The organism is Actinomadura sp. NPDC000929, assembly GCF_040492065.1.
GTDB lineage: Bacteria > Actinomycetota > Actinomycetes > Streptosporangiales > Streptosporangiaceae > Spirillospora > Spirillospora verrucosospora.
Genome location: NZ_JBEUPA010000013.1, coordinates 55656 through 97589, shown reverse-complemented (window position 1 = coordinate 97589; position 41934 = coordinate 55656). Strand labels below are relative to the sequence as shown.

35 protein-coding genes and 1 tRNA gene are annotated in these 41934 nt (G+C 68.6%); 17 read left to right on the top strand and 19 right to left on the bottom strand.

Translation table 11 applies throughout. From position 1 onward, the window contains the following. Window positions 1–212 precede the first annotated feature (212 nt). Window positions 213–986: a MerR family transcriptional regulator gene (locus ABWI04_RS07830; RefSeq protein WP_345178878.1), complete on the bottom strand. Its 774-nt coding sequence runs from the start codon at window positions 984–986 to the stop codon at window positions 213–215. Window positions 987–1114: 128 nt separating this feature from the next. Between ABWI04_RS07830 and ABWI04_RS07825 the strand changes: the two genes are divergently transcribed. Next, on the top strand, window positions 1115–1345 hold the full coding sequence (locus tag ABWI04_RS07825; RefSeq protein ID WP_089310719.1) for a hypothetical protein: 231 nt from the start codon (window positions 1115–1117) through the stop codon (window positions 1343–1345). Window positions 1346–1415: 70 nt separating this feature from the next. Here the strand turns inward: ABWI04_RS07825 and ABWI04_RS07820 are convergent, their stop codons facing one another. From ABWI04_RS07820 to ABWI04_RS07805, 4 genes are all read right to left on the bottom strand, one after another. Further along, entirely contained in the window at window positions 1416–1895 is a 480-nt protein-coding gene (locus ABWI04_RS07820) for a hypothetical protein (RefSeq protein WP_353831908.1), read from the bottom strand. Window positions 1896–2133: 238 nt separating this feature from the next. After that, on the bottom strand, window positions 2134–2277 hold the full coding sequence (locus ABWI04_RS07815) for a hypothetical protein (protein ID WP_345178886.1): 144 nt from the start codon (window positions 2275–2277) through the stop codon (window positions 2134–2136). Between the two features lie 13 nt (window positions 2278–2290). Beyond that, window positions 2291–2563 carry a hypothetical protein gene (locus ABWI04_RS07810; protein ID WP_345178889.1) on the bottom strand — a complete coding sequence of 91 codons (273 nt, stop codon included), beginning with the start codon at window positions 2561–2563 and terminating at the stop codon, window positions 2291–2293. 140 nt (window positions 2564–2703) lie between these two features. After that, on the bottom strand, window positions 2704–3594 hold the full coding sequence (locus ABWI04_RS07805) for a LysR family transcriptional regulator (protein ID WP_353831907.1): 891 nt from the start codon (window positions 3592–3594) through the stop codon (window positions 2704–2706). Between the two features lie 88 nt (window positions 3595–3682). Between ABWI04_RS07805 and ABWI04_RS07800 the strand changes: the two genes are divergently transcribed. Then, window positions 3683–4801, top strand: coding sequence for a diaminopropionate ammonia-lyase (locus tag ABWI04_RS07800; RefSeq protein ID WP_353831906.1), 1119 nt, complete (start codon window positions 3683–3685; stop codon window positions 4799–4801). A 136-nt stretch (window positions 4802–4937) separates the two neighbouring features. After that, window positions 4938–5390, top strand: a complete 453-nt coding sequence (locus ABWI04_RS07795) for an RsbRD N-terminal domain-containing protein (protein ID WP_345178896.1) — start codon at window positions 4938–4940, stop codon at window positions 5388–5390. Here the strand turns inward: ABWI04_RS07795 and ABWI04_RS07790 are convergent. Together ABWI04_RS07790 and ABWI04_RS07785 are read right to left on the bottom strand one after the other, a co-directional pair. Beyond that, window positions 5387–7045: a catalase gene (locus ABWI04_RS07790; RefSeq protein WP_353831905.1), complete on the bottom strand. Its 1659-nt coding sequence runs from the start codon at window positions 7043–7045 to the stop codon at window positions 5387–5389. The genes ABWI04_RS07795 and ABWI04_RS07790 overlap by 4 nt on opposite strands. A 107-nt stretch (window positions 7046–7152) precedes the next feature. Beyond that, the gene (locus tag ABWI04_RS07785; RefSeq protein WP_353831904.1) at window positions 7153–9129 is read right to left on the bottom strand and encodes an AfsR/SARP family transcriptional regulator; all 1977 of its coding nucleotides are present in this window, start codon (window positions 9127–9129) and stop codon (window positions 7153–7155) included. Window positions 9130–9163: 34 nt separating this feature from the next. Between ABWI04_RS07785 and ABWI04_RS07780 the strand changes: the two genes are divergently transcribed. Beyond that, entirely contained in the window at window positions 9164–10027 is an 864-nt protein-coding gene (locus tag ABWI04_RS07780) for an alpha/beta fold hydrolase (RefSeq protein ID WP_353831903.1), read from the top strand. Window positions 10028–10285: 258 nt separating this feature from the next. Here the strand turns inward: ABWI04_RS07780 and ABWI04_RS07775 are convergent, their stop codons facing one another. From ABWI04_RS07775 to ABWI04_RS07760, 4 genes are all read right to left on the bottom strand, one after another. Beyond that, a complete protein-coding gene (locus tag ABWI04_RS07775) occupies window positions 10286–11071 on the bottom strand; it encodes an N-acetylmuramoyl-L-alanine amidase (RefSeq protein WP_353831902.1) in 786 nt (261 codons plus the stop codon). Between the two features lie 107 nt (window positions 11072–11178). Further along, complete coding sequence (locus ABWI04_RS07770; RefSeq protein WP_353831901.1) at window positions 11179–11850, bottom strand: esterase/lipase family protein; 672 nt, start codon at window positions 11848–11850, stop codon at window positions 11179–11181. 293 nt (window positions 11851–12143) lie between these two features. Further along, window positions 12144–12386: a DUF6411 family protein gene (locus ABWI04_RS07765; protein WP_353831900.1), complete on the bottom strand. Its 243-nt coding sequence runs from the start codon at window positions 12384–12386 to the stop codon at window positions 12144–12146. Between the two features lie 149 nt (window positions 12387–12535). Next, complete coding sequence (locus ABWI04_RS07760; protein ID WP_345178909.1) at window positions 12536–13417, bottom strand: phosphorothioated DNA-binding restriction endonuclease; 882 nt, start codon at window positions 13415–13417, stop codon at window positions 12536–12538. 172 nt (window positions 13418–13589) lie between these two features. Between ABWI04_RS07760 and ABWI04_RS07755 the strand changes: the two genes are divergently transcribed. The 10 genes from ABWI04_RS07755 (at window position 13590) to ABWI04_RS07710 (ending at window position 28467) form a co-directional block, all read left to right on the top strand. After that, complete coding sequence (locus tag ABWI04_RS07755) at window positions 13590–14495, top strand: LysR family transcriptional regulator (protein WP_353831899.1); 906 nt, start codon at window positions 13590–13592, stop codon at window positions 14493–14495. Between the two features lie 66 nt (window positions 14496–14561). Beyond that, the gene (locus ABWI04_RS07750; protein WP_353831898.1) at window positions 14562–16781 is read left to right on the top strand and encodes a P-loop NTPase family protein; all 2220 of its coding nucleotides are present in this window, start codon (window positions 14562–14564) and stop codon (window positions 16779–16781) included. A gap of 11 nt (window positions 16782–16792) precedes the next feature. Continuing rightward, a complete protein-coding gene (locus ABWI04_RS07745; RefSeq protein ID WP_353831897.1) occupies window positions 16793–17146 on the top strand; it encodes a hypothetical protein in 354 nt (117 codons plus the stop codon). A 180-nt stretch (window positions 17147–17326) separates the two neighbouring features. Next, window positions 17327–17905, top strand: coding sequence for a dienelactone hydrolase family protein (locus ABWI04_RS07740; RefSeq protein ID WP_353831896.1), 579 nt, complete (start codon window positions 17327–17329; stop codon window positions 17903–17905). A 138-nt stretch (window positions 17906–18043) separates the two neighbouring features. After that, window positions 18044–18975, top strand: a protein-coding gene (locus ABWI04_RS07735; protein ID WP_502913123.1) for an IS5 family transposase whose coding sequence is annotated in 2 segments (ribosomal slippage) — window positions 18044–18376 and window positions 18379–18975 — 930 coding nt in all. Because the reading frame shifts where the segments join, the coding sequence is not laid out codon by codon here. 46 nt (window positions 18976–19021) lie between these two features. Beyond that, window positions 19022–21046, top strand: a complete 2025-nt coding sequence (locus ABWI04_RS07730; RefSeq protein ID WP_353831895.1) for a DNA translocase FtsK — start codon at window positions 19022–19024, stop codon at window positions 21044–21046. A gap of 1383 nt (window positions 21047–22429) precedes the next feature. After that, window positions 22430–24799 carry an ATP-binding protein gene (locus ABWI04_RS07725; protein ID WP_353831894.1) on the top strand — a complete coding sequence of 790 codons (2370 nt, stop codon included), beginning with the start codon at window positions 22430–22432 and terminating at the stop codon, window positions 24797–24799. Next, on the top strand, window positions 24796–26457 hold the full coding sequence (locus ABWI04_RS07720; protein ID WP_353831893.1) for a DEAD/DEAH box helicase family protein: 1662 nt from the start codon (window positions 24796–24798) through the stop codon (window positions 26455–26457). Before ABWI04_RS07725 ends, ABWI04_RS07720 begins: the two co-directional genes overlap by 4 nt. Before the next feature lie 10 nt (window positions 26458–26467). Then, window positions 26468–27052 (top strand): hypothetical protein, encoded by a 585-nt coding sequence (locus ABWI04_RS07715; RefSeq protein WP_353831892.1) that lies wholly within the window; start codon window positions 26468–26470, stop codon window positions 27050–27052. Between the two features lie 62 nt (window positions 27053–27114). Continuing rightward, window positions 27115–28467: a hypothetical protein gene (locus ABWI04_RS07710; protein ID WP_353831891.1), complete on the top strand. Its 1353-nt coding sequence runs from the start codon at window positions 27115–27117 to the stop codon at window positions 28465–28467. 1178 nt (window positions 28468–29645) lie between these two features. On the opposite strand, the gene ABWI04_RS07705 is transcribed toward ABWI04_RS07710, so the two are convergent. From ABWI04_RS07705 to ABWI04_RS07690, 4 genes are all read right to left on the bottom strand, one after another. Next, on the bottom strand, window positions 29646–29942 hold the full coding sequence (locus ABWI04_RS07705; RefSeq protein WP_353831889.1) for a transposase: 297 nt from the start codon (window positions 29940–29942) through the stop codon (window positions 29646–29648). Next, window positions 29939–30511 carry an IS5 family transposase gene (locus tag ABWI04_RS07700; protein ID WP_353831888.1) on the bottom strand — a complete coding sequence of 191 codons (573 nt, stop codon included), beginning with the start codon at window positions 30509–30511 and terminating at the stop codon, window positions 29939–29941. The genes ABWI04_RS07705 and ABWI04_RS07700 overlap by 4 nt, the downstream gene beginning before the upstream one ends. Window positions 30512–32202: 1691 nt before the next feature. Next, the gene (locus ABWI04_RS07695) at window positions 32203–32979 is read right to left on the bottom strand and encodes a very short patch repair endonuclease (RefSeq protein ID WP_353831887.1); all 777 of its coding nucleotides are present in this window, start codon (window positions 32977–32979) and stop codon (window positions 32203–32205) included. Then, window positions 32976–34247 (bottom strand): DNA cytosine methyltransferase, encoded by a 1272-nt coding sequence (locus ABWI04_RS07690; RefSeq protein WP_353831886.1) that lies wholly within the window; start codon window positions 34245–34247, stop codon window positions 32976–32978. The genes ABWI04_RS07695 and ABWI04_RS07690 overlap by 4 nt, the downstream gene beginning before the upstream one ends. A 780-nt stretch (window positions 34248–35027) precedes the next feature. Here ABWI04_RS07690 and ABWI04_RS07680 point away from each other — a divergent pair. Next, the gene (locus tag ABWI04_RS07680; protein WP_353831885.1) at window positions 35028–35690 is read left to right on the top strand and encodes a transposase family protein; all 663 of its coding nucleotides are present in this window, start codon (window positions 35028–35030) and stop codon (window positions 35688–35690) included. Window positions 35691–36527: 837 nt separating this feature from the next. Here ABWI04_RS07680 and ABWI04_RS07675 read toward each other — a convergent pair. The 3 genes from ABWI04_RS07675 to ABWI04_RS07665 all read right to left on the bottom strand — a co-directional run bounded on the left by ABWI04_RS07675 (window position 36528) and on the right by ABWI04_RS07665 (window position 38161). After that, window positions 36528–36601, bottom strand: a tRNA-Pro gene (locus tag ABWI04_RS07675). Between the two features lie 37 nt (window positions 36602–36638). Beyond that, window positions 36639–37265: a class I SAM-dependent methyltransferase gene (locus ABWI04_RS07670; RefSeq protein WP_353831884.1), complete on the bottom strand. Its 627-nt coding sequence runs from the start codon at window positions 37263–37265 to the stop codon at window positions 36639–36641. Then, window positions 37262–38161, bottom strand: coding sequence for a metallophosphoesterase (locus tag ABWI04_RS07665; protein WP_353831883.1), 900 nt, complete (start codon window positions 38159–38161; stop codon window positions 37262–37264). Before ABWI04_RS07665 ends, ABWI04_RS07670 begins: the two co-directional genes overlap by 4 nt. A 94-nt stretch (window positions 38162–38255) precedes the next feature. Here ABWI04_RS07665 and ABWI04_RS07660 point away from each other — a divergent pair, with 94 nt between their 5' ends. Beyond that, on the top strand, window positions 38256–38708 hold the full coding sequence (locus ABWI04_RS07660) for a GatB/YqeY domain-containing protein (protein WP_345178927.1): 453 nt from the start codon (window positions 38256–38258) through the stop codon (window positions 38706–38708). Between the two features lie 34 nt (window positions 38709–38742). Here ABWI04_RS07660 and ABWI04_RS07655 read toward each other — a convergent pair whose 3' ends face one another. Then, window positions 38743–41040, bottom strand: coding sequence for a penicillin-binding protein (locus tag ABWI04_RS07655; protein WP_353831882.1), 2298 nt, complete (start codon window positions 41038–41040; stop codon window positions 38743–38745). A gap of 326 nt (window positions 41041–41366) precedes the next feature. On the opposite strand from ABWI04_RS07655, the gene ABWI04_RS07650 reads away from it, so the two are divergent. Next, entirely contained in the window at window positions 41367–41678 is a 312-nt protein-coding gene (locus tag ABWI04_RS07650; protein ID WP_185029424.1) for a WhiB family transcriptional regulator, read from the top strand. The last annotated feature ends 256 nt before the right edge of the window (window positions 41679–41934 follow it).

Below are 41934 nucleotides of genomic sequence, written 5' to 3'. Positions count from 1 at the left end.
CTGCCCGATCCGCGCGCCGAGCCGGTCGGCGGCCTTCGGGTGCCGGAGCGACGTGCAGGGGCCGTCCGGGGCCGCGGCCCGGGCGGGCGCGGCGGTCGGCAGCAGCGCGGCCGCGAGCGCGAGCGCGGCGATGGATCGTGCCATCCGGCCACGCTATTGATCATGAAAGCCGGGACGGGGCGTCCGGGGGCCGTGCTTCGGTAAAGGACGGCTCAGGGACTGGCCAGGCGGCCGAGCAGCTCGTCGATCGCGGCGCGGACCTGCCGGTCCATCGCCCGGGCGAAGCCGGCCTCGACCGTGACCTGGGCGCCGGGGCGCAGCCGGGCGATGGTCTCGGTGAGGGCCCCGAGGTGCCGGTCGTCGACGGCCTCGTCCAGCCGCCCGACGACGTGCGTCGTGATCAGCCGGACGAACATCGCGGCGAGGTCGTCCATGCTGCGCTGGAGCTCCTGCCCGGTCGCGAGCACGGCGTCCAGCGGCACCCCCGCCCGCACCAGCGTCACCGTGGCGTCGAGCTGGCGGCGGCTCCAGTGGGTGACGCGGTCGCCGTCCACCTCGATGTGCCCGAGCGCGACGGCCCGCTCGACGGCCTCCGGGCCGACCTCGCCGGGGAACAGCGCGGCCAGCTCGTCCAGCGTCATCGTCACCGGGACCTCGTTCGACCACGGGGTCGTGACCGCCTTCTCGACGCCGAGCACGGTGCCGATGTCGCGGCCCTGCTCCCAGGCGGCCAGCAGCTCGCGGATGCCCTCCAGGGTGTGCCCGCGGTCCAGCAGGTTCCCGATCATGCGGAGGCGGGCCAGATGGTCCTCGGAGTACAGGCCGATGCGCCCCTCGCGGCGGGGCGGCGGCAGCAGCTTGCGCTCCTGGTAGTACCGCAGGGTCCGCACCGGGACCCCGGCGGCCGTGGCGAGTTCGCCGATGCGGTACTCGCGGGCCCCGGCGCCGGGACGGCCGCCCTGTTCCTCCGTCGGCTCTTCGCTCACGGCGGCCAGCATAGTTCGCGGCCGGTCCCGGCCACGTCCCGCATCGTGCGGCGACGGAACGCCGGCGGGGTCGCGCACGTCAGATCCCCGTCGTTGCCGACGCCCCCTGCCGGAAAGAAAGGCGAAAGATGCTGAAGACCCGTTCCGCGGCCCTCGCGCTCGTCGGTCTGGTCGCCGCGTTCGGGCTGACCGCCTGCGGTCAGGACCGGTGGTGCGAGCACGATGCGACCGACACGAAGGTGAGCGACCGCTTCTGCAAGAACAACACTCCCGGGTACGAGTGGGAGTCGGACGGCGGAGGCCACAAGAAGAAGTCGTCCAAGCACAAGACGGTCAAGAAGACCAAGTCGCGCCACTGACCCTTCGGGCGGCCCGGAAGCCGGGACGGCCCTGGCCGGACGAACCGAGCCGGGGCCGCATGGTCGTTGCTCAGCCGGGGCAGTGGAGCCGTGCCTCCCCGCTCTTCTCTCGATGCTCGTCCCAGCCCTCGACGACATCGCCGACGACCGCGGTCCGGTAGGTCTCCCTGCCCGAGGTCTGGTCGCACGGAATCGTCGCCTTGGCCTGGAGATACGACCCCCACTTCCTGACGGTGAGGGAGTTCTGACTCGTGTTGCAGGCCCAGCGGTCGCCCGGAATGCGCTGGCAGAGCGACACTTCGAAGGCGATGTATCCGGGCTTGTCGCAGATGATGCTGCCGTAGCCGACGACCTGGGCGGACGTGCCCTTCCCTCTGATGGACGGGCGCCAGGCACGCAGAACGCAATTCTTCTTCGCTTCTTGGAGCTGGGAGGACGGTGCGGTCTTCACCTGCACCTTGGAACCTGCCCTGGCCTCGGTGTCCGAGGCGCGGCTCGCCGTTTCCCCGTGTCCCTGGAGACCCGAGAAGAACATCAGAGCAGCCGTCATGACGCTGCACACTGCACCGCTTGCGGCGATGTCGACAATTCGGCGCCTCATCGAGTCCCGTCCCTCCGCGCGTTCTTCCAGGTGAGAACACGCTAGGAAGAATCGGGTCCCGCACTTCAGGGCCCTAGGGCCCCGTCCGGCTCAGGCCGGGCCCCAATACGTGGAGAGGGTCTCGCCGGGCCCGCGGGCCCATGCGGCGGGCCGGGCCGATCATCCGGGAGGCGCCGGACGGCGGCGGCTACGTGGCGCGCCGCGCCGTCGTCGTGCGGCGCTGCCGGCGCCGGGGCGCCTCGTCCTCGGCGCGGGACGCCTCGGCGGCGAGCAGGTCGGCGAGCGAGCGGGGAAGGATGTCCTCGCGGCGGTCGGCGAACGGTGAACGCATGATCCCTCCCGGATCAGGCGGCGGTGGTCAGGTCGGGGTAGGCCGCGTACACGCTGGTGAGGGCCCAGCGCATCCGGGCCAGGAAGGCGTCCGGATGGTCGCCGGCCTCCTGGGCGACGGCGGCGGTCCAGCGGGAGACGTCCCCGCCGCAGGCCCCGAAACGGTCGTTGATCGTGGTGCGGACCTGCTCGGCGGAGGGGCGGTCGGACTCCTGCAGCGGGGAGGTGAACAGGATCTCGGCGAGGTCGGACGCGTTCATCGAGGTGAGGCTCGGCATGGTCGACATCGGAGTGCCTTCTTCCTGCGGGAGACTTCCTTGTCACCCTTCTGCTGATAACGACTCTGCCTTCCCCGCGGATTCATCGCCATAGGGGAAAACCCCGATCCGGGGTGGAGTTCTCCCCCCGGGTCACCCCTGAGCAGGCCTTAGGAACGGGACGAAAAGGCGTCCGCGAGGGCCTTGCGGAAGGCGCGTACGGCCGGATGGGAGCCGCTTCCCCGGCGGGACGCCGTGAACAGGCGGCGGGTACGGTGCTCCTCCGGCAGCTCGACGACGGGCACGGCGGGCGGGCCGTCCTGCCAGACCAGGCCCGGGAGCAGCGCGGCGGCGTGGCCGCGCTCGACCAGCCGCAGATGCAGCAGCAGGTCGGTCGACTCGAAGCGCACGTCCGGCTCGAAGCCCGCCTCCCGGCACAGCCGCGTCGCCCACCGCCGGGACGCCGTGCCCTCCGGCTCCATCGCCCAGGGACTCTCCGCCAGGTCGCGCAGGCCCGCGTCCGGCGACGGCGAGGGGAGCGCGAGGCGGATCTCGTCCGTCCCGAGCTCCTCGTGGTCGACGCCCGCCGGGCGGGGGCTCGGGTCGCCCGGGTACTCCTCGGTGATCACCAGGTCGAAGTCGCGCGCGAGCAGGGCGGGCAGGGCGCTCTCCGGCTCCCGCTGCGTGATCTCGATCCGGAGCCGCGGGTGGGCGTCGCGCAGCGCGCTGAGCGCGTCGGGGACGAGCGCGAGCGCGGCCGTCTGGAACGCGGCGACCCGCAGCACCCCCGTGATCCCGTGCAGGGACGCGGCGAGGTCGGCCTCCGCGCGTTCGAGGCGCTCCAGCACGGCCTCGGTGTGCGCGACGAGGATCTCGGCCTGCGCGGTCAGCCGGACGCGGCGGCCCACCGGCTCCAGCAGCGGCACCCCGGCCTCCCTCTCCAGGACGGACAGCTGCTGCGAGATCGAGGACGGGCTGTAGGAGAGGGCCTCGGCGACGGCGGCGAGCGTCCCCCGGTGCTTCAGCTCGCGCAGGAGCCGGAGCCGGTGCAGGTCCAGCATGGCCGCTCCATTCATCGGCTCGGATGACGATTATCGCTCGGAAACATTCGCTGGACCGATCGGAGTCCGGCGCGGGACGGTGTTCGCCATGGTCACGGCCCCCGCCTCGCTAGCCCGTTCGTCCTGGTTCGCCCGTCCGGCCGCGCGCGACTGGACGTGCCCGCCCGCGCCGCGCGACGTCGCCGCCTTCCACCGGACGCTTCCCGGCCACGCCGCGACGCCGCTTGTCGAGCTGCCGTCTCTGGCGGCCGAACTCGGCGCCCGGCGGGTGTTCGTCAAGGACGAGTCGGCGCGCCTCGGCCTGCCCGCCTTCAAGATCCTCGGCGCCTCGTGGGGCGTCCACCGGGCGCTCTGCGACCGGCTGGGCCTCGCGCCCGGCGGGACGTCCCTCGCCGATCTGCGGTCGGCGCGGCCGGACGTCCGGCTCGTGACGGCGACGGACGGCAACCACGGCCGCGCGGTCGCGGCGATGGCCCGGCTGCTGGGGCTGGCAGCGGAGGTCTGCGTCCCGCACGGCGTCCACCCCGAGGCGGTGGCGGCGATCAAGGCGGAGGGCGCGGCCGTGACCGAGATACCGGCGTCCTACGACGAGGCGGTGCGGGCCGCCGCCGACGCCGCGGCCGCCGACCCGTCGGCGCTGCTCGTCCAGGACACCGCATGGCCGGGCTACGAACGCGTGCCGCAATGGATAGTCGAAGGCTACTCCACCCTCTTCAGCGAGATAGACGAACAACTCGCCGAGGTGGGGGCCGCCCCAGCGGGCCTTGTGGCCATTCCAGTGGGGGTGGGGTCGCTGGCCCAGGCGGCTGTGACTCACTACCGCTCTGGACGGTCCGCTCCCACGTTGCTCTCCGTCGAACCCGATGCGGCGCCCTGCGTCTTGGCGAGCCTCCACCAGGACAGGCCGCTGACCGTCAGGACACGGCCGACCACCATGGCGGGGTTGAACTGCGCAACTCCGTCGACTCTCGCTTGGCCCGTCCTACGCGCCGGCCTGGACGCCGCCGTAGCGGTCACCGACGCGTCCACGGCCCGCGCCGCGCGTGACCTGGCCCGCCTCGGGGTCGCGGCCGGGCCGTGCGGCGCCGCCTCCCTCGCCGGGGCCCGTGCCGCGCTGGCGCCGGACCGCCGCCCGCTCCTCGCGTCCGGGCACGGGGAAACGGTCGTCCTCCTGGCCACGGAGGGGCGGGCCGCCAACCCCGCTTAACGACATTTCGGAAAAGGGGGCAGCGGATCTGACCTACGCGCCGGTAACATAATCTCACCGCATCCGCCTGGATCGGTGTGCTCTCGGCCCACGCTCCCGGTCGCCCCCGGGGACGAGCAACGAGAGGGGACGCGCCATGCAGCCCACTCTGGACCAGTTCCTCGCCGACCGCCTCGACGAGATCACCGCCGAGGTCGCCGGAGAGATCGCCGAGCGCGTCCCCGCCTACACGCACCTGCGGGCGCGCGAGATCCTCGCCCTCGTCCGGGACGCCCTCGCCGCCTACACCGGCGCCCGCGAGACGGCCGCCGTGCTCGACGCGTTCCGCGCCCTCGGCGCCAGCCAGGCCCGCGCGGGGCACGACGTCCGGCACTTCGAGTCCGCGCTGCGCACCGGCGCCCGCGTCCTGATCCGCCGGACGGCCGGCGCCGCCGCCGGCCTCTACCCGCCCACGGCCGAGTACGTCACGGTCATGGAGCAGGCGTTCAGCGCGGAGGGCCGCATCGTCCAGGCCGCCGTCGAGGGCCACCGCCGGGCCGGGCGGCACGCCGGGACGCGCCGCCTCCGCACCCTCGTCTCCGAGAACTAGCGCCGCCGGACGGCCCTCTCGTTCGGCACGCAGTGCGTCATCCTCAGGCCGTCGACGTCCCGCGGACCGTTCTGGCCGAGGTTCTTCAGCCGCTGCTGGTCCTCGTCGGTGAGGTCCTGCCCGGGCAGCGGGCCGAGGTTCCTGACGTCGTCGGCGGAGATGCCGAGCCCCTGGCCGACGCGCAGCCCGAGATCGTCCTCGGCGAGCAGGAAGTGCCACACCATGCGCTCCTGGACGGGACGCGCGCACTCCGAGATCAGCTCGACGAAGTTGCGCACCAGGTCGTCGCGCTCCCACTCCTCCATGAGCAGGTAGCGCTGGCCCGCCTGCTTGTAGTCGTTCGCCCGGGCGATGCGCTTGCGGGTGAGGCGGCCCGTGATCTCCGGGCCCTGCTCGTCGTGCGTCGGGTACTCGCCCTCGCGCAGGCCCCCGGTGATGGACGGCTCGTAGTTCACGTGGGGGTTCGCCCCTCCGGCGTCCACGTGGTACGCCATCTGCCCGTCGCGCTGGTTCGTTCGGACATGGGTGCCCTTGGCCCGGTTGACGGGCAGTTGGAGGTAATTCGGGCCGACCCGGTGGCGCTGCGTGTCGCTGTAGGAGAACGTCCGCCCGACGAGCATCTTGTCGTCGGAGAAGTCGAGCCCGTCGACCAGGACGCCGGTGCCGAACGAGATCTGCTCGTTCTCGGCGAAGTTGTCCTCGACGTTCCGGTCGAGGACGATCCGCCCGACCGGCTTCGGCGGGAAGTCGTTCTCCGGCCACACCTTCGTGTCGTCGAGGGGATCGAAGTCCAGCTCCGGGTGCTCATGGTCGTCCATCATCTGGACGACCAGCTCCCACTCCGGGAACTCCCCGCGGTCGATGGCCTCGTGGAGGTCCTTCGTCGCGTGCCCGAGGTCGTCGGCCTGCACGGCGGCGGCGTCCTCCGCCGTCATGCTGCGCACGCCCTGCTTCGGCATCCAGTGGTACTTCACGAGCTTGGTCTCGCCCGTCTGGTTCACCCACTTGTAGGTGTTCACGCCGAATCCCTGCATGTGCCGGTAGTCGGCCGGGATCCCGCGCGGGCTGAACAGGTTGACGAGCATGTGCATCGACTCAGGCGTCTGCGACATGAAGTCGAAGATGCGCGCCGGCTCCTGCCGGAACGTCACCGGATCGGGCTTGAGGGCGTGGATGACGTCGGGGAACTTGATGGCGTCCCGGATGAAGAAGACCGCCAGGTTGTTGCCGACGAGGTCCCAGTTGCCGTCCTCGGTGTAGAACTTGATGGCGAACCCGCGCGGGTCCCGCGCCGTCTCCGCCGAGTCGCGCCCGCCGATGACCGTGGAGAACCGCAGCGCGATGGGAGTGCGCTTGCCCTCCCCGTGGAACAGCCTGGCACGGGTGTAGTTCGCGATCGGCTCGTCGCCCCATTTCCCGTACGCCTCGAAGAACCCGTACGCCGTCACGCCGCGCGCGTGCACGACCCGCTCCGGGATGCGCTCCCGGTCGAAATGGCTGATCTTCTCCAGAAACTGATAGTTCTCCAAGGTGGCCGGGCCCCGAGAGCCCACCGTGCGCTGGTTCTGGTTGTCGTACACCGGGTGGCCCTGCCGGTTGGTCAGCACCGGACGGTCGTCCCCCGGCTGTGGCCCCATGCTCGCAACGTCCGTCACGACGCCTGTCTCCTCTCACCCGCTCTCGCTGGCGCCCTACCCGGCGGGGGACAGAGGAAGGTCTGCACCAGGTAAACCCTGCCGGGCGAGGGCGTGCGCACAGCCGGTCATTCGGTGAGGGCGGCGGCGAGGTCGTCCACGTGCCTGGAGACCGGGCCCAGGGTGAGCAGCCCGCTCTGCGCGCCCGCCAGTTCGCCCGCGGCCGGGACGAGTTCGTCGTGCGCGCGCCGCATCGCCGGCCGGTCGCCCACCGCGATGGCGGCCTGCCCGGTGAGGCACCACAGGGCTTCGAACAGCAGGTCCCGTGGCGGGTCGGGGACGTCCCGCAGCGCCGCGGCGGCCTCGCCGGGTCGTCCGCGCGCCAGCAGCACCAGAGGCCGGGCCCAGGGCAGGTACGGCCCCCAGTCGGCGGGCCCGGTCTGGGCGGGCAGCCGGTGCTGGACGCGCAGGCAGAGGAGGGCGAGCGGCAGCAACCCCTCCTCCAGACCGGGCATTCCGCAGCCCTCCATGTGCGCGGCCGCGGCCCGGTAGGCGCTCTCGGCCTCCTCGAACGACGCCTCGCCGGACGCGGCGAGCCGCAGAGCCCGGTACCAGGTCGTGAACACGCCCACCAGCGGGCGCTCGTGCCGCTCGGCGAGGCGGTCGGCGGCGTCCGCGTGCCGGTCGGCCGCGCCGAAGTCGCCGAGCGCGGCGCGGGCCTGGACCCGGACGAGATGACCGAGCACCTCGTAGCTCGACAGGTCGTTGCGCGCCGACACGTCCACCAGCTCCGCGCCGATCCCGTCCCGCCGCGGCGCCAGCCCCGCCCGGTCGAACGCCTGCATGAACGCGCCGTTCAGCGCGAACGCGAGGAGCGCTGGATCGTCCAACTCGCGGGCAACCCGCACGGCCGCCCGCGCCGCCTCGCGCGCCCGGTCGTCGCGGGCGCCGCGCGACTCCAGCGCGATCGTGGCCAGCAGCCGGGCCCGCGCGGCCTCGTGCCCGTCCTCCGGCAGCCCGGCGAGGGCGCGCTCCGCCGCCGCCACCACTCCGGCCGCCTGGCGCGGATCATCCGACCGGGTCCAGATCGCCGGGACGTCGAACGCGCCGATCACCCGGGCGGTCAGCTCCGCGTCGCCCAGCTCCTCGGCCGCCGTGACGACCGCCAGGCGCTGCTCCCGGGCCGCCTCCAGGCCCCCGGCACCGGTCACCGCGAGGCTCCGCAGCAGGCCGACCGTCGACTCCAGCCGGGCACGCGCACCGGACGCGACCGTCCGGTCGTATGCCTCGGCCGCCTGGGCCCACACGCGCGACGCCGCGTCCCGGGCGGGTTCCAGGTGGTCGGCCTGGCGGAGGATGTCCTCCTCCAGGCGGCGCAAGGTCGGACCGGGGTCCAACCCCAGTTCCTCGACCAGAAGGCCGCGGGCCCTGTGCAGGACGGCCAGTGCGTCGCCCTGACGGCCGGTCCGGTAGAGGGCGAGCGCCAGTAGACGCCAGGCGTCCTCGCGCCAGGGATGGTCGGCGACATGCGCGTCCAGATCCGGTATCGCCTCGGCGGCCAGGCCCTGCGCCAGCCGCGCCTCGGCCTTCCGCTCGACGGCGCGCAGCCGCAGTTCGGCCAGCCGGGAGTGCTCCGCCCGCGCCCACGGCTCCTCGGCGAACTCGGCGTAGGCGGGGCCGCGCCACCAGCCCAGCGCCTCGTCCAGCGCGACGGCCAGTTCGGCGGGGGGACGGTCCGAGGCCACGACCCGCTCGAAACGCCAGGCGTCCACGGCCTCGGGCCCGGCGCGCAGCGCGTAGCCCGGACCCTCGGTGACCAGCAGCCGGGGCGGCGTCCTCGGCGGGCGATCCGGTTCGAGGACGCGCCGCAGCGCCGCCACGAAGGTGCGGACGGCGCCGACCGCGTCCGACGGCGGATCGACCCACAGATCGTCCACGATCCGGGACACCGGCACCACGCGCCCCCGCGCGACGATCAGGCGGGCCAGGACGGCGCGGTGCCGAGGCCCCTTCAGGGCGATCGCGTCCCCGTGCCCGTCCCAGGCCGTCACCGGCCCCAGCACCCCGAACAGGACCTCCACGCCCTCACGGTATAGCGCGCTCATCGGATGCTCATCCGCGCCCGGCAGCCTGGGACGCATGCCAACGATCAGCGATTTCGACTACCAGCGCGTCCCCGTCGCCGAGGGCGTGTCCCTCAACGCGGCGGTCGGCGGATCGGGCCCCCCGATCGTCCTGCTGCACGGCTTCCCGCAGACCCACCTGATGTGGCGGCACGTCGCCCGCGACCTCGCCGCCGACCACACGGTCATCGTCCCCGACCTGCGCGGGTACGGCGAGAGCGACAAACCGTCCGACGGCTACTCCAAGCGGACCATGGCCGCCGACACCGTCGCGCTCGCCCGCGCCCTCGGCCACGACCGCTTCGCCCTCGCCGGCCACGACCGCGGCGCGCACGTCGCGTTCCGCGCCGGCCTCGACCACCCCGGCACGATCACCCATCTCGCCTGCCTGGACATCCTGCCGACCCTGGACATGTGGGACGTCATGCGCGGCGCGTCGGCCGCCGTCGGCTTCCACCTGTACCTGATGGCGCAGCCGCCCGGCCTCCCCGAGCAGCTGATCTCCGGCGCCCCGGACGCCTTCTTCGGCCACTTCCTCGACGCGTGGACGAACGACCCGTCCGCGATCCCGCCCGACGTCCGCGCCGCCTACCTGGACGCCTGCCGCGCCGCCGTCCCCTCGATCGTCGCGGACTACCGCGCGTCCGCCGGGATCGACGTCGACCACGACACGGCCGACCGGGAAGCGGGCAACCGCCTGCGGATGCCCGTCACCGTCCTCCAGCAGGACTGGGGCGCCGCCCTCGGCTACGACGCCACCGCGCTGTGGGGCGCATGGGCGGCCGATCTCCGCCATGAGACCGTCACGTGCGGCCACTTCATGGCAGAGGAGGCGCCCGCGGAGGTGGCGAAGTCCCTCAGGACGCTCCTGGAGCGATGAGCGAGACGCAGGGGCGGCCCCGCGGCCACCGGAAGGACGGGCCGCCGCTACCAGAAGGGCGGGCCGCCCTGCGTCGCCGCCCACACCCACACGTAGATGATGAAGCCGGTGGCGACCAGCCCAAGCAGCATTTCCCAGTTGGGCGGCGACGCGCTCCGTCCGCGCCTGCGGTTCATGGCGATCGTCCGTTCGTCCGGTGTGCCTCGTCGTGACTGACCTAGCCGGAGACGTCCCGAACAATCCCAGTAACGGGCAAACTCAGCGGAGGTAGTCCTCGAAGCCCTCGGCCAGGGACTCGGCCATGATCTGCCTGAACGCGGCACTCGACATCTTGGCCGCGTCCCCCGGGTTCTTCATGTTCCCGCACTCGATGAAGACGGCCGGCACGGTGGACATGTTCAGCCCGCCGAGATCGTCCCGCCGATCGAGCCCGTCCTTCCCGAGGTAGTCGGCGTAGGGCATGCTCGTCCCCGACCGGTAGGCGTCGCGGATCGCCGTCCCCAGGCGGGCGGACGGGGCGACGATCCCCCTGTTCCCGCCCACGGGCATCGGCAGGATGACGTGGAAGCCGTGCCTGGCCGCCGCCGCACCGTCGCCGTGGATCGACAGCGTCGCGTCGGCGCGCGCCCGGTTCCCGATCGCCGCCCGCTCCGTGACGCAGGGCCCCACCCCCGCGTCGCTGCCGCGCGTCAGCGTCACCCTGGCGCCCCTGGCCCGCAGCGCCTTCGCCAGCCGGTTCGAGACGTCCCAGGTGAAGGCGTGCTCGGCGTAACCGTCCGCGGTGGCGGTCCCGGTCGTGTTGCAGGCCTTGCGGCCGTTCCCGACCCACACCGGCCGGCTGATCGCTTCCGGATGGGCCGCGTTCCCGCCGTTGTGCCCGGGATCGAGCACGATCACCTTTCCGCTGAGGGGTCCCGGCGCGGCGGATCCGCCGCCCTTCGGGGCCGGCGGCGGCCCGCTGCCCGTGGCGGGCCGAGCATGGCAGGCGAGCAGTCCCAGGCAGACCAGGCAAGCCGCCACGGGCTTCCCAACGAGCTTCTCCATGAGCCGGCTCCCCCTCGCCCTCACCGGGATTTCTGCGCCGGGCCTCGCGGCGCCAAACGGAACGGGCGGGAGGTCGTCCCTCCCGCCCGTTATGTCCGCCGCCGGCGTCAGCTCTTCGTGAACTGGGCGATGGCGCCGAGCACCACCGCGTCGGCGAGGTAGCCGAGGTGGGTCTGGCAGGCCACGTAGTGGTTGTTCGCGCCGTCCAGGCGGGTGCTGGTGTAGGGGATGATGATGCCGTCGCACGGCGAGTACCAGGTGGCGTACTGCGTGCTGCCGGGCGTCTCGTCCCCCGCGCTGATCTGCTGGATGAACGTCGACCCGGGGAGCATCTGCCGGCACGTCTCGAAGGCCGTGCAGGCGGTGGCGTACGTCGTCCCGTGGTTGGCGCCCGCGATCGACGCCAGGTGCGCGACGTTCGGGTTCCCGTTCAGCACCTTCAGGTAGTACTGGCTGACCAGACCGCCCATGGAGTGGTTGACGATGTCGACCTGGGAGGCGCCGGTCCGCGACTTCACCTGGTTCACGTAGGAGGCGAGCCCCGCCGCGTTCTGCTTGTTGTCGCCGTAGGAGTTGTACTCGTAGGCGAACAGCTGGTCGCTGCTGTAGCCCGCTGCGCGGAACACCGACATGGCGGTGACCCAGTTGGACGCGTTGCCGGTGTACCCGTGCACGAACACCACGGGCCGCGGCCCGGCCGCCTGCGCCGGCGCGAGGCCGAATCCGAACGCCGCCAGTGCCGCGAGCAAAGCGACGACGGAACCGAGGACCTTTCTCATGGAACCTCCAGGGGTGGGACAGCCAACGCCCCGGAGTCTGAACCTCGCCCTCCCGGAGAGCATCGGTGAAATCACCGGCCTCCCGGACGGAAGCGCGCAAAGGATCGGGCGGCTGACGGCCGTCAGCCCCCGCCGGCGGCCCCCGCTGCGCTGAACCTCACCGCGCAAGGCCACGAAGCCGTCCCCGCTGAACCGCCGAGCCGGCCCCGACCGCTACCGCGCCTCAAAAAGGGCTGCCGCCCGCCTCAGCTGGGAGACGGGCGGCGAAGGATGCCACGGCTACGGGCTGGGAATCAGAACGGGGAGCGGGCGCGAGCGCGCCGCCCGGCGTCCCCGCTGCGGCCGACGGCACGCGAGGAGCTGCGGAACGGCTTGCTCAGCAGCCGCCCGAGCCCGCCCGGAGCGGAAGAACCCGCACGTGACCCCACCCCCAGCGCGCGCTGGGTACCTCGCTGCGGATGCCGCGACAACCTCGGCAGCAGGAACGCCAGAACCAGCAGAACAGCACAGACGCCCACGATGGCGACAATAACCATGAAACCCGCCCTTTCAGCCGTTTACGGTCAAAGCCGCTCTACCCTCACTTGACCGAGCCATGCAGCCCGTCCCTTAGGACCGCGAGGGCACGACCCGGCTGACGCTTCGAACCGGGGCGGCAGACGGTGTGCGCGGGCCCCGAGTTGCGTCACGCCGCCCGGGCAGGGGAGCGGAAGACCTCGCGGGCGTGCCAGGCGATGTGCTGGTCATCCACGTCCGGAAAGGCCTTCTGCGGCGTGCTGATCGGGCGTCCGGCCAGAGCGTGAACCTGATGGCGGGCGGCCGGACCGCGCCCGACGTAGTGCACCGACACGGTGACCCGCCGATCCTCGGCTATGCCGAGCGCGCCCTTGTCGAAGAGCTTGTGGTGCAGTGCGCACAGGCAGATGCCGTTGGTGATGTCGTCGGGCCCGTCAAAGGCCCACCATCGGACGTGCGCGGCGTCCAGCCCGACCGCGGTCCCGTTCAGCCAGCCGTCATAGCCGCAGAACGCGCACTGGTACTCGTAGGCGACCATGATCTGCTCGCGGAAGGCCCGGTCGCGCCGCCGCGGGATCACCGCGCCCGCGGCCTCGATCGACTCCAGGTCGATCCCGGCGGCCGCGCAGATGTCGTCATGCAGCGAGGGTTCGAAGTTGACGTCCAGAATGGCGCGGCAAAGCTGGGGCAACAACCGCGGATCATCCCGCAGCGCGGCCGCCAGCTCCCCGGTCAGCCGCCCCCGCGCGGCCTGAGCCCGCAGGCCGCCGACGCCGGGTCCCGGACTGCCGCCCCCATCGGCGGTCCGCACCTCCCACAAACCGTCGCTGGTCAGATAGTGGAAGGGATATGCGGGACTGGTCTTCCGGGGCGGCCCGAACTCCCGCAGAAGCCCGGCGAGGTGCTCCTCGACCTCGCTGTAGAAGATCGGCGCATCACCGCACCGCTGAAAGTGCCCGAGCGCGTACAACAACAGCAAAGGCTTATGCGGCGCCCGCTCCCCACCTCGCGACCACCTGCGGACCCCCGTAACCCGCTCAACCCAGTCCACACCCGGCACCCTACGGGAACCGCAATGGCGAGATCACGCCCGTTGATGATCAAAGGTCTCTCGCGGACGGGAGACGGCCACTGCCGGACAAACCTCCATTGCTCTCCGGAGCCGGAGGAGCCGAATCGTAGAATCACTCTGCCGACATCGGGCGGCGCCTTCTGGAGACGAGATGGAACTCCGGCATTTCCGGTACTTTTTAGCGGTTGTCGAGCAAGGCTCGTTCACCCGGGCGGCCCAGGCACTCCACATATCGCAACCGACCCTCAGCCAGCAGATCCGCGTCCTCGAACGCGAGGTGGGCGCGACGCTGCTCGTCCGGGAGCCGGGCGGCATCGCACCCACAGCGTCCGGAGCGGTCTTCTACGAACACGTCGTCGCCATCCTCGCCGCCACCGCTGACGCGGTCTCGGCGGCCCGCCACCGGGCCGACGGCCCGCGCACCCTGCGCATCGGAATCGCCGGTCCCCTGCCGGGAGACGTCCAGGTGCCTGTGATCAGCGCGTTCAAAGCGGCGTTTCCGGAAGTGCGGACGGCCTGGCGGGCCCTGGAACTCAACGAACTGGACCGGCCGCTCCTCGACGGAGACGTGGACGTCGCCCTGATCCGCCTCCCCGTCGACCCCGAGCGGCTCGACTGGGAAGTCCTCGTCGACGACGAACCCCGTGCCGTCCTGGTGCCGGCCGGACACCCGCTGGCAGAAGCCGGCACGCTCACGCTCGACGACGTCATCGACGCCGCCTTCGTCGCGATCGCCGACAGCGTCCCCCTGACCGCGCAGCGCTGGTGGACCTTCTACGAGGAGCGGAACCACGAGGACGCGCGGTTCCTCGGCGAGCCGGTGGACACCGTCGCCGCCGCCGCGCTCTCCATCCGGCTGAACGGCGTCCCCTGCCCCGGGCCGTTCGCGCTGCGCGACACCCTGGCGCCCTCAGGGATCGAGACCCTGCCGATGACCGGACTCTCCCCGACGGTCACGATCGCAGCCCGACGGCGCTCCGACGAGGGCCTTCCGGAGGTCTTCTGCGAACTCGCCGCACGAACCGTCCGGGAACTGCGTGCCGCAGGCGCCATATAGATACGTTCTATAGCCGCATAGACAACAGGTCTTGGCCCTCGGAAGCCGCTGCTCAGTACATTTCGCGTGAGCACGGACGGGGGAATCATGGGAGAAATAAGAATTTCAGAGATAGGCGGGGACCTCAGCGGGACGGTGGTGAACGGCGACCACGCCCTCGTCGTCAGTGGCCCCGGCTCCACGGTCAACTACGTCGGCACACCAGCCGACCCCGCCCCGCGCAAAAAGCCTCACGGTCGCCCTCTGCCTCGTGCTGAGAAACCCCTGGGGCGTGACCGAGAACTGCATGTGCTGGAAGAAGGGCTCGCCGACCGCGGCCGCGTCCAGGTCTACGGTGAGCGCGGTTCCGGGAAAACGACGCTGCTGTGCGAACTCGCCGCCAGGCAGGCCAAGGCAGGCCGCTCCGTCGTCTACCTGCCGGTCGCCGACGTGCCTGTGGAAGACGTCATCCAGGAAGTCTTCAAGGCGTGCTACGCCATCTCCGGATACCGGCCCGCCCAGGACGTCATGGTCCGGCTGATGTCGTCGATCGAAGCCCTGCTCGTCCTGGACGACTATGCGGGAGCGAGCACCGACCTGGCCGATCTCCTGGCCGCCGTCCCGTCCTGTGACATCGCAGTAGCCGGCCCGACGCGCCTGCTGTTCGGCGAGGGAACCGCACTCGAACTGCTCGGCCTGGACGCAGACGCCGCACGAGACCTTCTCGTCCGGAAACTCGGCCGCGACCTCCGAGACGACGAGCTCGCCGCCGCGGACGAACTGCGGCGCGCCATCGGGGGCCGTCCACTCGCCCTGGTACGCGCGGCCGCGACCATGCGGGCGGACGGCCTCCACTCCTCCCTCGACCCGGGCGCCCTCACCGAAGCACTCGCCGCCGCGCTCAACGCACCCGCCCGCGCCGTCCTGGGCCTACTGTGCGCGGTCGACGGCGTCCCAGTCCCGCTCCCCCTGCTCACCGCCCTTGCACTGGACGCCCACCAGGACCACGGTGAGACCTCGTCCTCAGCCGGTAGCGCCGCGACCTCGGCAGACCCCACTGCAAGGGCCGGGAGGCCTGGCGACGCAGCCGAAGCGTTGTCAATGCTGGAACATGCCCGGCTGGCAAGCGAAGGACCACTCGGCTACACGACGACCGACAAAGCGGCGACCGAGGTGGCCGCGCTGGCAGGCAGCGAATTCGACGCCGCCGGGTGTGCGGCGCGGCTGGCCGACTGGGCCAAGCGAGCGTCGATCGCAGAGACCAGCGACGTAGCCCCCCTGATCGTCCGGGTTTTACGGGCCGCCCTGGAAGCCGAGGCACACGCACCAGCCCGCGACCTCGCCCGAGCCGCCGCACCGAGGTTGGCACTCTCCCTCCACTGGGGGTCCTGGACCGAAGTGCTCTCCCTGGGCCTGCGAGCCGCACGGGCCCTCGGCTCGACCGAAGACGAGTCGTACTTCAAGAACGAGCAGGCAGCGCGGTTGAAGGCGGCAGGCAAAGGGGCGGCGATCGGTGGGGCAGCGGCGACCGCGATCTTGGCGCACAAGGCCCTGGCAGGGCATGCGGCCCAAACCGTCACGAAATCGAAGGGCACGACGCAGCGCCTGCTGGCCAAACCCGCGGTCAGCGGCATAGCCGCCGCCACGGGCGTCGCCGCGGTGGTCGGCGGAATCGGCTACATGGGCATGCGGTCCCCGACGCCCCTCTCCGGAGAGAAAGCGGCACAGCCCCAGATCGTCGAGTCCTCGCCCTCCTCACCACAAGGCCGTCACACGAGGTTCCGACCTCCAGGACAGGACGAAGGAAAGACCCCGCCCCCCAACGGCGACGACCCGACCAGGAGAGGCGACCCCCCACCCGCCGGACCCGACCCGGGGCCCGACCCGAAACCCCCTCCCTCCCCGTCGTGCGCCACGAAGTCGCACACGTTCGAGCTCGGTGACATTCTCACCTTCCAGGTGCCGGAATCATCCGAATGGAAGCCCTTCAAACGCAGCATCACCTGGAAGTCGTACCCAGGCTGGGAAAGGTGCTGGGGCAACGGCGATATAGCAAATTACAAGGTGGACGGACCAGACCGACAGTACTTCATCGTCAAGCCGATAGATTGCCCGCGGCAGCTCCGTCCAGACCAGAGCTGCCACTTCTCCATCGACATCCGGTTGCCCGACTACATGTCGCGCTCCGCCTATATCCGCGTACCCGTCCCCGGTCGGCCGTGGGGCATTCAATGGGATCTTGATGCGGAAGCGCTGCCGCCAGAGAGCCCCACCGTCCAGCCGAGCCCAGACCCGTCCGCGACATGAGGGGAGACACCATGGGGGAAGGCAACAACCTGCACATCGGCAGCATCGGCGGCGACCTCAGCGGCAACGTCCTGAACGGCCGGAACATCGAACTGCACCAGGAGACACCGCACCCCCTCCCAGACGACCTGGCCGCCTTGGCCACCTACGCCCAAGCAATAATCCAGGCGCTCCCGGTGCTGACCCTGGCCGCCGATCAGCAGCAGAACCTCCAGGTCCACGCCACCGAAATCCTGAACGAGATACAAGCCCCCCACCCCGAACGCGACCGCCTGACACGCCTCCGCTCCTCCCTCCAATCAATCCTGGAAAACGCAGCAGGCGGTGCCCTAGCCACCGTCCTACTAGCCACGACCATCCAATAGTCCACTGGTAAAGAAAAAGGTGGCAGACCGGCTCTTCGTCCAGCCGGTAAAAAGACCCCTCGATGCCAGCTCCCCCCACCGCGGGGAGCTGCGCCCGCGATGCCCGTCCGGACCCTCCGTCGGCGCGGGCCATACTCGTGCTGCGGCGCCGCCCGGGCACCGCAGCACGAGGGGAGCGAGATGGCTGAGGTGCTGGTCTTCCACCACGGGCATGGGCTGACCGTCGGCGTCCGTGGGTTCGCCGAGCAGCTGCAACGGGCCGGACACACCGTTCACGTCCCGGACCTGTTCGAGGGGCAGACATTCGACAGCCTCGAGAACGGCATGAGCTACACCGAGGACGTCGGATTCGGCACGATCATCGCGCGCGGGACCGCCGCCTCCGAGGGACTGCCTGCTGAACTCGTCTACCTCGGGTTCTCGCTCGGAGTCCTGCCGGCGCAGAAGCTGGCCCAGACGCGCCCCGGCGCAAAGGGTGCGCTGCTGCTGGAGGCGTGCCTCCCGGTCACGGAGTTCGGCGGTGCCTGGCCCGACGACGTCCCGGTCCAGATCCACGGCATGGACGCGGATCCGTTCTTCGCAGGGGAAGGCGACATCGACGCAGCCCGGGCGCTCGTCGAAACGGCGGCGGATGCCGAACTGTTCCTCTACCCCGGCGACAGGCACCTGTTCACCGACAGCAGCCTGCCAACGCACGACGAACACGCCGCAACCCAGGCCACCGATCGAGTCCTGAAGTTCCTCGACCGCATCAAATGACCCGGCTTGGTCGTTGCTCAGCTTCCGTAGCCGCTGCCCAGGGAAACGGGTGAGATCTAGGCTGGGTGGGAGCCTCACGGCTAGGGCCTGTTTCTTGGATCGACTGACGGTGGGCATTGGTTGGGTCACTGTGGGTTGATGGGCCGTGGTGACTTGACCGATGCGCAGTGGGAGCGGTTGGCGCCGTTGCTGCCGCCGACCGGTGGGCGGGGTGGACGGTGGGTCGATCACCGGCAGGTGATCAATGGGATCTGCCATCGGGTCCGGACCGGTGTGCCCTGGCGTGATCTGCCCCCGGAGTTCGGGGAGTGGATCACCGTCTACAAGCGGTTTCGGCGCTGGTCGGCGGACGGGACTTGGGACCGGCTTCTGGCGGTGGTGCGCGCCCAGGCCGATGCGGCCGGGGACATCGACTGGCGGGTGTCGGTCGATTCCACGATCGAGCGGGCGCATCAGCACGCGGCCGGCGCCCCGCACCGGCCGCGCCCCGTCTTGCCGGAAAGGGGGGACGGGGCTGGGACGAACCAGGACAAGCCGTCGTGGTGCGAGCTGGTCGCCCTGCTGGAGGAGGTGGCCCGGCAGGCGAAGCGCTAGGACGCTCCCGCGGCGGGTTGTCCACCAAGATCCATCTGGCCGCCGACGGTCGGTGCAGGGTCCTGTCCTTCCTGATCACTCCTGGCCAGTGGGGTGACAGCCCGCAGTTCATCGCGGTCCTGGACGCCATCAACGTCGCAAGGCTGGGGCCGGGCCGCCCACGCCGCCGTCCAGACCACGTGCTGGCCGACAAGGCCTACTCCTCGCGCGCCAACCGGGCCTACCTGCGTCGACGCGGGATCGCACACACGATTCCCGTGCCGGCCGACCAGCGGCAGCATCGCCACGATCGCGGACGCCGCGGTGGTCGCCCGCCCGGCTTCGACGCCGAGCGCTACAAGCAACGCAACACCGTCGAACGCGCCATCAACCGACTCAAGCAGTTCCGAGCCGTCGCGACCCGCTTCGACAAACGCGGCTACCTGTTCACCGGCACCATCACCGTCGCTGTCCTGCTCATCTGGCTACGCACCTGATCCAAGAAACAGGCCCTAGGGCGACGAACGGTATGAGGGCGGGATTGTGCAGCCGGGACTGGAATTGGCGGGCCGGTACCGCCTGGAGACGTTGCTGGGTCGCGGCGGCATGGGCGAGGTGTGGCGCGGGCTCGACCTGTCGTTGGAGCGTCCTGTCGCGTTGAAGGTTCTGCTGCCCAACTGGCGCGATGAGAGCGAAATGGCCCAGGCGATGGGCAGGTTCCGCCGCGAGGGCCGGGCCGCCGCCCGCCTGTCCCACCCGGCCATCGCTGCAGTCTTCGATGTCGGTGAGGAACGCGGACACCCGTTCCTTGTCCTTGAGCTGCTGACTGGGCAGGACCTGCGCAAGATTCTGGAACGGCAACCCGCCGGCCTGCCCATTGAGCTGGTACTGGACTACGGGGCCCAGGTGGCCGAAGGGCTGGCGGCCGCGCACGCGGCCGGGGTAGTGCATCGCGATATCAAGCCGGCCAATCTGATGCTGCTGCCAAGCGGGCAGGTGAAAATCTGCGACTTCGGCATCGCCAGACTGCAGGGTGCCACTGCGGGGCTGTCAGCGACAGGCGTCCGAATGGGCACTTTCGCTTACATGCCTCCCGAACAGGCCGCCGGCAAGCCCCTGGACGGACGGGCCGACCTGTACGCCCTCGGCTGCACTCTCTTCCACATGCTCACCGGCCGGTACGTCTTCCCTGGCGACGATCTGCAAGCCATCGTTGCCCAGCACCTGGCCCGTCCCGCACCTTCTCCACGCACGCTGCGGCACGACACCCCCGCTGCTCTGGACGCGCTCATCCTGGCCCTGCTCGCCAAAACTCCCGATGACCGCCCCGCGGACGCCGCCGCCGTAGCACGCGAACTAAGGCGTATCGGGCGACCGACCTCACCGGTGAAAGCCCGGTACGTGCTGCCCGATCCGGCGGCGTTGCGGCCCGGGAGTGTGTCCAAGCCGCGGACGAAGGCCAATGACACGGTGGTGAACGCGCTGACGGGGGTGTTGGAGCAGTTCGATATCGATGCGCAGGTGACGGGGTTCACGCGGGGGCCGACGATCACGCGGTACGAGATCGAGCTGGGTCCGGCGGTGAAGGTGGAGAAGGTCACCGCGCTGACCAAGAACATCGCCTACGCGGTGAAGAGCGCTGATGTGCGCATCATCTCGCCGATTCCCGGTAAGTCGGCGATCGGGGTGGAGATCCCCAACACCGACAAGGACATCGTCAGTCTGGGTGACGTGCTGCGCTCGCCGGCCGCGACGAACGAGCATCATCCGATGATCGTGGGGCTGGGCAAGGACGTCGAGGGCCGCACGGTGGTGGCGAACCTGGCGAAGATGCCGCACATCCTGATCGCGGGCGCGACCGGGGCCGGCAAGTCGACGTGCATCAACGGGCTGATCACCTCGATCCTGATGCGCGCGACCCCTGACGAGGTGCGGATGATCCTGGTCGATCCCAAGCGGGTCGAGCTGACGATGTACCAGGGGATCCCGCACCTGATCACGCCGATCATCACCAACCCCAAGAAGGCCGCCGAGGCGCTGGAGTGGGTGGTGGGGGAGATGGACCGCCGCTACGACGACCTGGCGGCGTCGGGGTACCGGCACATCGACGACTTCAACAAGGCGGTGAAGGCGGGCAAGCTGGTCCCGCCGCCCGGCAGCGAGCGCGTCTACACCCCTTACCCGTACATGCTCGTCATCGTCGACGAGCTGGCCGATCTGATGATGGTCGCGCCGCGCGACGTGGAGGACTCTGTCGTGCGCATCACCCAGCTCGCCCGCGCCGCCGGGATCCACCTGGTTTTGGCGACGCAGCGGCCGTCGGTGGACGTGGTGACGGGGCTGATCAAGGCCAACGTGCCGTCCCGGCTGGCGTTCGCGACCTCCTCGCTGTCCGACAGCCGCGTCATCCTCGACCAGCCGGGCGCGGAGAAGCTCGTCGGGCAGGGCGACGCCCTGTTCCTGCCGATGGGCGCGAGCAAGCCCATGCGCCTCCAGAACGCCTACGTCTCCGAGAAAGAGATCCACAGCATCGTCGACCACTGCAAGAGCCAAATGCAGCCGAACTAGGGACGTGTCCGCCTGAGCCCAGCAGCCAGGCCCGGGGATTGCAGCGCCACACGCGTGGTCACCGAGCAAGGATCCCTCGACGCTGGGAAGACGACCCAGCTGACGTCGTCGTCGACCTCACGCCCTGCACGTCCGCAGCAGCTGACCACAGTGCAAAGAGCCCACCGCCGGGCCCAATGCATCGCCGCTCTGAGCCGCGGCAATGCAAGCGTGGCGACGTACGGAAAAAGACATCCTGCGCCCCATGGATTGCCGCCTGCGCTACTATTTCACCCCGTCACTTCCCCATCGCGAACCAATTAAGGCGACGAATATCTATCGAATCCCATAAGTAAACTGGCCGCCATCAGCGCATTGTCCTGCTGTCCAGCATGCCTCCGCGTCGAAACCGCGCCAGCCGCCGGCAACTTAACCGGCTGACCACGCGGAAAACCTCGACACCTTCAATGGTACTGCCGCTTGGAAATGTCCTTTCAGATTAACCGAATCTGAACCTGCGACCTCTTCATTTCGAAGGGCGTATTGTACGTTCTCTGCGGCCCGCAGATAAAGCTTGATCTCTGTAAAATCCCAGGTAGATGGCCCGTTCGGCTGCCGGCGCGTGATCTCCAGGGTCACGCCATCACTCGCAGTCCGGGGTCAAACGAGGGTCAGACGATCAAGCTGGGAAGATAGATCACTCGTCGAAGCGGTGGCGAAGCCACAGCTTTGCTTGTGTCGTCCGATGTAACGCCCAACCACGTTTCGACGTCTGTGGATGGCTGAATCAAAGCTCGGCGGGCACCCATAGAGCGAACCGCAGGGGCCCATCCGTCCTTTTGAGCGGCGCGTTCGGGGATGGTGAAATCGATCTCACGACCCCGCAGTGACCGGCGCATCACCGCCGGACTGTAGGCCTTGGTGACGATCACCTGATTCAATCAGTGCCGAAGCAGGCCCGCACTGGACTCGGCATCCACCCCCGCCAGCACCCGGGTGATTCGATGGCGTAGTTGACGGATGGCAGCGGGCCGCCAACCCTTGCGACCTTGCCGCACCAGGCCTGTATCTGTGATCCGGCGCGCATCGCGCTCCGGATGGCACCCACCGAACGGATCGGGGGCGCGCGGGCAAGCGGGCGTAGCCAGCACTGCCACCACATGGCTCGAACGCCTATGCCAAATCCACGCCTCCTCTTCCGGGCGAGGTGAAGGTCCCGCGGAAGAGCTCACCGGCACGAGACACGCGAGACATTACTTTCTGTAACACAGATTGTACGAATAAGCAAGTATTGCCACGGTGGACCGGCACTCGCACCTACCATCGATGTCAGCTTGATCACCTCGCCCGGCGGCCACGTGACGCCGGGTCGTGTGTTCATGAGGTATGGGCGATAGGGGACTGATGAAGATCACGCCGTCCTCTCGCATCCTGCGGATGCTGGGAGAGATCGAGTTCGACGAATGGCAGTGCATCGCCGAACTGGTGGACAACGCTCTGGACGACTTCTCCGAGATCGAGCGCGACGGCATCCCCTGGGCGGGAGGTTTCAAGGTCTCCGTGTCACTGCCCAGCCCCAAAGCCAAACTCGCTGACGCGGTCGTGAAGGTCTCCGACACCGGGCGCGGCATGAGCTACGACAGGCTAGAGCAATCGGTCCGCGCTGGCTGGTCCAGCAATGACCGCTTCGACAAGCTTGGCTTGTTCGGTATGGGCTTCAACGTCAGCACCGCCCGGCTGGGGCGCCGTACCCGGGTGCTGACCACTCGGCGCGGCGACGACCGGTGGATCGGCGTGGAGATCGACCTGGATCGGATCGGCGATGACTTCGAGGCCCAGGACATCGAAGAACCAAAGACTGACCCCAACGAGCACGGGACCCGCATCGAGATCAGCGGCCTGCACTCCGACCGCGCGGACTGGCTGCGCCGCAACGCCAGCAACCTGCGCGAGACCCTGGGACGCACCTACTCCTGGATCTTGGACAACAAGCCCTTCGAACTTTGGGTGCAAGGCCAGCGAGTCAAGCCTCGGCTGCACTGTCGGTGGGGCGACGATCGTGCCGTGACCTTCGGGCAAGGAGCCTCCGCCGAACGGATCCCGGCCTACATCGCCATCGACGAAACCTTTGACCCCGCCGAGGCCTGTACCAACTGTGGAAATTGGCAGGTGCCAGACAAGGGCACGTGCGAGCAGTGCGGCGGTGACCGGCTCACCCTACGCGAACGCCGCATCCATGGCTGGCTCGGCGTCCAGCGGCACCTACACAAACGCGAGTTCGGGATCGACTTCCTGCGCAACGGCCGCAAGATCCTCCAGTGGGACAAGCGCCTGTTCGACTGGAAGAATCCCAACGACCCGGCCACCGGCGCTGTGGACACCGAGTACCCGATCGAACTGGCCAACCAGGGCGGTCGACTCATCGGGGAGATCCACCTCGACCACGTTCCTGTCACTTACCAAAAGAACGCCTTCGAATACAGCGACCGCGGCTGGCGCGCGGCCATCGACTACCTGCGGGGCGTAGGACCCATGCAGCCTGAGAAGGCAAAACGGCTGGGTTACCCGGTCAACGACAGCCCGCTAGCCCAACTGTATCGGGGTTATCGCCGCAACGCCGCCGGGCTGCGCTGCCTGATTCCCGGCGACGGCAAGGGCCCCATTCATGACGAAACCCGCCGTTGGGCACAGCTTTTCCACCGGGGCGACGCCGACTACCAGGACGACCAACGATGGTGGGACGCCGTCGTCAACCACGAGGAACTCAGCAAGGCCGCCAAGCTCGCCAAGGCCGAGGGCGCCGCCCCATACAAGCCCGATGAGGCGGCGGTGCTGGAGGCACTCGGCGTTGACATTGGCGAGTCCGATACGTCTGGGGCGACCTCCGACGCCACGTCCCTTGCCAGCCAGGCGACGGCCAGTGTGCCGGAACTTCCCGCTGTCAAATCGGCCAAAGAGACCTTCCAGGAACGGATCGCCCGCTACCGCGCCGACTCCACTATCGTCCCCGAACTCACCCGCGACTTCGGGATCCCTCGCGTCGGTGACCTGCGCGTCGAAACCCGCAGGCTATCCACGGTCGCGCTGTGCGACACGGCGGCCCAGCCCACCCCCGTGCTGTTGGTCCAAGGCCCCGGCGGCACCGGCACCGCTTTCGTCGATCCCGCCCACGAGGTCTTCGCCAAGCTGGGCGCCGACCCCACCGAACTCCTGCTCGTCGAGATCGCCGCGGTATTGAAGGTCAAGTCGGAGAGCGACCTTACCCACGCCCAGTTGATCGCGTTGCTGCGCGCGCGCTGCCTGCTCGACCTCGCCCCCCGGATGGACGTGGTCTTCGCCCAAGCCCGCGAACTGTTCAGCGACGTCCGCCGGATGATGGCCCTGCGGATCGACGCCGACCCTGGTCGCGCATTTCAGTATCTGTCTCCCGACGAGCTCACCGCCACCGAGAACGAGATGATCGCTAACGGGCAGGTCACTCACACCCAGGCGCTCGGCCAAACCGGAGAGTTCTTGCTCTACGCCCCCCCCTTGTTCGTGGTCAGGCTCTTGGAAGAATGGCCCGAGGCGTTCATGGATGGCCACGTGTTCGCCGGGCCCTACGCCTCGGTGTCCTCCCCCTCGGCACGCCGCCTCAGCGTCGCCAAAGTCTCCGGCTACCTCAACGACATCGCCACCCTCCTCAGTTTCACCGCCGAGCGCGGCCCCCAGCAGTTGCAGCGCACCCGGCTCAGTATCCAACTGATGGCCGACGAACTGGTGGCCGAGGCATGACCGGCGGCTTCCTATCCCTCCAAGCACTGCTCGACGGTGGGCCCCGAGGCTTGCCTCACGCCCTGGAACGCACACTGTGGCACCTGGGCTTCGTCGACGTGCGCATCGTGGACGGAGCCGGCGACGGCGGTGCCGACCTGCTCGCTGTCCGCGACCGCGAACAATGGGTCTTTCAATGCAAATGGTCGGCCAACCGGCCCGTGGACCGCCAGGGCATCGACGATCTGGAGCGGGCCCGTACCCGCTATGGCGCTGACAAGGCGGTCCTGGTCACCAACACCGGCCTCACTAAGGCCGCGCAGGAACGCCGTGCCGCGCTCGAGGCCATCGGCGTCAAGATCTCGGCGTGGGACGGCCCCACCTTGGCCGCTATTTTCGACCGGATGCCCGAACGTGTCCCCGCGCGTTACGAGCTGCGCGACTACCAACTCGCCGCCGCCGACGCGATCTCGGCCGACCTGAAGTCCCACGGTCGAGCGCTGCTCGTCTTGGCGACCGGACTTGGTAAGACCGTCATCGGGGGTGAGGTCATCCGACGGTACTTGACCGCCGACCCCACCGCCCAGGTCCTGGTCGTCGCGCACATGAAGGAACTGGTCCAGCAGCTCGAACGCGCTTTGTGGCGGCACCTGGACAAATCCGTCCCCACACAGCTCGTCACAGGCGAGACCAAGGCTCCAGCCCACGACGGGGTTTTGGTCGGCACCGTCGAATCGGTCTTGGGCGTGGTCCGTGCCGGATGGCGGCCCAGTCTCGTCATGATCGACGAGACCCATCACGTCGGCGACAACGGAAGATTCGCGGATCTGCTGGATCTGTGCTGTGATGCTCACCAATTCGGTGTGACGGCAACCCCTTGGCGTGGCGACAAGTTCGACATCACCTCACGGTTCGGTCGCCCCAGTCTGCGTATGGGTATCGCGGAGGGAATGGCGCAAGGTCACCTGTCCGCCGTCGACTACCGTCTCTTCGTCGACAACCTTGACTGGGAGATGGTCCGCAAGGCCAGCGAGCACGGTTACTCCATCAAGGAACTCAACCGTGCGTTGTTCTTGCCCCAGCGTGACGAAGAGATCGTCGAGCAGTTTCGCCAGGCGTGGCGCGCCACTCCGGACCCGCGGGCCATCGTGTTCTGCCAGACCATCGAACACGCCGAGCGTGTCGCCACCCTGCTCTCGTTGTCGGATAACGCCTGGCGCCGCGCGTCATTTCTGCACAGCGGCCTGCCACGCCAGCGCCGGCAGATCCTGCTCAATGAGTTTCGTCTCGGCCGCATCCCCATCATCACCTGCGTCGACGTCTTCAACGAAGGCGTTGACGTCCCTGACGTCAACCTGATCGCCTTCCTGCGCGTCACCCACAGCAGACGCATCTTCGTGCAGCAACTCGGACGCGGTCTGCGACTCAGCCCGGGAAAGAAGGCCCTCAAGGTGTTGGACTTCGTGACCGACATCCGGCGCGTCGCCGCCACCTTGGATCTCAAGCGCTCGCTGGAGGCCGCCGAAGCCGAGCACCTACGGCTCCGCCTGCCTTCCGGCTCCCGCGTCGAATTCAACGACGAGACCGCCGGAACCCTGCTCGACCACTGGATCCAGGACGCCGCGAGCTTGGAGACCGCTGCCGATGAGGTTCGCCTGCAATTTCCCCCAGCCCTCTAGGAGGACCTACATGGCCATCAGTAAAGAACTTCAAGACAAGGTCGTCGCCCTGCTGTTCGAACAGGCCGAGAAGGTTCACTGGCCTAGCCTCAGCCTCCAGCAGCGCACCGAGATGTACAACCAATGGGTCCAAGACCCTCAGATCGGCGGGCGCCTCACCGAGTTCATGCCCGTTGAGCAGGCCAGGGTCTGGATCAAGGACGGCCCTATGAAGGAGTTCGCCCGCGCCCGCTTCGGCGTCGGCAACTTCGCCAAGCATGTCCCCAACCCCAGCGCCGCCGTCACCGACCTGATCACCAGTGCCCTCGGAGACGGCTGGGACGCCGACATGGACACCATGGCGATCAAACCCCTGCGCTTGCGCGTCTATGGCGACGAAGGAGAGGAGGCGATCTTCGCCTGGGTGGACGACTACAACCACTTCAAACACCTGGTTTGGGCCGCGCTCAAGGAACAGGCCGACGGTGCCTCCACCCCCTGGATCCTGTGCGTCGCCGCGTCCTTCGAAAAGCCCGTCCCTGAGGACGTCAAGGCGTTCCACCTGCGTGTCGGACAGCGCTGCGGCTTGCAAGTGGTCCATGTGGAAGGTGTCTAATGTCCAAACCTCCGGCCCCACAGGCTGACATCCCCCACTGGTTCCCGGCGGCATGGGCGAGCATGGACGCCCGCGCACGCGACATGCTCGTCCGACGCCACCGCGACCAGACCCTTGAGGCGATCGGCCGCGCCCATTGCCTCACCCGCGAACGCGCTCGCCAGCTCATCCGGGACGCTGGCCAGTACCTGCTCATGATCGCCCAGAGCATGGAGGAGACCTGGCGCGATCAACTCGATGAACTGTTCCATAACACCGTCGCTGTCGCCGACCGTGCCCTCGCCGAGATCTTCCCCGATCCCGGCGGAGCGGCTCGCTACGCGTTGCTGCACGCCCTCGGATTTCAACACCCCCACACCTGGGCCGGCGTCCAGCGCGCTTTCTGGACTCGTGAGCCCAAAATGCTCGCCACACTCCTGAGTGAACTCGCCGCTAACGCCCCCTACCGGCCCGCTGAACTCCGCTTCCGCGCCGCCGCCCTCGGGATCCCCGACGCACTACCGATCGAAGAGATCGCCTCCCACGACAAGAGTCCCCTGGTCCAAACTGACGATGGCGCATGGGTCAGTCGCAACGCGCGGGGCCGCGACGTCGCCTACCTGTGGCTCGCCGAGCAGGGTAGTCCTCGCACTGTCGACGACATCGCCGGCGCGGTCGGCGGGAACCGGCGAGCCGTCCGCGAGTCGCTGCGCCGAGATAGCCGCTTTCATCTGATTCGTCCTGAAGGTACCTGGGGTCTGGCTGAATGGCCGCACGATGAAACTGCCCGCTACGGCACCGCCATTGATGCCGTCCTGGACGTCATCACCGAACTCGGCCCCATCTCCAAGCGCCGTCTTATCCACGAGACCCAGCGCCGCTATCCGGTCAGCCTCTCCCGTGTCACACAGTGCCTGATCGACGACCGTGTGGGAATCACCGCCGACGGCAGGGTCGACCTCGTTGAACGGGGCGCCGCCCCACTAGAGGACAGTGAACCCACTCGGCCCAGTCACGTCGCGCTCGACTCCGCCGGCGCGATTCTGGCCTTCACCCTCACGATCGACGCCGATCTCCTGCGCGGCAGTGGAGTGATCATCCACCGCTGGATCACCTGGTATTTGGGTCTGCGCCAGGCTCCCATGACCCGGGCCTTCGACCTGACCGAACTGATCGACCCCTTAGCCCCGGCCGTGACCGCTGCCCCGCTCGACCCACCTGGCACGCTATCGATCACCCGTAACACCAGCGCCGCGCAGATATCCAGCCTCCGCGTGCACGCCACCACCATGGGGCTGACTCACAGCTGCCTCTTGGCGGTCGTGTTGCGCCTGCGAGAGGGGACCGCCTACTTGCGACACGCCTGTCGTGTCCACGCCTGCCCGGCGCGGGAGCGCTTCTATCCCCAGATGGATGGAGGAATTTCCTCCCTATGACCCGTGTCGCCCGGGACTCCCAGGCTAAGGAGCTCCTTGCTCGCGAGCCTGGACGATCGCCCGCGGGAGCGGAGACGGCCACCCATATCTTCCACGCGTGAAACTGGCATCCCGGATACACGCGGAGCGACCAATAAGCAAATCGCCATCCCCGGGTTCACTTTCTTCGATATTCTTGCCCCTGGCTTGTGGGTAGCGGCAAGTGATCGGTGGCATGAGGAGAAACAGTGTCGGTATGGGGGAGGAGTTCGCCTATTTTCCTGAGAGGAGGTGCCGTGTGTGGCTAAGGTGGCGGTGGATAAAGTGTTCGACGCTCCGATAGGCGCTCCGTGCGGCCGGTGTGGCTCTATGTCGCACGGGCAGCGTCGTCGCTTTGCGCTGCCGAAGAGATTTGCGCTGCCGAAGAGAATAGATACCTGTCCGCCGGACGAGTGGCACCGGGTAAACGGGTCCCCAGGAGAGTTATGCGATAAGGCTTCACCCTCGTCGCGGAGTGAAGGCGGAGCTTGAACACACCTACCTCCGTACAGCCGAGAGCGTCGTTCCGTTTCGGGCGGCTCGGCACGTCGGCAAACCCTCGTGGGGCGACATGGAGATCGGCTCACCAGAAACGGAAAGCGGCCCTCCGATCGCAGCGGAGGGCCGCCCGAAAGACCGACCACCAGCAGCTATGACGACCGGAGGTCAGCCTGATGAACATGCCTTCCTTCCGGGAGGGTTGTCAAACCCCGCCGGAGCCGACCCGCCGACGGCGCTGGCCGCGGCGTGTGGCCCTCATCGGGACTACCGGGGCGGTAGTGGCTCTTGCCTTTCTCTACCCGCCTGCGGCGGTCCCCCTCGCCCTCGGCATCCCCACCTACGAGTTCTTCCACCGGCTCTTCCACCGGCCGCCCAAAGAAGAGGGCGTCGAGGGATGAGAGTGGTCTGGGCTCCGATACCGTCGTTCAACGGGTCACGGTAGCCAAGCTGAGGTGCCGAGCCGTACCGCACCTCACAGGCCGCCAACTGACCCAGCTCACTGTAGCCGGTTGCGCTACGAAAGCCCTCACATAGGCACTAGATGCGGCAACCCGCAGTGCCGTCGAGGCGGGAGATGGGTTGGCCGTCTTGGGGCGGTGTGACCGCGGTGGTGGCTGTACCGGTGAAGGGAGGTAGCTTACTAGGGCGTGTCCGGCGGATCATGTGTTGATCCAGAGCAGTGCTGTGACCAGGACGATCGCTGCCCGGTAGTCGCGGGCGAGTTTGTCGAACCGGGTAGCGATGCCGCGCCATTGCTTGAGACGGCCGATGCGGCGTTCGACCACGTTGCGGCGCTTGTAGAGGCCGGGGTGAAGTCCGGTGGACGCCCGCCGCGCGAGCCGCGGCGGGCCCGTCCGGCCTGCTGATCGGCGCGTTCGGGAATGGTGGCCGCGATCCCGGCGGCGTCGCAGGGTCCGGCGGATCGCGGCCGAGCTGTAGGCCTTGTCGGCGATCACCCGATCGGGCCGACACCGAGGACGGCCCGAACCGGGCCGCGCACTCTGATCGCCGCCAGGACCTGCGGGAAGGCGGTGCAGTCGTTGACGTTGCCGGGCGTGAGCACGATCGATAACGGCAGGCCGCGTCCGTCGACCGCCAAGTGGACCTTGGTGGTCAGGCCGCCCCGTGACCGCCCGAGCGCCTGACTGCTCCCCGATGCCGGGCTCGTCCCGTCCGGTTCCCCTTTTTGCGAGCTCCGGCGGCGTGCTGGTGCGCGCACGATGGTGGAAGCGACGCTGACGGTCCAGTCGATGCGGCCGGCCGAGTCGTCGTGGACCTGCACGTGAGTCAAGAACGCATCGAAGGTGCCGTCGGCGACCCACCGCCGGTACCTCTCGTACACGGTCTTCCAGTTGCCGTACCGATCGGGCAGGTCCCGCCACGGAGCACCGGTGGCCGGCTTCCACAAGATCCCGTTCAACATCGTGCGGTGATCGGCCCACCGGCCACCTCGGGCGGGCTGCGCGGGCAAAAGCGGCTTGATCTGCCGCCACGCCGCATCGGTCAACCCATGCCGTCGCACCACGACACATCATCGACCCACAGCTGAAGATCAACCTCAGGCAAACACCAAGATCTACCGGGCAGGGCCAGCTTGGCGGCGGCAGCGCGGATCCGTGCGGTGACCAGCTCCCTCAACGTGTCGGTGCCCCTGTCTACTGGATATCGACTGCAGGGCGCCGAGGTCCCCTCGGGCTGCACTGGGGGTGGTCTGGGGCGGGTCCGCGCCGGTGGCCAGGTCAAGGGGCCGGTGCCGGTGATCTGGTCGTAGACCGTCAGCGGGCGGCGGCCGACTTGGACCCGGGCGGCGTCGGAGCGGGCGAGTGGTGGCCCCAGTGCACATTGCTGGTGGTGGCGCCGCCGCCGGATCGACAGTTCGTCGCCCGGCCCGGTGTCGCCGTGGCCGGTGGTGGTAGCGCGGGTGTGCCCGTCGGGCAGTCCGCGCCAGTGTTCGGGATCGACGACGCGGTCGCCCCGTCCGGACGCTCGCGCGGGTGCATCGCCAGCAGCGGGATGTCGTTTTGTCACCGGTGGTGGCGTGCAGGCGACCGTCGAGGCCTATGCGCGGGCCTCGACCAGCTGCCGGGGGAAGACATTGACCGCGGGGGACGAAGTAGAGGTTGGCCTCGAAAGCGACCGGGCAGTCCTTGCCGACGTGCTGCGGATACCGGTCGGTGACCAGATACTGCTGGGCCGGGACCGGCCCAGTGCGGCATGATCGCGTCGGTCCGGTGCCCGATCACCCCGGCGTGGGTGCAGTGCACCGTGCGGCGGCGGACCGGGACCCACGCGAGGACCACCCGTTCCATCTCCTCGATCGAGGCGAACGAGCGGCCTGCCAGCACACGGTCGCGCACGATCAGCACCTGGCGTTCCACCCCGCCGTTGCCGGGGCGGTAGGTGGCCAGCACCTCGATGTCGAAGTCGTGGTGTCCGGGCGAACGCGACCGTCTCGGAATGTAGCGGCACCGTCTTGCTCAGGGCGACATGGCGCCGTACCACGGTCTTGGTCCGGTCACAGACGATCGAGGCCGGGCTCCGCCGACGTGCTCGAACGCCCACCGGCGGCACTCCCAGAACGTGCCCAGGTCCTGAGCCCTTCAACAGCACCTCCGCCCGCAACCAGCCATCGATCCCGGCGCGAACGGATCGATCCTCTGTCCCCCGCCGTCGCGAGCGCGGAGCCGCCGGAGGAGCCACCGGGCCGCCGCCCTCCAGGCACCGCGCGCCAGTTCAGCCCCGTCTCCCGGGCGATCTCCGAGATCGACTCGCCCGACTCCCGTAACGCCCGGAACCGGCGCAGCTACGGTCTCCAGAACCACCGACCCCGCCTCCCGCCGTGATGATCAACATTCGCGGCAGAGTCCAAGATCATCACCCGCTTGCAGCGCCCGAGAAACCGATCACCTCTGCGTGTCTACCTGTACCTGGCTATGTACTGGGCCCGTACATCGACACCAGACATCGTCACCCTCGCGACCAGCGAATGCACGCCCTTACTGTCACTTTGAACGCGCTGGGATGGGCCGTCGAAAGACGAGAAAGCATCCGCCGTGGGATGAGCTTCACCTTGGCCGTCGGTGGTCATATCTGCGGACTATGTCTACCCCGAGCCTGGCCCGCATGACCATGCCGGCACCGGGGGGAAGATGAAGGCAGCGCTTGTCTGAAGGCAGCGCTTGTCAGCAGTGACCGCGGCGAATCAGGAGCTGAGAGCTACCCGCTTCTCGAACGCACTATCTCGGCTATCCGCTCGGCGGCTGGACCCGGGGCCTCGTGTTCCCAAACCCTGATCGCGATCCAGCCCGCATCAACGAGAATCCGGTCGGTCTCGCGGTCTCTGGCCTGGTTGGTTTGGATCTTATCGCTCCAGAACTCGCTGTTCTTCTTCGATGGGCGGTGATGATCCGGGCAGCCGTGCCAATAGCAGCCGTCGGAGAACACCGCGACCTTGGCCGTGGCGAACACCAGGTCAGCGCGACGACGAAGCCGAGGGATTGGGCGTTGGTCGACGCGGTAGCGGAGTCCAAGAGCGTGTACCGCCGATCGAAGAGCGAGTTCCGGCTTGGTGTCGCGGCTGCGGTTCGCCTTCATGACGGAGCGAACGGCTGAAGAACTCGCCCAGGACTTCGTTTCCGGCGCTTCTCGCGCCAGACCCTTAGCCACCGCCAACTTCCACCCTTCCGCCAGGTTCTCGGCGCGGGTGTCCTTGTCGACCTCGCCCAGGTACTTGTTCTTGGTCTTCCCCCTGTCCGACCATCTCAAGTAGCTACGGATCCGTCTGCGCTTATCGAAGAGTTTCAGCTCGACTGACGCGCACGCGGTCAGGCCGTCCCCAAGGTCGACCAGACGGCGTTCACGTCCGCCAGCAGCACGGTCCTGCTCTGCGGTACTGGCGGCTCGGGCTTGTCCAGGCCGACATTTCCACGCTTTGTCAGGAGGCGGCTTGTCCTTCCAAAGCCCAGCCTTGGTGGCACGTGCTGGATCCGTCACTTTCTCTCCGCCTCATGAAGCACCGTGGCGACGGCTCTGGCGAAGACCTCGCCGAGGGCGACCGGGACGGCGTTGCCGAGTTGACGCATCTTCTCTCCACGAGGACCCGCGAGCTTCCAATCGTCGGGGAAGGTCATGACGCGTGCGGTCTCCCGCACGGACATGTAGCGATGGGTTCCGTCGTCGAGAAGCATTACGGACTCACCCCCCGGCACACCGTGGACACCGGCCTTGACCGTCTTGGCGGGACGATCGAGCTCGTTGGGCGTGTGTCCAGGGTAAATCCGGGCGTTCGGCCAGCCAATATGGTCGGTGAAGCCTCCGAGGTTGCGTTCCTTGCGGTCGAGATACATCGGAGGGATCGGAGGGAGCGGCTTTTGCTCGTCGATACCGGCGATCGCGTCGCGCAGAGTGCGCCAAGGAAGCGTCTCGTCTGGTACGGGGAGCTCCTTGGGAACCCTCGCCATCACTCGATCGCGCACCTTCTTCGGCACCTTCGGGTGGCGCTCCCAGTACGAGCCTTCGATCATTGACCGGAAGAGAGCGTGTTCGGAGTACCGGGGCTCGACCAACTCCTTGAACTTGTCGATGTCGACGCCCAAATCCTCGCGGAACGCGACGATGATGATCCGGTTTCTGACCTGGGGGACACCGTAGTCCGCAGCGTTGACGGCGGTCACCGCCACTCGATAGCGGCGGCCGGCCGAGGCGGTTCCCTTCTCCAAGAAGCGCCGCAGGACAGCGTCATGCTCTTGCCACGTAACGCTCTCGTCACGCTCCTCGAACGGCAATGCGAGCTCGCGGAGAATGTAGTCGAAGTACGGCTTGAACGATGGACGTAGAAGCCCGCGGACGTTCTCGCAGATGACGGCCTTGGGCTCAATCTGCCGGATGGCGCGGAACATCTCCGGGAACATGTTCCGCTCGTCCTCATCGCCCTTGGCGACACCACCCAGACTGAACGGCTGGCACGGAGGTCCTCCCGCCAGGACGTCCACGCGCCCCTTCAGATACTCGAAGTCGACCTTGCGAATGTCGCCCTCTCGAATCGGGCAGTGCTCCCCTGGCCCGGGAATGGGGGGGATCTGCCCCTCCTCCACGGGGACCGCTCCGTTCTCGCGAAGGGTCTCACACGCCCGTTTGGCGAACTCGTTGAACAGCAACGGCCGGAAACCCGCGCGGTGGACGGCCATGGCCAGCCCGCCACCGCCAGCGAACAGCTCGACGCCGGTTCGGTCCTGGTCTACCTCTTGTCGCTGCTCAAGCATGTTGAAAGAGTACCGCGGAGTTGCTGAACAAGTGTGCTCATCCGATAATATTTTCGGATGAGCACGGTCTGAGAAGGTCGCTAACTGCCAGTGCGTGTTCGAAGGTGGGGGGCGGCGGAGCCAGATCTCGACGCCGCGTAGGTGGAGTTTGACCTGCCCACCGCCTTGATCTCCTCCAGTATCGTAGTGGAACGGCGGCTCTCCTCGTCCGCCGGGGGTGAGCACGGTCGACAACGGTTGACCGCGGCGGTCGGCCGCCAGGTGGACCTCGCCGGACAGTCCATCTCTGGAGCGTTCCAGTCCCGCCTCCCGTAATCGGGTTCGCCTGCGCCGCCGGATCCGGCGGCGTTCATCAGACCTCTGGCTGGCGTCGCTATTGGCCCCTTTCGCCCCTAAGGCAGAGCCCCCTTCAGCTTCGGCGGTTCACTCCAGAGTTTGCGGCGGTTCCGGGCGCTGAGACGAGGAGTCCATGCAGAGCCAGATTGCGGGTGGGCATCCGCGGTTGGCCGCTTCCAGCAGTTGTTGGAAGGCGCCGTCTTGACTCACAGGATGAGCCGCCCATAGGCGGCGCCGCTCGACGTACCTGGCAGCCATGCTCTCCACGGACCGCCAGCGCGGAACTGCCGCATGACCCTATCCGGTTGCTGAGGCAGATCAGGGAGGAAACTCCAACCTGAATCCGCAGGTCACGGGCCGGTTGCGTCCCGCGCGGCGTGAGCGACAACAAGAGAGCTCCTGGTAGATCGAGATTTGCGACGATCTTGACCAGCAGGAGCTCCGATGTCGTTCTATCGCGCTGCCCTCGATCTGTCTCGCTCGGCCCCCAGGTTCGTGGCTGATCTGATCCGCAGGCATCGGCACCGGGTCGCGGTGGCGGCGGTTGCCGCCAGGTCGCCAGGCGCGCTGGTTTTGGTGTACCTGCGCGGCAACGAGGCCTTCGCTGGCCTGGCGGTGGCGTTCGGTGTCGATGCCGCGACCGCGCATCGCTACGTCACCGAGATGATCGAACTGCTCGCCGACCTGGCTCCCGACCTGCGGATCGCGCAGCGCAAGGCGTACGTCATCCTGGACGGCACGTTGGTGGCCACCGACCAGCTGTCGGGCGCCTACGACCGGCTCCATTGCTCGGGCAAACATCGCCGCCACGACGTCAACGTCCAGTTCCTCACCGACCCGCACGGCGAGCTGGTCTGGGCGTCGCTGGCCGTGCCGGGGGCCACCCACGAGCTGGCCGCAGCTCGTGAGCACGGCATCATCGACGCTGTGACGGACCGGGCGATCGCCTGCCGCGCCGACAAGGGGTACGTCGAAGCGGGCGGCGCGGTCGGGACTCCCTGCAAGCGCAAGAAGCATCGCAAGCTCGGAAGGGCGTATTGCGCGGCTCGCAGACAAAGCTTGATCTTTGTAAAATCCCAGGTAGATGGCCCTTTCGACCGCCAGTGAATGATCTCCAGGGTCACGCCACCACTCGCAATCCGGGGTCAAATGAGGGTCAGATGATCACGCCAGCGCGGGACGTCTTAGTGTCTGGCGTGGTAGTTCTCCCTTGGCAGGAGCCGAGGGTCTAAGGAGCTCCGTCGATGCCAACCAGTTCGTCCGAGCCAGCCCTGGTGGGGTCGTGGTGCGGGTGATAGGCCGAACCCGAATCGTCTTTGTCGTGCAGAGTAGGGCCTGACGGACTGGCGCACCGCTAGAGACTGGTTTCGGTGTCGAAGTGCACATGTGCCAGCGCTCAGTATTACCCGGGGCGCCTCGCGGCGATCCGTGCCCGGCGTCCTGTGCAGGGTGCCTGCGGTCACGATGTCCGCACGGAGGACCGCTCAAGTCCCTGACGATGGTCCGGCTCTCGGGCGCCGCGACGATGGAGCGGACCGGGCGCTGATCCATGAGGAGCTGCCCTTATAGTGCAATCCTGTGGGCTCGTCGGCGATTGTCCACGGCGTCATCGGCTACACCGGCCTCCACGTTCGAGGCCGCCAACCATCCCCGGACCATCGCCAGCTTGATCGCGAAGTGCGCTGTCTGGCGGCTCGTCCGCTTTGGCGCATCGAGGAGGGGCAGCAAGTCACCCTCGGGGTCGGCCTGTCCATCACCGGAAACGGGGTGGGACCAGCTCACAGTTCAGATGGGCGCCGGGGAAGCTGAGATGCGGTCAGCGGGTGATGTCGTGTGACCCGCGATGGCGCACCCTCGTGTTGAGACGTGGGCTCAAATGAGGGTCAAACAATCAAAAGGCCGGTCTCCTGGGGGGAGAACCGGCCTCTGACCTGCACCTTTGTGTCGGGGTGGCGGGATTTGAACCCACGACCTCTTCGTCCCGAACGAAGCGCGCTGCCAAGCTGCGCTACACCCCGGTGGCGGCTGCCCGGGAGTTGTACGTCCTCCCGGCGCCTAGTCCACCTTAGCGGATGCTGGGGAGTGGTGCGTCCCTGATTTTCGGGCTGTGAAGGCGGTCACGGCGCCCGAGGGCGTGAGGGTGATGTTCGTCAGGGCGGCGGTCTCCAGCCAGGTTCGGAGGTCGGCTCTGGTGCCTGGGTTGCCGAAGGCGCCTTGGTACTGGAGGAGCTTGATCAAGGGGTCTCTGCCGGCGGCCTTGACCACGGTCGTGCCTTGGAGGGTGCCGCCTGGGCGTAGGACTCGGGTTAGTTCCTGGAGGGCTGCGGGTGGGTCTTGCAGGCAGTGGAGGCCGTTGTAGGTGAGGCAGACGTCGAAGGTGTCGGTGGGGAAGGGGAGGTTGTAGATGTCTGCCTGGACGAGGGTCGTCGTCTTGCGGCGGGCCCTCTTGAGCATGGTCGTGGAGAGGTCGGCTGCCACGTGGCGGGGGTTGTTGTTCACGGCCAAGCCGCCGCCGCAGGGGATGTCGAGGGTCAGGGCTGACGGGTCCTGGGCGGCGATGAGTTCGTGGAGGTGGCCGATGTCGTAGTTCCACAGGGCGCGGGCTCCCAGGTGGGAGAGGGCGCGGTTCTGGACGGCGACGTCGTACAGGGTGGCTAGGAGCGGGGCGGTCTTCCAGTTCACCGTCGAGGGACGAGGGTGAGCAGGGAGGCCTCGGGCGGGCAGCAGAAGCGCATGGGGGCCTTCGGGGACGTGCCCAGGCCCGCGGAGACGTGGAGCCAGGAGCCGCGGTGCTTGTGGAGGCCCTTGACGCGGGGGCGGTCGATGCCGCAGTTGGTGGCGAGGGCGCCGTAGAAGGGGACGCAGACCTGGCCGCCGTGGGTGTGGCCGGCGAGCAGGAGGTCGTAGCCGTCGGCGGTGAAGCGGTCGAGGTTGCGGGGTTCCGGGGAGTGCATGATGCCGAGGTGGACGTCGGCCTGGGGGTCGACGGGGCCGGCGATCTTGTCGTAGCGGTCCCGGTTGATGTGGGAGTCGTCGATGCCGCCGAACTCGATGTCGAGTTCGCCGACCTTGAGGCGGCCGATGCGGTTGTTGAGGTCGAGCCAGCCGGCGGCCTGGAGGGAGGAGCCGAGCTCGCGGTAGGGGAGGTCGGGCTCGCGGCGGCGGCGGCCGTAGTCGGACTTGCTCGTGCGCCAGATGTAGCGGAGCGGGTTCTTCAGGACCGGGGAGTACAGGTCGTTGGAGCCGTAGACGAAGACGCCGGGGCGGTCGAGGAGGGGGCCGAGGGCGTCCAGGAAGGGGCCGATCGCGTCGCGGTGGGAGAGGGTGTCTCCGGTGTTGACGACGAGGTCGGGCTCCAGGGCGTCCAGCGAGCGGACCCAGTGGATCAGGCGGGATCTGCCGGGCGTGAGGTGCGCGTCGGAGATGTGCAGGATCTTCACCGGCGGGCGGCCGGGCGGCAGCACGGGCACGTCGAAGCGGCGGAGGCGGAACCAGTTCCGCTCGATCAACGAGGCGTACCCGAAGGTCGCGGCGCCCGCGCCCAGTACTCCCAGCGGCACGGCGTGGATCTTTCGCACGGCTCTCCCTTCTCAGGGTTCCATGCTTTCAGACATGGGCGCCGCTCGGTAATCCTGATGAGGCGGAAGGTCGCGGACGGGCATGATGTTGGGCATGACCCTGAAGGAGAAGCTGGAGACCGATCTGTCGTCGGCGATGAAGGCGCGTGACGAGCTGCGCACGCGCACGCTGCGCATGGCGCTCACGGCGGTGAAGAACGAGGAGGTCGCCGGCAAGCAGTCGCGGACGCTTTCCGACGACGACGTCGTGAAGGTGCTCACGCGGGAGGCGAAGAAGCGGCGGGAGGCCGCGACGGCCTTCGGTGACGCGGGGCGCGAGGAGCAGGCGCAGGCGGAGCGGGACGAGGGCGGGGTGCTGGAGGAGTACCTGCCCGCGCAGCTGTCCGACGAGGAGCTGACCGCGCTGGTGGCGGACGCGATCGCCGAGACGGGCGCGTCGGGGCCCCGCGCGATGGGGCAGGTCATGAAGTCGGTGAACCCGAAGGTGGCCGGGCGCGCGGAGGGCGGGCGCGTCGCGGCGGAGGTGAAGCGGCAGCTGGCTGAATGAGAAAGGGCCCGGCATGGTGCCGGGCCCTTTCGCGTCAGTCGCCTGAGGGCGGGGCGCCGCGCTTCTTGCCGCCGCTCACGTAGAGGATGACGGTGGTGCCGGGCGGGACGGAGCTGCCCGCGTCGGGCGAGGTGGACACGACCGTGCCCTTCGGCTGGTCGGAGTCGACGGAGCCGGACGCGACCTGCACCTTCAGGTCGGCGGCCTTGAGCCGGGCGGTGGCGGCGGCGACCGTGAGGCCCTTCACCTGCGGGACCTTCGTGGTGTCGCCGAAGTCGCGGGTCGGGGTCTGGAAGCCGGGGGCGGGCTTGCCCGCGAGGGCGTTGCGCATGGACTGCTGCCACATGCCGCCGGGGATGTCCGCGCCGTAGACGCCGTAGACCTTGTACTGCCAGGGGCCGCGGAAGTCCCAGTAGGCGGTGGCGGCGGCCAGGTTCGGGGTGAACCCGGCGAACACGGCGCAGGTGAACTCTTCACAGGTTCCGGTCTTGCCGGCGGCGGGACGTCCAATGCCGCGTCCGGCGGCGGTGCCCTTGGTGAGGACGCCCTGCAGGATCGAGTTGACCTTGTCGGCGACGTCCTGGTCGAGGGCCTGGTGGCAGTCCTGCTTGGGAAGCTTGAGCTTCTTGCCCTCCGGGTCGACGACCTCGGTCACCGAGAGGGGGGCGCAGTACTTGCCGCGGGCGGCGAAGCCGGCGTAGGCGGCGGCGAGGTGCACCATGTCGATGTCGTTGACGCCGAGGACCTGCGACGCGATCGGCATCAGGGGGTCGCCGGTGGCCTGCTTCATCCCGAACTTCTCGGCCATCTTGACGGCGTTGCAGACGCCGACGCGCTTCTCCAGGACGGCGTAGAAGGTGTTGACCGAGTGCCAGGTGCCGGTCTTCAGGTCGAAGTTGCCCTTCTCGCTGTCGCCCGCGTTCGACAGCGTCCAGGGGCCGCCGCCGACCATGGCGTTCTTGACCTTCTTGCCGTCGAACATCCCGGTGTAGCGGCACGGCTGGAACCCGCTGACCGTGGTGGTCTGCGGCGAGTTGATGGTCGTGCTGACCGGGATGCCCTGGTCGATGGCGGCGGCGAGGGTGAAGACCTTGAAGGTCGAGCCCGCCGAGACGCCGCTGCCGCCGCCGTGCGCGGAGTCGGCCGGGAGGTTGATGGTCGTGCGGCCCTTGCCGGGGCCGTACCGCTTGCTCAGCCCGATGGCCCGGATCTTGCCGGTGCCGGGCTCGACCATCGCCTCGGCGCCGACGCGGTTGCCGCCGGGGGCGACGGTCCCGCGCAGGGCCCTGTCGACGGCGCGCTGGTCGTCCATGTCGAGGGTGGTGCGGATGGTGTAGCCGCCGCGGTTCAGCTTGTTGACGACGTTCTGCTGCTGCTTCGGCTTGAGCTGCCAGTACTTGCCGTCCGACAGGATGTTGAGCATGTCGTACTTCACGTACTCGCAGAAGTACGGCGCCTTGCTGGTCTCGCAGCCGCCGACCGGGTCGGTGCGGTTCAGCTGGATGGGCTTGGCGGCCTCTGTGTCGGCCTGTGCCTTGCTGATGTGGCCGAGCTGCGCCATCCGGTAGAGGACGACGTCGCGCCGCTTGCGGGCGTCCTTGGGGTTGCGGATGGGGTCGTAGGCCGTGGGGTTCTGGGTGATGCCGGCGAGCAGCGCGGCCTGGCCGAGTTCCAGCTTGGACGCGGGGATGCTGAAGTACCGCTTGGCCGCCGCCTGGACGCCGTACGCGCCGGCGCTGAAGTAGGCGACGTTCATGTAGCCCTCAAGGATCTGGTCCTTGGTGAGGCGCTGCTCGATGTCGAGCGCGTAGCGGAGCTCGCGCAGCTTGCGCCCGACCGTGGGCGCCGTGACCTCGCGGTACTCCTCCTCGGACTTGGCGCTGTCGACCAGGAGGTTCTTGACGTACTGCTGGGTGAGCGTGGAGCCGCCCTGCGTCTGCTCGGACTCGACGTTGGAGGCCATCGCGCGGATGGTGCCCTTGAGGTCGAGCGCGCCGTGCTCGTAGAAGCGCGAGTCCTCGATGTCGATCATCGCCTGCCGCATGATGGGGGCGACCTGGTCGAGCCGGACGGACTCGCGGTACTTGTCGAAGAACGTGGCGACCTGCTTGCCGTTGCCGTCGTACATCACCGTCTTCTCGGACGGCGGTGTCGTCTTGAGCTGGCTGTCCATGTCCTCGAAGTTGTTGGCGGCGTCGCGGGCGGTCAGCCCGGCGCTGCCGACGGCGGGCAGCGCGATGAGCGCGACGATGAGGCCCGCCACCACCCCGGCACCTAGCAACCTGAACAGCGTGGACGCGGCCTGGGCCCGATCGTTCTTCGCAACGCGCACGGGGTCTAGGGTACGCGGGACGAGCAGTGCATTAGGGACAGGTCCCCCAGGGTTCGTGCTTTCCGGACCGGCTGATCAGGATCTTCGTCCGTTATGCCCTCATCGTGACAACCTGCGCAGTGTCTGGCGCGTCAACTACAGGTAACTAGTCCGTTCCGGCGGTATGGCCCCGGTGGGCTATATCGAGAATGGGCCCAACGGGGGCTGTTGAAACCTCCCTCGCTTCCGTAAGTTCTTCCCCACGGCTTTCGTTTGGCGGCCTGACGTCCGCGCCCGTCCGGCCAAGGAGCGCAAATCGACACAGACCCTAGGGGAGTGGGGCCAAGATGTGGATCACGGATTGGACCGCCCGCGCCGCCTGCCGTAACGCGGATCCGGACGCTCTGTTCGTGCAGGGTGCGGCGCAGAACCGAGCCAAGCTCATCTGCCGCGGCTGCCCGGTGCGCACGGAGTGTCTCGCCGACGCTCTCGACAACCGGATCGAGTTCGGTGTGTGGGGCGGGATGACCGAGCGGGAGCGCCGTGCGCTGCTGCGGCGGCGGCCGGATGTGCGCTCGTGGCGCGAGCTGCTGGAGACCGCGAAGGAAGAGTACGAGCGGTCGGCGGAGGTCGACGAGGAAGAACTCGTCGCGAGCTGAGTTCGACCGGGCCCCCGGGGCCCGTGCGGCGGCGGTCCAAGGACCGACACGGTCCAAATGAAGCGTGGCCGGTAGGCCCGTACCACCATTGTGGGTACGGGCCTACCGGCATGCCCATAAAGGCTGTTTTCGCTGATCAGAGTGCGGAGAGGGCGATCGTCCGGGTTCGGCTCGTGTGTCAGTTTCCGGTGGCGCCGATCCGGGTGGGCGCGCTTCTCCGAGATCGGCGCGCGGCGCCGCCCGGGCGGGGGAAGGC

What these genes read in the sequence shown, in the direction of transcription:
- ABWI04_RS07740 (WP_353831896.1), top strand. Translation starts at nt 17,327, where the DNA reads ATGGCTGAGGTGCTGGTCTTCCACCACGGGCATGGGCTGACCGTCGGC.
- ABWI04_RS07825 (WP_089310719.1), top strand. Translation starts at nt 1,115, where the DNA reads ATGCTGAAGACCCGTTCCGCGGCCCTCGCGCTCGTCGGTCTGGTCGCC.
- ABWI04_RS07765 (WP_353831900.1), bottom strand. Translation starts at nt 12,386, where the DNA reads ATGGTTATTGTCGCCATCGTGGGCGTCTGTGCTGTTCTGCTGGTTCTG.
- ABWI04_RS07820 (WP_353831908.1), bottom strand. Translation starts at nt 1,895, where the DNA reads ATGACGGCTGCTCTGATGTTCTTCTCGGGTCTCCAGGGACACGGGGAA.
- ABWI04_RS07745 (WP_353831897.1), top strand. Translation starts at nt 16,793, where the DNA reads ATGGGGGAAGGCAACAACCTGCACATCGGCAGCATCGGCGGCGACCTC.
- ABWI04_RS07680 (WP_353831885.1), top strand. Translation starts at nt 35,028, where the DNA reads ATGTCGTTCTATCGCGCTGCCCTCGATCTGTCTCGCTCGGCCCCCAGG.
- ABWI04_RS07755 (WP_353831899.1), top strand. Translation starts at nt 13,590, where the DNA reads ATGGAACTCCGGCATTTCCGGTACTTTTTAGCGGTTGTCGAGCAAGGC.
- ABWI04_RS07775 (WP_353831902.1), bottom strand. Translation starts at nt 11,071, where the DNA reads ATGGAGAAGCTCGTTGGGAAGCCCGTGGCGGCTTGCCTGGTCTGCCTG.
- ABWI04_RS07810 (WP_345178889.1), bottom strand. Translation starts at nt 2,563, where the DNA reads ATGTCGACCATGCCGAGCCTCACCTCGATGAACGCGTCCGACCTCGCC.
- ABWI04_RS07720 (WP_353831893.1), top strand. Translation starts at nt 24,796, where the DNA reads ATGACCGGCGGCTTCCTATCCCTCCAAGCACTGCTCGACGGTGGGCCC.
- ABWI04_RS07650 (WP_185029424.1), top strand. Translation starts at nt 41,367, where the DNA reads ATGTGGATCACGGATTGGACCGCCCGCGCCGCCTGCCGTAACGCGGAT.
- ABWI04_RS07725 (WP_353831894.1), top strand. Translation starts at nt 22,430, where the DNA reads ATGAAGATCACGCCGTCCTCTCGCATCCTGCGGATGCTGGGAGAGATC.
- ABWI04_RS07660 (WP_345178927.1), top strand. Translation starts at nt 38,256, where the DNA reads ATGACCCTGAAGGAGAAGCTGGAGACCGATCTGTCGTCGGCGATGAAG.
- ABWI04_RS07800 (WP_353831906.1), top strand. Translation starts at nt 3,683, where the DNA reads ATGGTCACGGCCCCCGCCTCGCTAGCCCGTTCGTCCTGGTTCGCCCGT.
- ABWI04_RS07715 (WP_353831892.1), top strand. Translation starts at nt 26,468, where the DNA reads ATGGCCATCAGTAAAGAACTTCAAGACAAGGTCGTCGCCCTGCTGTTC.
- ABWI04_RS07770 (WP_353831901.1), bottom strand. Translation starts at nt 11,850, where the DNA reads ATGAGAAAGGTCCTCGGTTCCGTCGTCGCTTTGCTCGCGGCACTGGCG.
- ABWI04_RS07690 (WP_353831886.1), bottom strand. Translation starts at nt 34,247, where the DNA reads ATGCTTGAGCAGCGACAAGAGGTAGACCAGGACCGAACCGGCGTCGAG.
- ABWI04_RS07805 (WP_353831907.1), bottom strand. Translation starts at nt 3,594, where the DNA reads ATGCTGGACCTGCACCGGCTCCGGCTCCTGCGCGAGCTGAAGCACCGG.
- ABWI04_RS07795 (WP_345178896.1), top strand. Translation starts at nt 4,938, where the DNA reads ATGCAGCCCACTCTGGACCAGTTCCTCGCCGACCGCCTCGACGAGATC.
- ABWI04_RS07815 (WP_345178886.1), bottom strand. Translation starts at nt 2,277, where the DNA reads ATGCGTTCACCGTTCGCCGACCGCCGCGAGGACATCCTTCCCCGCTCG.
- ABWI04_RS07710 (WP_353831891.1), top strand. Translation starts at nt 27,115, where the DNA reads ATGGACGCCCGCGCACGCGACATGCTCGTCCGACGCCACCGCGACCAG.
- ABWI04_RS07780 (WP_353831903.1), top strand. Translation starts at nt 9,164, where the DNA reads ATGCCAACGATCAGCGATTTCGACTACCAGCGCGTCCCCGTCGCCGAG.
- ABWI04_RS07785 (WP_353831904.1), bottom strand. Translation starts at nt 9,129, where the DNA reads ATGAGCGCGCTATACCGTGAGGGCGTGGAGGTCCTGTTCGGGGTGCTG.